We start from the raw sequence: 56,716 nt of genomic DNA on the forward strand, positions 1-56,716 counted from the left end.
GGATTCTCCTTTGGCAGGTGGGACAGTTCAGGACACATCGACGACGGGACGAGGCGCGGCACGCCGCGCCACCGGAACGGCCAGCGCCACCAGCACGGCGAAGCCGCCGAACACCCATGGCGCCGCCGCGCGGGCGCCGGCCAGGCCGCCCGGATCGGTCAGCCCGGCCGCGTTGGCGACGAGTCCCGCCAGCGCCGCGCCGAGCGACATCGCATACAACTGCACGGTGGAGATCGATGCGGAGGCGAGCGCACCCTCGTCCGCTGGTGCCACCGTCAGCAGCGCCGTGAGCAGGTGCGGCCAGGCCAGCCCGATGCCCAGCCCCACGCCGGCCAGCGCGACGCACAGCGCGGCGAGGCCGGCGCCATGCGCGAAACCGGACGGCGACTGCAGCATCCAGGCCAGCATCGCCAATGCCAGCGCCATCAGCACCGGGCCGGCGCGCACGCTGCCGGCGGCGAAGCGGTCGCCGCGGCCGGAGCTGAGCATGGAGCCGAAGCTCCAGCCGCCGGCCATCACCGCGGTGAGATAGCCCGCCGCCAGCGGCGTATGGCCGTGGATCACCTGCAGGAAGTACGGCACGAAGATCTCCACCGTGCTGCCGATCACCAGCAGGCCGATCACCGCGTACAGCGCGCGCAGGCGCGACGGCGCGTAGGCGCCGCGTGGCAGCAGCCGCACCGCCGCGCGGCGGTCGAGCCGCGCGATCGAGGCGGCCAGCGCCAGGCCGGCGGCCACGCCGAGCAGTTGCAGGCCGCGCGCATGGCTCAGGCTGGCCAGCGAGATCGCCAGCACCGACAGCGCCAGCAGGGCCAGCCGCCCGCCCGGCACCCGCGTCGACGCGGCGGCGGCGCCCGCCGGCAGCCAGGCCGTCACCACCAGGGCCAGCGCCAGCACGGCCGGCAGCAGGCTCCAGAACGCCGCGCGCCAGTCGCCCAGTTGCGCGAAGACGCCGCCGATGGCCGGGCCCGACAGCGTGGCGATGCCCCACATCGCCGAGACCAGCCCCATCGCGCGGGACCACAGCGCCGGCTCGAACACCTGCCGGATCAGCACGTAGGCCAGCGACACCAGCACGCCGCCGCCCAGCCCCTGCAGGCTGCGCCCGGCCAGCAGCCACGGCATCGACCCGGCGCCCGCGCAGGCCAGCGTGCCCGCGGCGAACACGCCCAGCGCCAGCAGGTAGGCGCGCTTGCCGCCGAAACGGCCGACCAGCGCCGCGGCCAGCGCGGCGCCGACGATCGAGGCGATCACGAACAAGGTGGTGTTCCAGGCGTAGTAGGCCAGGCCGCCGATGTCGTCCACGATCGACGGCATGATCGTGGTCGCCACGTAGATGTTGACGGCATGCAATGCCGTGCCGCCGGCCAGCGCGAGGGAGCGCGCGCCGTTGCGCCCCGAAAGCAGGTGCGACCAGGAGGCGGGAACGGCGACTGACATGCGACCTCGACAATGCGCGCCCGGCGCGCCTAATATCCAAGCAACCCTTTGCATATTAATCCGCGCCTCGCTAATTAAACAAGCATGAACTTGGATAATCCCATGGAGCCGTCCGCCGAGCGGGTCCTGCTGCAGCTCAAGACGCGCGGTCCGCAGGGCACCTCGGCGCTCGCCGAGGCGCTGCGGCTTACCCCCGAGGCGGTGCGCCAGCAGGTGCAGAAGCTGCTGGAGGCCGGCCTGATCGATGGCGAGCCGGAGCCCGCGAAGGCCGCCGGCCGGCCGCGCCGGCTGTGGGCGCTCACCGCCGCCGGCCACGCCCGCTACCCGGATGCGCACGCGCAACTGGCCAAGGACCTGATCGCCTCGGTGCGCAGCCTGTTCGGCGACGCCGGCGTGGACCGCCTGATCGACGCGCGGCGCGACGACAACCGCCGCGCCTACCTGGATGCCATCGGCCAGCCGCGCCAGCTCGGCGAGCGCGTGCGCCGGCTCGCCGCGATCCGCGCCCACGAGGGCTACATGGCCCGCGCCGAGCGCGACGGCCGCGACTGGCTGCTGATCGAGGACCACTGCCCGATCTGCGCCGCCGCGCAGGCCTGCCAGGGCTTCTGCCGCGCCGAGCTGGAGCTGTTCCGCGAAGTGCTTGGTCCGCAGGCCCAGGTGGTGCGCGAGCAGCACCTGCTCGCCGGCGCGCGGCGTTGCGTCTACCGCATCAGCGCCCGCCGCGCGGTCGCCACCCCGGTGCGGCTACGGCCCTGAGCCGCGCGTGACCTTCGCCACTGTGCGGCCGCGGACGCCACTGCCTAACCTGCGCGTTGGCGCATGCCGCACGCCGTCGGGCGTGGCCGCTGCCGGCGCCGCCTGACCAGGGAGATTCCATGAAGCACCGCCTCGTGAAGCCGATCGCACTCGCCATCGGCCTGGGCCTCTCCGCCCACGCCTTCGCCGCCGGCACGTCCGCCTTCGACGTGGGCGAACTCGATCCGAAAATCGATGCCTGCGCCGACTTCAACGGCTTCGTCAACGCCAAGTGGATCGCCGCCAACCCGGTCCCCGCCGACCGCACCCGCTGGGGCACCTTCGACGCGCTGCGCGAGGGCAGCCTGAACGTGCAGCGCCGGATCGTGGAGGCCGCCGCGCAGCACGCCGCCCAGGCCGCGCCGGGCTCGATCGAGCAGAAGATCGGCTGGCTGTACGCCTCCGGCATGGACGAGGCGGCGATCGACCGGGCCGGCTTCGATCCGATCCGCCCGGTGCTGGCGCGCATCGATGCGCTGAAGAGCGGCGCCGACGTCGCCGGCTATGTCCGCGACAGCTACGCGCAGGGCCATCCGGTGCTGTTCCGCTTCTACGGCAACGGCGACTTCAAGGACTCCGGCCGGCAGATCGCCTACGCCGGCCAGGGCGGCCTCGGCCTGCCGACCGCCGACTACTACGCCAAGCCGGACTACGCGAAGATCCGCGCCGCCTACGTCGCGCACATCGCGCGGCTGTTCGAGCTGACCGGCACGGGCACCGCCGGGGCGAAAGCGCAGGCAAAGTCGGTGCTGGCCTTCGAGACCCGCCTGGCCGGCGCCTCGCTGCGTCCGGTGGAACTGCGCCAGCCGGAGAACCGCTACCACTACGTAAGCCTGGCCCAGGCCGACGCGGTCACTCCGGGCTTCGACTGGGCCGCGTTCTTCAAGGCGCAGGGCGCGGACGTGGGCGACGGCTTCTCGCTGTCGCACCCGAAGTTCTTCGCCGAGGTGCAGAAGATGCTCGGCGACGTGCCGATCGCCGACTGGCGCGCCTACCTGCGCTTCCACGCGATCGACGACGCCGCGCCCTACCTCTCCACGCCGTTCCAGCGGGAGGACTTCGCCTTCAACGCCAGGACGCTGAACGGGCAGAAGGAGATCAAGCCGCGCTGGAAGCGCGCGCTGGAGAGCGTCGAGAACGGCATGGGCATGGCCCTGGGCCAGCTCTACGTCGCCGCGGCCTTCAGCCCGCAGTCCAAGGAACGCGCGCAGGTGCTGGTGGACAACCTGCGCACGGCGTACAGGGCGCGCATCGAGAAGCTCGAGTGGATGAGCGAGGCGACCAAGCGCAAGGCGCTGGAGAAATGGGCCAGCTTCACGCCGAAGATCGGCTACCCCGACCGGTGGCGCGACTGGTCCGGCCTGTCCATCCGGCCCGGCGACTACTACGCCAACGTGCAGGCGGCCGCCAGGTTCAACTACGACTACCGGGTCGGCAAGATCGGCAAGCCGGTGGACCGCAACGAATGGGGCATGACGCCGCAGACGGTGAACGCCTACTACAGCCCGCAGAAGAACGAGATCGTGTTCCCCGCGGCGATCCTGCAGCCGCCCTTCTTCGACGCCGCCGCGGACGACGCGCTCAACTACGGCGGCATCGGCGCGGTGATCGGCCACGAGATGAGCCACGGCTACGACGACCAGGGCAGCAAGTTCGACGCCCGCGGCAACAACGTCAACTGGTGGACCGACGCCGACCGCAAGGCCTTCGACGAACGCACCGGCAAGCTGGTTGCGCAGTTCGACGGCTACGAGGCGCTGCCCGGCAAGCACGTCAACGGCCGCCTCACCACCGGCGAGAACATCGGCGACCTGGGCGGCCTCAACGCCGCCTACGACGCCCTGCAGATGGCGCTGGCGAAGAACCCGGCCGAGGCGGGATCGAAGATCGACGGCTACACCCAGGACCAGCGCTTCTTCCTCAACTGGGCGCGGGTGTGGCGCGGCAACATCCTGCCGGAAGCGCAGATCACCCTGCTCAACACCGACCCGCACGCGCCGGCCCGGTTCCGCGCGGTCGGCGCGCCGTCGAACATGCCGGCGTTCGCGCAGGCGTTCCAATGCAAGCCGGGCGACGCGATGGTGCGCGACGGCGGGAAGCAGGTGAGGATCTGGTAGTCGGCCGGCCTGCCGGTACCGCCTCACCGTTGGACCGGGCGTAGCGCCGAAGGCGCGGAGTCGAAGCCCTTCGACTTCGCCGCTGCGCGGCTACGCTCAGGGCGAACGGTGAAGGTTCATCGACTTCGTCGCTATCCGGCTACGCTCAAGGCGAACGGCGAGAGTTCTTCGACTTCGCTGTTGCACGACCGCGCCAGAGCGAACGATGAAGGTTCATCGACTTCACTGCTACGCGACTGCGACAGGGCGAGCGGCGAGGGTCCGCGGCCGGGCCGATGGCCTGTGCGCGGCAGCGGGGAACAAGTGAGGATCGGGCATTCGGCCGGCCGGCCAATACCGCCTCACCGTTCGGGCCGAGCGTAGCGCCGGAGGCGCGGAGTCGAAGCCCTTCGACTTCGCCGTTACGCTCAGGGCGAACGATGGTGATCGGCCAGCCTTCCGATACGCCTCACCGTTCGGGCCGAGCGCAGCGCCGAAGGCGCGGAGTCGAAGCTCTTCGACTTCGCTCCTGCGCGGCTACGCTCAGGGCGAACGACGAAAATTCAGGCGAACGGTGAAGATACGCCGGCTTCGCCACCGCATTGCGTCCAGGGCGAACCGCGAGGCCCATCGATCGCGCTGCTGTACGGCCATGCCCAGGGCAAGTGGCAAAGCCTCGGGATCAAGCCGACGGCGTACGCGCCCTGCCCGCCTCGTACACCTTCAGGTGCGCATAGACCACCGCCAGCAGCGAAGACGCATCGTGTTGCCGGCCGCTGCGCGCCAGCATGTCGCCGATCACGTGGTCGGCCTCGATCGCCGCGCCGGCCTGCAGGTCGCGCAGCATCGAGGCGGTGAGCGGCGAGCCGGGCTCGGTCAGCACGTCGCGGGCACGCTGCAGCGTCGCCTCGCCCGGCGCGTGGCCGGCGCGCTCCGCCACCGCGCGGCACTCCTCCAGCAGGGCGAGCGTGGCCGCCTTGCCGCCGGGCGCGGCGACGATGTCGCCCACCGATGCGCGCATCAGGCAGGTGATGCCGGCCAGCGAGGCGAGGAAGACCCACTTGTCCCACATGTCCTGCAGGATCGTCGTACTGGGACGCGCCTCGAAGCCGGCGTCGGCCAGCGCCTGCGTGATCGCCTGCATGCGCGGCGACAGGCTGCCGTCGCGCTCGCCGAAGGTCAGGCTGTGCGATTGGTTGAGGTGCTTCACCGTGCCGTGTCCGTCCAGCGTGGCGGCGATCACGCACTGCCCGCCCAGCGCATGGCCGGCGCCGAAGCGCGCGTCGAGCAGGTCGAGCTGGCGCATGCCGTTGAGCAGCGGCAGGATCGCGGTTCCGGGGCCGATCGCCGGCGCGATGTCGTCCATCGCCGCCTCGAGGCCATAGGCCTTGCAGCTCAGCAGCACGAGATCGAACGGTTCGCGCAGGTCGCGCGCCAGCACGGTCGGCGGCGCCGGCAGGTCCGCGTCGCCGCAGGCGCTGCGGATGGCAAGCCCGTTGCGGGCCAGCGCCTCCGCGCGCCGCTCGCGCACCAGGAAGGTGACGTCGCGTCCATGCTGCAGCAGGCGGCCGCCGAAATAGCCGCCGATGGCTCCGGCGCCGACGATCAGGATACGCATGGGGCAAGCCTCCTTCGGGTGGGGTGAGGATGGAGCGTCCGACGATTTTCGCACGCGCCGGGCAGCGCCACCGGACCGTGCGCCGCGATCAGCCGCGCAGCGCGGCGATCCGCGCGTCCTTGTCGAGCCACAGCGCGTTCATCCAGGCCTGGAAGTGCCCGCGGAACGCGGCATCCTTTTCGTAGTCGCCGCGCAGGCCGGCATCGATCGGCAGCTCGCGCACGTGCACGCGGATGTCGCGCACGCGGCCGGCGATGAGGTCCATCATGCTGGGAGCGCCGCCGGGGTAGACCACGGTGACATCGAGGATCGCGTGCAGCGCGTCGCCCATCGCGTCCAGCACGAAGGCCACACCGCCGGCCTTGGGCCGCAGCAGGAAGCGGTACGGCGAGGCCTGTGCCTCGTGCTTGGCACGGGTGAAGCGCGTGCCTTCCACGAAGTTCATCACCGACACCGGCATGTGCCTGAACTTCTCGCAGGCGCGGCGGGTGGCCTCCATGTCCCTGCCCTGCAACTCCGGATGCTTCGCCAGGGTTTCCCTCGAATAGCGCTTCATGAAGGGGAAGTCGAGCGCCCACCAGGCCGGTCCCAGCAGCGGCACCCAGATCAGTTGCTGCTTGAGGAAGAAGCGCAGGAACGGGATGCGCCGGTTGAACACCTTCTGCAGCACGGGAATGTCCACCCAGCTCTGGTGGTTGCACAGCACCAGGTAGTTGCCGTCGCGGCGCAGCCCTTCGATTCCCTCGACCCGCCAGCGGATCCGCGTGAAAAGCCCGAACAGCACGCCGTTCGCCGCGATCCAGCTTTCCGCGATGGCGACCAGCGCCCGCGAGCAGGCCCGCCGCATCGGGCGCACCGGAAGGAGCAGCTTGAGCAGGGTCAGCGCGAACAGCGGCAGCACGTGCAGCAGCACGTTGAGCACGAGCAGCACCATGGCCAGCGGCAGGCGGATCAGGCCGGGGAGCGGGAAAAGCATCGGCAACCGTACGAAGTGGAAAGTCCAGAGAGTAGCCGGTCGGCCCGCGCGCCGGCGCGGCCTGCGACCATCGTTCAAGCGCCGGCCGACCGGCCCGGCGCCGCATGGGCCAGGTCGGCGCCGGCGGTACGCACGTTGCACGCCGCCGCGTGCGGGACCGGCCGGCGTCGAGGACGGCAGGCAGGCGCCGCAGCGCGCCGCCTTACATCAGCAGCTTGCGCACCTTCAGCAGGGCCACCACGAAGGCGTCGATTTCCTCGCGGGTGTTGTAGAACGCCAGCGAGGCGCGCAGCGTGGCGGGCACGCCGTAGAACTGCATCAGCGGATGCGCGCAGTGGTGGCCGGAGCGCACCGCCACGCCCTCCAGGTCGAGCAGGGTCGCCAGGTCGGTGGCCTGGGCGCCTTCGAGCAGGAACGAGATCACCGGCTCCTTATGCGCCGCCTCGCCGATGATGCGCAGGCCGGGCACGTCGCGCAGGCGCTCGGTGGCGTAGGCGAGCAGGTTCTGCTCCCAGGCGCGGATCGCTTCGAAGCCGAGCGACCGGTAGTAGTCGATCGCCGCGGTGACGCCCGCGAAGCCGGCGATGTTCGGCGTGCCGGCCTCGAACTTGTGCGGCGCCTCGGCGAAGGTGGTTCCGTCGAAGCTCACCTCGCGGATCATCTCGCCGCCGCCGAAGAACGGCGGCATCGATTCGAGGTGCTCACGCTTCGCCCACAGCGCGCCGGTGCCGGTGGGCGACAGCATCTTGTGGCCGGTGAAGGCGTAGAAGTCGCAGCCCAGCGCCTGCACGTCGACCGGGCGGTGCGGCACCGCCTGCGAACCGTCCACCAGCAGCGGGATGCCGCGCCGGCGGCATTCCCGCGCGATCTCGCGGACCGGGTTCACCGTGCCCAGCACGTTGGAGACGTGGGCGACGCAGGCCAGCTTCACTTCCGGGGTCAGCAGCTCCACGAACCGTTCCACGATCAGCTCGCCGCGCTCGTCGATCGGCGCCGCCTTCACGGTGGCGCCGCTGCGCGCGGCGACCAGTTGCCACGGCACGATGTTGGCGTGGTGCTCCATCGTGGTGGTGAGGATCGCGTCGCCTTCCTTCAGCCGAGGCAGCGCGTAGCTGTAGGCCACCAGGTTGATCGACTGGGTGGTGCCGGAGGTGAGGACCAGCTCGTTGCGCGAGGCGGCGTTGACGAAGCCCGCCAAACTGTCGCGTGCGCCCTCGTACGCGGCCGTCGCCTCCTCGCCGAGCTGGTGCACCGCGCGCGCCACGTTGGCGTTGTGCCGGCGGTAGTGCTCGTCCACCGCCTCGATCACCGACGCCGGCTTCTGGCTGGTGTTGGCGTTGTCGAGGTACACCAGCGGCTTGCCGTGCACGGTGCGCGCGAGCAGCGGGAAGTCGGCGCGGATGCGCTGGATGTCGAACACGGTGGCGGCGGCTGGTGCGTTCATGCGGCGGGATCCGGTTGGGCGCCCTCCCGGCGACCGCGGGGAGGGGCGGGAATCATGCGGGCAGGCGCCTGGAAAGCATGGCGAAAAGATGCTCGCGCAGGGTCTCGTCCGGCAGGTCGTCGAACACCGAGCGGCAGAACGCCGAGGTCAGCATGCTGCGCGCCTGGACCTGCGGGATGCCGCGCGAGCGCAGGTAGAACAGCGAGCGCTCGTCGAGCTGGCCGACCGTGGCGCCGTGCGCGGCCTTGACCTCGTCGGCGTAGATCTCCAGTTCCGGCTTGGTGTCGATCTCGGCCTGCCCGGACAGCAGCAGGTTCTTGTTGGCGAGGCTGGCATCGCTGCCGTCGGCGCCTGCGGCCACCACGATCGCGCCTCGGAACACGCCGCGCGCGCGCTGGTCGGCGACGCCGCGCCAGACGGAGTCGGACGCCGTGCCCAGAGCCTGGTGGCGGATCGCCAGTTGGGTATCGACGTGCTGGCGGCCGCGCAGCGCGAACACGCCGCGCATATCCAGCCGCGATCCGTCGCCGCCCAGCTCGGCCTGCAGCTCGTGCCGCACCAGGGCGCCGCCCAGCTCCAGCACGTGCACCGCGGCCTGCGCGCGCGCGGCCAGATGGAGGCTGTTGCGGCGGACCAGGGTGCCGCCCTCGGCGGCGTCCTGCAGCACGGCATGGCGCAGCTTCGCGCCCTCGCGCAGGACGATGTCGCCGACCAGAGTGCCCAGGTGGCCCTGCTCGCCGCTGGACGCATGCTGCTCGACCAGGGCCAGCTCCGCGCCTTCGCCCAGCTCGACCACGTTGCGCGCATGCCAGGCGAGGTCGGCTTCCGCCGGCGCGCCGATGAACAGCAGGCGCACCGGCTGCGCGATCCTCGCGCCGGCCGCCACCCGCAGCACCACGCCATCGGCGGCCAGCGCGGCGTTCAGGCGCGCGAAGGCGTCGCCGGCCTCGCGATAACGCCCCGCCAGGGCGAAGCGCAGCGGTTCGGCGTCCTGCCGCAGCGACAGCGACAGCGGCTGCAGGCTCAGGCCCGCCGGCAGGTCGCGCAGGCGCGAAAGGTCGGCGCGGAAGGCGCCGTTGACGAACACCAGCTCCGGGCCGTCCGTCCCGGGCAGGGCGAAGGCGGACAGGTCGACGTCGCGGGCGTCCGCCTGCGCGTCGCCGGCGGCGAAGCGGCGCTGGGCCAGCGCGCGCAGCGCGGTGTACTTCCACGTCTCCACCCGCGTATCCGGCAGGCCGGCGGCGGCGAACGCCTCCAGGTTCTCGCGGCGCGCCGCATCCAGCCAGCCGATGCCGCTGGCCGGCAGCGGGGCGTCCAGCAGCGCGGCGACGAACGGCGACGGCGCCGGCTGGCTCATGCCTTCGCCCCGGCCGGCTCGCCATGCTCGGCGACCCAGGCGTAGCCCTGCTCCTCGAGCTTCAGCGCGAGCGTCTTGTCGCCGCTCTCGACGATGCGGCCGTCGGCCAGCACGTGCACGAAATCCGGCTCGATGTAGTCGAGCAGGCGCTGGTAGTGGGTGATCATCAGGAATGCGCGCTGCGGCGAGCGCTGCGCGTTGACGCCCTGCGCGACCTGCTTGAGCGCGTCGATGTCCAGGCCCGAATCGGTCTCGTCGAGGATCGCCAGCTTCGGCTCCAGCACCGCCATCTGGAAGATCTCGTTGCGCTTCTTCTCGCCGCCGGAGAAACCCTCGTTCACCGCGCGGTGCAGCAGCTCGTCGGAGATCCGCATCACCTTCAGCTTCTCGCGCACCAGCCTGAGGAACTGCATCGAGTCCAGCTCCGGCTCACCGCGCTGTTTGCGCTGCGTGTTCAGCGCCGCGCGCAGGAAATAGGTGTTGTTCACCCCGGGAATTTCCACCGGATACTGGAAGGCCAGGAACACGCCCGCGGCGGCACGCTCCTCCGGCTCCAGCGCCAGCAGGTCCACGCCGTCGAAGCTGACCGAGCCGGCGGTCACCTCGTAGCCGTCGCGCCCGGCCAGCACGTTGCCCAGCGTGGACTTGCCCGCGCCGTTCGGCCCCATGATGGCGTGCACCTCGCCCGGGTTCACGGTGAGCGAAAGCCCCTTGAGGATTTCCTTGCCCTCGACGCGGGCGTGCAGGTTTTCGATTTTCAACATGTCTTTTGGCTCTTCAAGCTTTTGACCGTCATTCCGACGCAAGCCGGAATCCAGGGTCGTTGGGTTCTGCCTTGGTGGTCAGGAGGACAAGCCGCTGGATTCCGGCCTGCGCCGGAATGACGGCCGATACGACCACGGCGGGCCATTCGGATCAGCCCACCGCTCCTTCCAGGCTCACTTCCAGCAGCTTCTTCGCCTCCACCGCGAACTCCATCGGCAGCTCGCGGAACACCTGCTTGCAGAAGCCGTCGACGATCATCGACACGGCGTCTTCCTCGCCGATGCCACGCGAGCGGCAGTAGAACATCTGGTCGTCGGAGATCTTCGAGGTGGTGGCCTCGTGCTCGACGATGGCGCTGGGGTTCTTCACTTCCATGTAGGGGAAGGTGTGCGCGCCGCAGCGCTTGCCGATCAGCAGGCTGTCGCACTGGGTGTAGTTGCGCGCGCCGTCGGCGCCCTTCTCCACCTTGACCAGGCCGCGGTAGCTGTTGGAGCTGCGGCCGGCGCTGATGCCCTTGGAGACGATCTTCGACTTGGTGCCCTTGCCGATGTGGATCATCTTGGTGCCGGTGTCGGCCTGCTGGCGGTGGTGGGTGAGCGCCACCGAGTGGAACTCGCCCACCGAGCGGTCGCCGCGCAGCACGCAGCTGGGGTACTTCCAGGTGATCGCCGAGCCGGTTTCCACCTGGGTCCAGGAGATCTTGGAATCGTCGCCGCGGCAGTCGCCGCGCTTGGTAACGAAGTTGTAGATGCCGCCCACGCCGTTCTCGTCGCCGGGATACCAGTTCTGCACGGTGGAGTACTTGATCTGCGCGCGCTCCAGCGCGACCAGCTCGACCACCGCCGCGTGCAACTGGTTCTCGTCGCGCATCGGCGCGGTGCAGCCTTCGAGGTAGGACACGTAGGCGTCGTCCTCGCACACGATCAGGGTGCGCTCGAACTGGCCGGTGTTGATCGCGTTGATGCGGAAGTAGGTGGAAAGCTCCATCGGGCAGCGCACGCCGCTGGGCACGAACACGAACGAGCCGTCGGAGAACACCGCCGAGTTCAGCGCGGCGAAGTAGTTGTCGCCGGCCGGCACCACCGAGCCCAGGTACTGCCGCACCAGGTCGCCGTGCTCGCGGATCGCCTCGCTCATCGAGCAGAAGATCACTCCGGCCTCGGCCAGCTCCTTGCGGAAGGTGGTGCCCACGGAGACCGAGTCGAACACCGCGTCCACCGCCACGCCGGCCAGCTTGGCCCGCTCGTGCAGCGGCACGCCGAGCTTCTCGTAGGTTTCCAGCAGCTTCGGGTCGACCTCGTCCAGCGACTTCGGGCCGGCCTTGGGCGCGGCGTAGTAGCTGATCGCCTGGTAGTCGATCGGATCGAGCCTGAGCTTGGCCCAGTCCGGCGCCGGCATGGTCAGCCAGTGGCGGTAGGCCTTGAGCCGCCATTCGGTCATCCACTCCGGCTCGCCCTTGAGCGCCGAGAGCTGGCGCACGATGTCCTCGGACAGGCCCGGCGGCAGGCTGGTGGTCTCGATGTCGGTGACGAAGCCGGCCTCGTAGCGGCGGCCGAGCGCCTCGGCCACTTCGGCATTGTCGCGGAGCGCGATCACGGAGTTGTCGCTGCGTTCGCTGGTCATGCGGTGGTTCTGCCTTTCAATGCACTGAGGGCGACGGTGACTTCCGCCGGTCGCGCCGGCGGGCGCAGCATGTCGGCCAGGCTCACCGCACGCAGCGCGCCGTCGAGCACGTGGTTGATGCGCTGCCAGCTTCCGCGCACGCCGCACTGCGCCTCGCGCTCGCACTGGCCGTCGGTGGTGCCGCATTCGGTCATGCCGATCGGGCCTTCCATCGCCTCGACGATCTCGGCCAGGTTGATCGCGTGGGCCGGCCGCGCCAGCCGGTAGCCGCCGTTGACGCCGCGGAACGATTCGACCAGGCCGGCGTGGCCGAGCGACTTCAGCAGCTTGCTCACCGTGGGCAGCTCCAGGTGCGCCTCGTCGGCGATCTGCGCCGTGCTGAGCACGTCGTCCGGATGCGCTGCGATGCAGGTCATCACCACGGTGGCGTAATCGGTCAGGCGGCTGACGCGGAGCATGGGGAAAGTGGGGTCCGTCTAATCCAGACCAAAATGGTACTGATTATGTGCCGCAGGGTCAATCCGGAACGGAGCCGGCCCGGCATGCGGTTGCACCAAAACAGGACAACCCGCGCACCACAAGCGCACACCCGCTCCCGGATCGCGCCCGTCGCGCCCGCTCCCGGTGCCGGCACGTCGCGGCCTGGCAGGCGTGCCGCAGCAGCCCGCCGCGCTGGCACGCAAGCTGCTGTGGTGCAACAAACCACCCGCGAGGAGAGCGCAGGCATGAAGTGGATCACCGCGATCATCAAGCCGTTCAAGCTGGACGAAGTGCGGGAGGCGCTGGCGGAAGTGGGCGTGCAGGGCATGACCGTCACCGAGGTGAAGGGGTTCGGCCGCCAGCACGGTCATACCGAGCTGTACCGGGGCGCCGAGTACGTGGTCGATTTCCTGCCCAAGCTGAAGATCGAGATCGCGGTGAGCGACGCGCAGGCCGAACAGGCCATCGAGGCGATCGCCGACACCGCGCGCACCGGCAAGGTCGGCGACGGCAAGATCCTGGTGTTCGAGCTGGAACAGGTCATGCGCATCCGCACGCAGGAGGTCGACGCCGATGCGCTTTAAGAAGGCGGGATTCGGGATTCGAGATTCGGGATTCGTAAAAGCGCGCCGCGTGAAGCGCATCGCCTTGTCCAGCACCTTGCTCGCATTCGCGGCGCCGGCCTTCGCGCAGGGCGCGCTCCATGTGGACAGCGGCGACACCGCCTGGATGCTCACCGCGACCATGCTGGTGCTGCTGATGACGATACCCGGCCTGGCGTTGTTCTACGGCGGCATGGTGCGGGCGAAGAACCTGCTGTCGGTGCTGATGCAGTGCTTCGCGATCGCCGCCCTGGTCACCGTGCTGTGGCTGTTCTACGGCTACTCGCTGGCCTTCAGCAGCGCAGGCATGCAGGCCGGCGTGCTTAACCTGCATTCGATCGTCGGCGGGCTGGACCGCGCGCTGCTGGCGGGGCTCACCCCCGACGCGCGCTACAACACCGTGCCCGAGAGCGTGTTCGTGATGTTCCAGCTCACCTTCGCGATCATCACGCCGGCGCTGATCGTCGGCGCCTTCGCCGAGCGCATGAAGTTCAGCGCGCTGCTGTGGTTCAGCGGGCTGTGGCTCACCGTCGTCTACCTGCCGATGGCGCACATGGTGTGGAGCGGCCCCGGCTCGCTGCTGGGCGACCTCGGTGTACTCGACTTCGCCGGCGGCACCGTGGTGCACATCAACGCGGGCATCGCCGGCCTGGTCGCCTGCCTGGTGATCGGCAGGCGCCGCGGCTACCCGGCCACGCCGATGCCGCCGCACAACCTCGGCTATACCGTGATCGGCGCCAGCCTGCTGTGGCTGGGCTGGTTCGGCTTCAACGCGGGTTCCGCGGTGGCGGCCAACGGCAGCGCCGGCATGGCGATGCTGGTGACCCAGATCGCCACCGCGGCGGCCGCGCTCGGCTGGATGGCGGCCGAGTGGATCAGCCACCGACGCCCCAGCGTGCTGGGCATTGCTTCCGGCGCAGTGGCCGGGCTGGTCGCGATCACGCCGGCCGCGGGCACCGCCGGCCCCGGCGGCGCGCTCACGCTGGGGCTGGCGGCCGGCGTGATCTGCTTCTTCAGCGCGACGCGGCTGAAGCGCCGGCTCGGCTACGACGACACGCTCGACGTGTTCGGCGTGCACGCGGTAGCCGGCATCGTCGGCGGGCTGCTCACCGGACCGCTCGCCTCGGCCCGCCTGGGCGGCTTCGGCACGGTGGCGTCGCCGTGGGGCCAGCTGTGGATCCAGGCCAAGGGCGTCGGCTTCACCATCGCGTGGAGCGTGCTGCTGAGCCTGCTGATCCTGAAACTGGTCGACTGGACGATCGGCCTGCGCGTGGACGAGGAGCAGGAGCAGATCGGCCTGGATCTCGCCCTGCACGAAGAGAAGGCCTACAACCTGTCCTAGCCCCCGCCTCTCCCCGCGCCCCTCCGGGCAGAGGCCATCAGGGCGCATCCTGCGCGCGACCGGACACGCCGCCGCACGGCCCTCACATGCAGGCCGGCGCTCCTACAGTTGAAAGCCGCCACCCGCTAAGCTGCGCAGCATCGCCCCTTGCAGCACGCCATGACCACCACTCCCGACCGCGCCGCCGACCGCCTGGCCTGGACCCGCTCCGCCCTTGGCGACGCCGGGCTCGCCCTGGAACCCGCTTCCGCCGATGCCAGCTTCCGCAGCTACTGGCGCGCACGGCACGCAGGCCGCAACTGGATCGTGATGGACTCGCCGCCGGCGCTGGAAGACCCCGCGCCCTGGCTGCGCATCGGCGCGCGCCTCGCCGCCGCCGGCCTGCACGTGCCGACGGTGTACGCGCACGACCTGGAGCAGGGTTTCCTGCTGATCGAGGATCTCGGCACGCGCCTGTACCTGCCCGCCTTGAACGAGGCGAGTGCGGACCAGCTCTACGGCGACGCGATGGACGCGCTGCTGCGCATGCAGACGCGCGTGGACTGCAGCGACCTGCCGCCGTTCGACCGCGCCATGCTGGTGCGCGGCCTGGAAACGATGCCGGAGTGGTTCCTGCAGCGGCACCTGGGCCATACGCCCGGCTGCGGCGAATGGGACGTGCTGGAGGCGGCCTTCGGCACGATCGTCCATGCCGCGTTGGAACAGCCCCGATGCTTCGTGCACCGCGATTTCCACAGCCGCAACCTGCTGGTCGTCGACGACAACAATCCCGGCATCATCGATTTCCAGGGCGCGCTGGCCGGGCCGGTCACCTACGACCTCGCCTCCCTGCTGCGCGACGCCTACGTCGTGTGGCCGCGCGGGCGCGTGGAAGCATGGGTGGAGTCGTACCGGCAACGCCTGCGCGATGCCGGCCTGATCGGCGACGCGGTCGGCCGCGAACGTTTCCTGCGCTGGTTCGACCTGACCGGCATGCATCGCCACGTGCGCGTGCTCGGCCAGTTCTACCGCCTGTGGTATCGCGACGGCAAACCGGGTTACCTCGCCGATGTCCCCACGGTCTACCGCTACGTGGTGTCGGTGGCGCGCAGCTACCCGGAGCTGGCCGATTTCGTCGCGCTGCTCGAACGCCATGCGGACGGCCGCGATCTGACGCAGGTGGCGGCATGACCTTGGGACGATGCGTCATCCCGGCGAAAGCCGGGATCCAGTGTCTTCCTTCCATCTCGCCGAAAAGTCGCTGGATCCCGGCTTTCGCCGGGATGACGGCGAGGGGGTATTTGCTTCGGAGCACGCCATGCGCCACGCGCTGATCTTCGCGGCCGGGCTCGGCGAGCGGATGCGACCGCTCACCGACCAGACACCCAAGCCGTTGCTGCCGGCGGGCGGCAAGCCGCTGATCGTGTGGCATCTGGAAAAGCTCGCCGCAGCCGGCGTGAACTACGTGGTGATCAACACCTCGCACCTGGCCGAACAGTTTCCCGACACGCTCGGCGACGGTTCGCGCTGGGGGCTGCGCATCCGCTACGCCTACGAAGGGCCCACGCCGCTGGAGACCGGCGGCGGCATGCTGAACGCGCTGCCCCTGCTCGGCCCGGAACCCTTCATCGCCGTCAGCGCCGACATCCACAGCGACTACGACTATGCGCAGTTGCCCGCGCAGCCGGCCGGCCTGGCCCACCTGGTGATGGTGCCCAATCCGCCCTGGCACGCCGCCGGCGACTTCGTGCTGCACCAGGGCGCGCTGCATGAAGACGGCCCCGGCGAACGGCTGACCTTCGGCAACATCGGGGTCTATCGCCCCGAGCTGCTGCACGGACACCCGCCCGGCCGCTTCAAGCTGCTGCCGGTCTACCAGCAGGCGATGCGCCTGAATCAGCTCGGCGGCGAACGCTACGACGGCCCATGGCACAACGTCGGCACGCCGCAGCAGCTCGACGCGCTGGATCGCGCGCTGGCCTGATCCAGGCATCGCGAACGCCGAACCCGGCAAGAAGAAGGGCCCGGTGCGAAACCGGGCCCTTTCGTTTGGCGAAGCTTCCCCTTCTGCCCTTCCGGGCATCTTCCCCCGCTGGCGGGGGAAGACAAGCGGATCGCCGCTTTGCGGCGATGATTGCCTACGGCCGGCGCGCCAGCTCCGGGTTTTCCCGGGTCACCGGCATCAGGTCCTTCTTCGACACGCCCAGCCACAGCAGGATCGGGCTGGCGACGAAGATCGAGGACAGCGTGCCGACCACGATGCCGATCAGCATGGTCACCGCGAAGCCTTCCACCGCCTGGCCGCCGATGAAGTACAGCGCGGCCATGGTGATGCCGGTGAACAGCGAGGTGATGATGGTTCGCGACAGGGTGCTGTTGATCGAGCGGTTGAGGATCTCCTCCGGCTCGGCCTTGCGCGCCAGCCGGAACAGCTCGCGGATGCGGTCGAACACCACCACCTTGTCGTTGATCGAATAGCCGATCACCGCCAGCACCGAGGCCAGCTCGGTCAGGCTGAATTCGCGCTGCACCAGGGCGATGATGCCCAGCGTCACCAGCACGTCGTGCACCTCGGTGGCCAGCGCGGCGATCGCGAAGCGGCGCTCGAAGCGGATCCACAGGTACACGCCGATGCCGATGATCACGAACACCGCCGCGATGCTGCCGTCGCTGCGCAGCTCGTCGCCCACCGCCGAGCTGACCGACTGCGCGCCCTTCAGGGCGACGTCGGGCCGGCTCACCTTCAGCACGTTGCCGATGACCAGGGTGACCTTTTCCAGGTCCACCTTGCCGCTGGCGTCCTTCATCGCCGCCGTCGGCTGCATGCGGATGGACAGCTCGCGGCTGCCGCCCAGGCTGGTCACCAGGGCATGCTCCATGCCGGCCTTGGTCAGCGCCTCGCGCGCGTCGCTCACCGCCACCGGCTGCTGGTAGACCGCCGTCACCGACACGCCGCCGGTGAATTCCAGGCCGTAGTTGAGGCCCTTGGTGAAGATCAGCACGACCGAGGCGATCATCAGCGCCAGCGCGACGCCGATGCTGATCTTGCGCATGCCGAGGAAGTTGACGTTGGCGTTGTGGTTGAAGATTTCCATGATGTGTTCTCTTTGGCGGGAAAAAGCGGCCGTCCTGGCCGCACTCTTCAAGTCAGACCGACAGCGTCTTCAGTTTGCGGCGACCGTGGATCAGCGCGGTGATCGCATGGGTCAGCGTGACCGAGGTGAACATCGAGGTCAGGATGCCGATCAGCAGCGTCACGCCGAAGCCCCTGATCGGGCCCGAGCCCATCGTGGTCAGCGCCAGCGCGGCGATCAGGTGGGTGACGTTGGCGTCCAGGATGGTCGCCCACGCCTTCTCGTAGCCGGCGTGGATCGCCGCGTGCGGCGAGGCGCCGTTGCGCAGCTCCTCGCGGATACGCTCGCAGATCAGCACGTTGGCGTCGATCGCCATGCCCAGGGTCAGCACGATGCCGGCGATGCCCGGCATGGTCAGGGTCACCCCGATCATCGACATCACCGCCAGCAGGATCACCAGGTTGAAGAACAGCGCGATGTCCGCCACCAGGCCGAACAGCTTGTAGTAGACCGCCGCGGCCAGCAGCACCAGGCCCAGGCCCAGCATCACCGCCCGGAAGCCCTTCTGGATGTTGTCCTGGCCGAGGCTGGCGCCGATGGTCTGCTGCGACACGATGTCCATGCGCGCGGCCAGCGAGCCGCCCTTGAGCAGCAGGGCCAGCTCGGAGGCCTCCTTCGCGCTGCCCAGGCCGGTGGTCTGGAACTGCTTGCCGAACACGCCCTGCACGGTGGCGTTGGAGATCACCTTCTCGGTGACGCGCGGCGTGCGCACTTCCTTGCCGTCGACGATCTTGGTGTCGGTGACCGTCTCCACGTAGACCACCGCCATCGGCTTGCCGACGTTGGCGCTGGTGTAGTCGAGCATCTTCTTGGCGCCCGACGCGCTGAGGGTCACGTCCACCTTCGGCGAGCCGGTCTGCTGGTCGATGCCGGAGGAGGCGTCCGCCAGCTCGTCGCCGGTGACGATGATGCGCTTGCTGACCAGCACCGGCCCGCGCGGGGTGTTGCCGTCGTACAGGGTGTACAGCCGCGCGTCCGGCGGCACGTTGCCGGTGCGCGCGGCTTCCATCGCCTGCTGCGGCGTGCCGTAACCCGGGTGGTATTCCAGCGTGGCCTGGGCGCCGATGATCTTCTTCGCCTCGGCCGGGTTCTGCACGCCGGCCAGCTCGACCACGATCTGGTTGTCGCCCTGCTGCTGGATGATCGGTTCGGACACGCCCAGCGCGTTGATGCGGTTGCGCAGCGTGCTCAGGTTCTGCCGCAGGGCGCCGAGCTGCAGCTCGCGCAGCTTGTCCGGCCGCATCGACACGGTGAGCGGGTAGCGGTCGCCAGTGTTGCTGCCGTCCTGCGTCTGCAGGTCCGGGTAGTCGGTGGCGACGGCGTTGGCGAGCGTGGTGCGGTCGGCCGCCGAGCGCAGCACGACCACCACGCCCTTGCCGCGCTGGGCGGCGCGGGCGACCGAGTCGTAGCGGATGTTCTTCTGCCGCAGCAGCGTGCGCATGTCGTCGGCGGTGCGTTCCTCACGCTTGTCGATCACCGAGTTCTGGTCCACCTCCATCAGGAAGTGCACGCCGCCCTGCAGGTCCAGGCCCAGCGGCATCGCGTTGGCGTGGATCGCGCGCAGCCAGTGCGGCACGGTGGAAGCGAGGTTGAGCGCGACGGTGTAGTCGTCGCCCAGCGCGGCGTGGATCGCGTCGGAGGCATGCGCCTGCACGTCGGTGTTGGCGAAGTTCACCGCCAGGTGGTCGTTCTCGATCGCCAGCCCGGTGTACGCGATGTTCTGCTTGGCCAGCGTCGCGGCGACCTTCTGCTTGAGCGCCTCGTCGACCACCGCTCCGCGCGCGCCCTGCACCTGCACCGACGGCGCCGGCGGGAATACGTTGGGCAGCGCATAGATGATGCCGAACAGCAACACGACCGCGACCAGCGCGTACTTCCAGCGTGGAAAATCACTCATGCCTTGGATCCTTCAAAGCCGCAGCCCCCTCGGCCGCGGCACAATGGCTTGCCGCTCAGGCGGACTTCAGCGTGCCCTTGGGCAGCACCTGCGACACCGCGCCCTTCTGCAGCTTGATCTTCACGCCGGTGGCGATCTCGATCGTGAGGAAGCTCTCGCCCACCTCGTCGATGCGCCCGGCGATGCCGCCGTTGCTGACCACCTCGTCGCCCTTGGCGAGCGCCGCGATCATCGCGCGCTGTTCCTTCTGCCGCTTCATCTGCGGGCGGATCATCAGGAAGTAGAACACCACGAACAGGCCGATCAACGGCAGGAAGGTCACCAGGGGATTGGCCGGCGCGGCGGCCGGAGCGGCCTGGGCGATCACGAAGGACATCGGAAAACTCATCGGCTTGTCTCGCAAGTTGCGGCCCCGGCAAGGATTTCCGCCGGACGCCTGATAAAAGATCGTGGATTATGCCATGCGCCCCCAGGCCATGCACTGCGGCGGGCCGCAGGGGCGAAGGCGGTCGCGGGCGTTCCGCCCGACCCATAGGAACCCGCCGGGCCCGCGAAGGTTCCTCCCGGCACCGGCGTCCGGCCCGGCGCCTCCTTCGCGCCGGATGCCGCCCGGGCGCCCTAGGCTGCCTGCGCGCCCTGGCGCAGCGCGTAGAACCGCGCCGCGAAATCCTCCAGCCGGCCGGCGGCGATCGCGTCGCGCAGCCCCGCCATCAGGCGCTGGTAGTGCCGCAGGTTGTGCATGGTGGCGAGCTGGCTGGCGAGGATCTCGTTGCAGCGGTCCAGGTGGCGCAGGTAGGCGCGGCTGAAGCCGTTGGCGCAGGCGTAGCAGTCGCAGCCTTCCTCGACCACCCGCGTATCGGCGGCGAACTTCGCGTTGCGGATGCGCAGCGTGCCCTCGGGCACGAACAGGAAGCCGTTGCGCGCGTTGCGGGTGGGCATCACGCAGTCGAACATGTCGATGCCGCGGCGCACCGCCTCCACGATGTCCTCCGGCCGGCCCACGCCCATCAGGTAGCGCGGCTTGTCCTGCGGCAGCAGCGACACGGTGAAGTCCAGTGTGTGGTTGCGCTCGGCCTCCGGCTCGCCGACGGCGAGGCCGCCCACCGCGTAGCCGTCGAAGCCGATCCGCACCAGTCCCTCGGCCGAGCGCCGGCGCAGCGGCTCGTACACGCTGCCCTGCACGATGCCGAACAGCGCGTTGGGATTCCTCAGCTCGTCGAAGGCGCGGCGCGAGCGCTCGGCCCAGCGCAGCGACAGTTCCATCGACTCGGCCGCGACCTTCTCGGTGGCCGGGTACGGCGTGCACTCGTCGAAGATCATCGCGACGTCCGAATCCAGCGTCTTCTGGATCTTCATCGACACTTCGGGCGACAGGAACACCTTGGAACCGTCCACCGGCGAGGCGAAGGTCACGCCTTCCTCGGCCAGCTTGCGCTTGTGCGCCAGCGAGAACACCTGGAAGCCGCCCGAGTCGGTGAGGATCGGCTTGTCCCAGCCGATGAAGCGGTGCAGCCCGCCGAACGCCTCGACGATCTCCAGCCCCGGCCGCAGGAACAGGTGGAAGGTGTTGCCGAGGATGATCTCGGCGCCGATCCCGACGATGTCGCGCGGCGTCATCGCCTTCACCGAGCCGTAGGTGCCCACCGGCATGAAGGCCGGCGTTTCCACCGTGCCGCGGGCGAACGCGAGACGGCCGCGCCGGGCCGCGCCGTCGGTGGCCAGGAGATCGAAGGTCAAGGAGGTCATCCCGCCATTATCGCATGCCGCGCCTTTGCGCCCTGCCCTTCCGAGGAGGAGCAGGGCCCGCGGCGCGGGCTTGCCGGGCCAGCCGTCGGCTCCGGCACAGGTCGTGGCTGGCCTTGTCGCAAGCACAGCCTTTCACGCTAAGAGCTCGTTCAAAGTCTCCCAGGTATCCCCGATGAAGCGTCATCCCAGCGAAAGCTGGGATCCAGTGCCTCTAGAGTTTTGGGGAAGGGGGAAAGTCACTGGATTCCTGCTTTCGCAGGAATGACGAGCGGAGGACTCCAGTGCGACCGGAGGACTTCGAGCAGGCTCCAAGCCCTCTCTCCGGGTCAGACGCAGCCGTGCGGCAGGATCAGCATGGCGTCGCCGTACGAGAAGAAGCGATAACGCTGCGCCACCGCGTGGCGGTAGGCGTCCAGGATGAACTCGCGCCCGGCCAGCGCGGACACCAGCATCAGCAACGTCGACTGCGGCAGGTGGAAGTTGGTGATCAGGCCGTCGATGCTGCTGAAGCGGTAGCCGGGGAAGATGAAGATCTGCGTCTCGCCGGCGAACGGGTGCAGCCGGCCGTCCACCGTCGCGCTCTCCAGCGCGCGCACCACGGTGGTGCCCACCGCGATCACCCGGCCGCCGCCGGCGCGGGTGCGGCGGATCCTCTCCACCAGCTCGGCACCCACGTTGAGCCATTCGCGGTGCATCACGTGGTCCTGCACTTCCTCGGCGCGCATCGGCTGGAAGGTGCCGGCGCCGACGTGCAGGGTCACGTAGCCGGAATCCACGCCGCGCGCGCGCAGGGCGTCCAGCATCGGCTCGTCGAAGTGCAGGCCGGCGGTGGGCGCGGCCACCGCGCCGGGCTCGCGGGCGAACACGGTCTGGTAGCGCTCCATGTCGCTGGCGTTGGCGTGGCGCTCGATATAGGGCGGCAATGGCATCTCGCCGAGCCTGGACAGCAGCCGCTCCAGCGGCTCGGGCGATTCGAAGCGCAGCCGGAAGAAAGCCTCCTCGCGCCCCAGCACCACCGCATGGCTGCCGTCGGCCAGCTCGATCCGGCCGCCGGTCTTCGGCTTCTTGCTGACGCCCAGTTGCACGATCGCCTCGTGCGCGCCGGTGACGCGCTCGATCAGGATCTCCACCGCGCCGCCGGTCTCCTTGCGTCCGTACAGGCGCGCCGGCAGCACGCGGGTGTCGTTGAACACCAGCAGATCGCCCGGGCGCAGGAACTCCGGCAGCTCGCGGAAATGGCGGTCGGCCATGGACTGCGCCGGCACGTCCAGCAGCAGCAGGCGGCTGGCGCTGCGCTCGGCCAGCGGCGCCTGCGCGATCAGCTCGGGCGGCAGGGCAAAATCGAAATCAGACTTCTTCACGGAACATCCGGCGGCGCCCGCCCTGGGCGGGAAACGGGACATTATCCCGCAGCGGGCGCGCCGCGGCACCTCACCCCGGCCGGCGCCGCCGGCGCAGCACCGCGCCGAGGCCGATCAGCAACAGCAGCGCGCCGGCAACGAGGTACCAGCGGTAGTGGCCGGCCAGGTGCCGCACGTGCGCGATCCGCTGCTGGCGCAACAGCGTGCGGGCGCGGTCGAAGTCCGGTGCCTCGCAGGAGCGGCCGAATTGCCCGGCCCAGCTTACGTAGGCGCCCTGCTCCACGTAGCGCCGGTACAGCGCCTCGGCCCGCTGCAGGCGCTCGGGCAAGGCGGTCGGCTTGGGATCGCCGAAGCCGCCGAACTGGTCGCCGTAGTCCGGCGGCCCCTGCAGCATCCATCCGGTGGCCTTGCACAGCACCGCGGCGAATGCCTGCGAGCGCGGCGGCAGCAGGTCGGCCGCGCGGCTGGCCTCGTCGGCCGCCAGGTAGCGGTAATGGAAGCGACGCGGCGGCTTCGCGGCGCTCGCGACGAAGCGGTCGTGCTCGCCCTGGGTCAGGTACGCGCCCACCTTGGCCGTGTCCTGGCCGAGCCCGCCCTGGTACATGCCGTCCAGCGCGTAGTAGTCCGGATCGGCCTCGTAGCCGAGGATCTCCATGCCGTGCTCGCGCGCGATCGTGGCGGCCCGGAACAGCGCCTCGGCCTTGCCGATGCCGGTCCAGGCCGACTCGCTGCGTTGCAGCGCATCGGCATACTGTTGCGCCCATACGCGATGGCGCTGCGGCGGCGGCGTTTCGCCGTCGTCCGCGCTTGTCGGCGCGGTCGGCGCGGCGCCTTCGGCGGCCGGTTCGCGGAAATAGCCGAACGCGTCCCGGTAGCGCCCCGCACGCATCAACCGGCGCGCCAGCAGCTCGCGCAGCGCGGTGCCGCGGCCGACCTGGCCGTCGGTATAGGCATAGCTGGCCTCTCCTTCGGGCGCCTGCATCATCGCCGTGCTGGCCGGTACGCGGGTGTCCACGAAGTGCTTGAGCTCGTCCACGGTGAGCACGCGCTCGGCCAGGTAGGCCACGTCGCCCCACCAGACGTCGGCGCGGTTCCACAACTGCTCCAGCGCCTGCACGTACTCGCCGCGCGCCAGGCTCAGCGCGCCCTGCTCGCCGTGCAGCCGGTCGACGCCGTCGGGTTCGATCCCCGGCACTTCGCCGGTCGCGGGGAAGGCGCGGATCGCCTGCGCGTACGCCGTGCTGGCGGCCGCCATGTCGCCCTTGCGCAGGGCCAGCTTGGCCTGCACCCAACTGGACAACGGGCCGGATTGCCGGCCGCTCAGGGTGGCGGCCAGCTCGTAGCGGCCGCTGCGGTAGGCCAGCGCGGCCAGCCGGTCCGCGCCTTCGACGCGGGACAGCCCGCGCTGCTCGATCGCCGCCACCAGCGCGGCCAGCCGGTCGCGGCCGAGGGCCGTATCGTCGGACGCGGCATCCTCCGCGCCGCGGTCGGCGGAATACGCCAGCGCATAGGCGACCAGCGCGCGCTGCGCCAGCGAATCGTCGAGCAGGCCGGCCAGCAGGTCCGGATGGCCGAATGCATAGCCGGACAAATGCCGCAGCGATTCCACGCCGCTCTGCGAGTCGCGCGCCGCCTGCTCCGCGTACAGCCCCATCGCGCGGGCATAGTTGCCCGGCGCGATGGTGGCCGGGCACGCGCCGCCGGCGACGAAACCCTGCCAGCGGCAGAACGGGCCATCGGCACTGCCGTCGTTCACCGGGCCGCCGGCGCGCAGGTACAGGCGCGCCTCCTCTCCATAGCTGGCCACCGCCAGGCCCTGCGGATCGGGCGCACCCTGCAGGGCCAGCACGCGCGCCTGCGCGAAGTGGCCGCGGATCGTCGCCATGCGGTCGTCCGGCTTGCAGTTGCCGCAGTCGGCGAACTGCCTGAGGCCGATCTCGCCCAGCATGTAGGCCGCCGCCACCGCGCGCTGCCGCGCCTGCGCCGGCGGCAGCGCGAGCAGGTCGTAGAGGCGCCGCTCAGCGCGGCCGAGCCGCTGCGGGTCGACCTGGGCGGCGCAGGTGTGCGCCTGGACCTCGGTCGCCGGCTCGTCTCCCGCGTCGTCCGCCGCATGCGCGCAGCCGAAGCCGGCCTGGTGGAGCTCGATCGCCGCCGCGGCGTACAGCCGGATCGCCTCGGGCAGGCCCGCGCCGGCGGCATAGGCCTCGTCGCCGGTGGCGGCCGGCGCCATCTTGCCGAGCAGCGCCAGTTGTTCCGCCGGCAGGCCGGCGTCGAGCGGGGAGACGGGGGCCTGCTCCCGCGTCTCCCCGGCAGGCGCTTCGTGCGCCTTCAGCTCGTCGGACGCCGTGCGCAGGTGCATCGCCTCGTAGGCGAACGTGTTCACCGGCGTGGCCGCGAAGGTCGCGGCGCGATCGGACAGCAACTGGCTCGGGAAATCCGGGCCGCAGGCCCATACCGCGCCGGCCAGCGCGCCTGCCGCCGCCACGCCGAGCAGCCATCGTTCACGGTTCCACATGCCATGCTCCCTCGTCGGCGGCGCCGCAGCGCGCCCAGCCGATCGTCCGTCGGTGCCCTGCCCGCAGCAGCCCCGGCTGCGCGCGCTCCAAGGCGGGCGTTCGCCCATCCATGCGCAGACGATAACCGTTGACGCCGTCGGCGAGCGAGCATCCGGCCGGCAGGCCGACCCGCGCGGGCAAGGCCGCATCGACGCGGCCTGCGTTGTAGAGCTGCACGTCGTAGCCGCCCGCCGCGTCGCCGCGCCGCAGGCTTGCATCCACCTGCGCCCGCAACGGCTCGCCGCGGATCACCGCCAGCCAGGTCGGCAGGCTCCACGCGCGCAGGTCCTGCGCGGTGGGCAGGCGGAACCAGGCGATGCCTTGCAGGTGGGGCGGCGGGTCGGCCTGCAGCGCGCGCAGGAAAGCCGCCAGCTGGCGCGGCTGCGCCAGCAGTTCGCGCGCGTCCTCGCGCGCATCCAGCACGGCCGCCTCGCTCGCCACCGAAGCGAGCCTGCCTTCGGCGTCCCAGCTCACCCGCGAGCCGTAGTTGGGCAGCGCCAGCAGGAACGGCTTGTCGCTGCGCATCGCATAGTCGGCCGCCCACTGCCGGGCCAGCGCCGGATCGAACAGGCCGGCGCGCGGATCGCGCACCGCATGCACCTGCAGCACCGACGCATCGACCGCGGCCAGCACCCGGCCCAGCACCGGTGAGCGCAGCCAGGCCGGCAGCGCGGTGATCGACAGGCGCGCCTGCGCCGGCAACGCCGCACGCAACCGCGCGAGAAAGTCCGCATAGGCCGGCAGCCGCGCCGTGCCGCAATCGTGGTCGATCTCCAGCCCGGCCAGCGGCACGCCGCCATCCTGCCAGTCGCGCCACAGCGCCAGCGTGTCGGCCAGCAGCGCCTGTTCGTCCCATGCCTGCAACTGGCCGTCGATGCGCACCACCAGCACCACCGGCTTGCCGCTGGCGGCGAGCGCGGCGCGGTCCGGCGCGAAACGCCGGAGCCGGCCAGCCGCGTCGGTCTGCGCCGCAAGCACGCGCCAGGCATGGATCGCCCCGCCGCTTTCGCGCAGCGCATCGGTCACCGCGGGCGTCCATGCGCGCTGCCAGACGTAGGCATCGTGCGGCAATGGCACTGGCGCGGCGCGATGGCAACCCATCAGCACCAGGCAAAGCAGGACCGCGACCGGCCAACTGAAGATCATCCGATACCGCATGTCCTCCCCGCGCGCATCCGGCGTTGAAGCTTCGCATTCTAACGGTGCAAGCCCTTTGCGCGCCCAAGCCGCACACGACAAAAAGCGCCGTCCCTCGCGGGGCGGCGCCAACGGATGCAAAACGTCCGGGCCACCGTTCAGCCCTTCACGCACAACACCTGACGCAACGTATGCACCACTTCGACCAGGTCGGTCTGCGCGGCCATTACCGCATCGATCGACTTGTACGCAGCCGGCGATTCGTCGATCACCGCCGCATCCTTGCGGCACTCGACGTGGGCGGTGGCCTCACGGTGCTGGGCCAGCGTGATCTGCTGGCGCGCGGCGGTACGGCTCATCACCCGGCCGGCGCCATGGCTGCAACTGTGGAAGCTGTCCGGATTGCCCTTGCCACGCACGATGTAGCTGCACGTGCCCATGCTGCCCGGGATGATGCCCAGCTCGCCTGCGCGGGCGCTGACTGCGCCCTTGCGGGTAACTAGCAGTTCCTCGCCCCCGTGCGTTTCCTTTTGCACGTAGTTGTGATGGCAGTTCACCGCCAGCTTTTCCAACTGGAATTCCGGCAGCCGGTGGCGCATTTCCGCCAGCACCTGCCCCATCATCGCCTCGCGGTTGGCACGGGCGTAGTCCTGCGCCCAGGAGACCGCCTCCACGTAGTCGTCGAACAGTTCCTCGCCTTCCATGAAGAAGGCCAGATCCTTGTCCGGCAACGGGAAGCCCAGCACGCGCCGTGCCAGTTGCTCGCGCGCCCGCTCGATGAAGTAGCTGCCGATCAGGTTGCCGGTACCGCGCGAGCCCGAATGCAGCATCACCCACACGGCATCCGACTCGTCGAGGCAGACCTCGATGAAATGGTTGCCGCCGCCGAGCGTGCCGAGCTGCCTGCCCAGCTTGTCGGTGCGGATCTTGCGGTGCTTCGCCTCGATCGCGCCCAGCCGCGCCGCCAGCCCGGATTGCGCCAGTTGTGCGGCGACGCCCTCCGGCAGCCTGTGCCGTTCGCCGCCGCGGCCGTTGCCGACCGGCACGCCGCGCTCGATGCCGGAGCGCAGTTGCGCCAGGTTGTCCGGCAGGTCGCAGGCGCGCAGCGTGGTGCGCACCGCGGCCATGCCGCAACCGATGTCCACGCCGACCGCAGCCGGGATGATCGCGCCACGGGTCGGCACCACCGAACCCACGGTGGCGCCCTTGCCCAGATGCACGTCCGGCATCACGGCCACCCACGGCCCCACGAAGGGCAGTGCGGCGATGTTCTGCAATTGCTGGCGTGCGGAGTCTTCCAGCGGCACGCCACGCACCCAGGCCTTGATCGGCGTGGCGCCAGTTCCGGTGTGCAGCCATTCGTAGTGTTGCTTGCTCATGGTTCGTTCCTTGATGCGGCGCGTGTCCCCCTCACCGTCGCCCCAGCGGAAACTGGGGCCCAGCGACTTTCGTCCGTGCCCGTTAAAGGCACTGGACCCCAGCTTCCGCTGGGATGACGGCGGGGGCGACACTGCGCCATGGTGTCGATTACGCCTTCAGACTCACCAGGTGGTTCAGCACGCCGTCCAGGCCGCCGAACACGGTCAGCTTGTCGATCTTCTCGGTGATCTTCTCCAGCGCCTCCAGTTCCTTCAGGCGCAGCAGCACCGGACTTTCCTCGATCAACCGCGCGGTGTTGAGCAGCGAACGCGTGGCGTTCGCCTCCTCGCGGCGGCGGATCACGTTGGCCTGGGCTGCCTTCTCCGACTGCACGACGCTGTTGAGGATCTCCTTCATCTCGCCCGGCAGGATCACGTCCTTGATGCCGACGCCAAGCACTTCGATGCCCAGCTCGCTGACACGACCGCGCACGTAGGCGAAGATGTCCGCATCCAGCGTTGCCTTGTCGCCGAGCAGTTCGTCCAGCGTCTTGCCGGACACCGCCTTGCGCAGGCCGTACTGCAGTTCGCGGTAGAGGTAGTCGCCGTACTTGGCCACCTTGGTGCGCGCGGCGACCGGATCGGTCACGCGCACGCTGGCGGCCAGGTTCACGCGCAAGCTCACCTTGTCGCGGGTCAGCAGTTCCTGGCCCGACACCTCCAACGTCTGCACGCGCAGTTCGACCACCTCGGCCGCCACGTTCTTCTGGAAATTCCAGAACGCATAGGCTCCCGGTTCCAGCGTACGCGACAGCTTGCCGTCGACGAACAGCAGGCCGGCCGATTCCACCGGCACGTCCACCGTTACCGCCACCTTGCCGAGCACGCCCAACTGGCGCAGGCGGCTAGCCACGCGTGCGTCGACCTCCAGCGTATCGGCCAGCGACACCGCCTGAACCTGGACGTCCACCAGGCCCTTCCAGTACAGCTTGCGAGCACCCGGCGCGAGCACGTCCTCCAGCTTGCCGTTCTTCAACACCAGGCCGACCTGCTGCGTGCCGATGTCGGCCACGGTGAAACAGCCGGCCAGGACGCCGTCCGATTGCGCCATCAGCACCTCGGCATCCGCGCCGGCGTATTCCGGCCGTGTCAGGTTGTGCACGCCGACCGTAACGCGGCCGAACGGGTCGAAGCAGCGGTAGACGCCGGCACGCAGGACGCGCTGGAAGCGACGGTTGCGGTACAGCAAACCGCATTCGCCGTCGCCGACCACGATTTGCTTGATCCAGGACATGGTGATTCTCCTTGAATTACTCCGTTGTTTCGATCCGCCGATTAATACCATGGCGCAACCGGATCGTTATCGCGCCATGGTCCTTTGAGATAATCGAGGCAATACCCGTCCCTCCCTCGCGGGATAATCGACCGGAAATGCATGGACCTTTTGGCCCATGCCTGCCATTAAGGAATAAGGCGGAAACGCCTCTTGACGAGGACGACGCGAAACCGGCGTGCCTTGCCGGGGAGTGGCTGTTTCCCGCCGCGCCGCCTCGACCGGCCGGCACGACCTTCGACAATCACCTGCCCGGGTTCGGAACACGGGTCCGGCGCCGCCATTGCTGCCTTGCCTCATGCGACGCCATCCCTGGCATGCGCACCTGACCCGGCACGAGGCGTTTCCTGGTGAGGGAACTTCCGTTCCCGGTCATGACGTGACTGGTCATGTGTCTGGAGCGGGAGTCGAACCCGCGACAATCAGATGATGAGTCTGACGCTCTACCCACTGAGCTATCCAAGTGGACGACGTGCCGGATTCGAACCGGCCTCCGATGGCGCGAGCCACCGCTCTACCTGACTGAGCTAACGTCATCGCCAGAGCATTCTCGTGCGAGCCCGGGCATACGCTTACGGCAACGCCGCGCGCACCGGACGGGCATCCGAACCCGTACCGCTGGGACTCGTCGATCGATGCTCCGTACTGCCGCCTGTCGCCAGCCGGCAATCCGTGCGGGCCATCCGGCCCGGCTATGGAACCCGCTTCTCGCGCCGCCCGCGCCGAAGCATCAAGGCGCGGCGCAGATGCGCCTGTCGCAGCGCCCCCGCCTCGGCTGCAGGACAGCCGGATGCCTCAGGGCGAAGCGGATCCCGCAAACGTGTTTCGATGCATGGGCATCCCTTGCGAACGCCAAAAACAGAACGCCCCCGGGTATGGCGACCCGAGGGCGTTCGCGTTGCCTCGGGAGATCGGGGTGACCGATCTCCGTGCGGGATCAGTCGATTATCGGAAGACCATTTGCCAGCGCCAGCCGTTCGCCGCGCAAGAACATGCCTGCATCGCGCTTGTTGCGTAATGCGAATGGCATGAATGCGTTGACGGGATAGTGCGACATGGCAATTTCACTATGGTTTCTTTCGCCGTTATTGGCGAGGCCACAAACAATACGCAGATCAATTACACGATGCAAGGCTTTTTTCCGGTAATTGGAAAAATTCCTATAACCAGCCTTTCTGCCTCGCCAGCCGATAGGCCTCGATGCGGTTGGCTGCACCGAGCTTGCCGATGGCCTCGGAAAGGTAATTGCGCACGGTGCCGTGCGAGAGGCTCAATTGCGTGGCGATCTCGCTGGCCGCCAGGCCCTCGCCCGCGAGGCGCAGCACCTGGCGCTCGCGGTCGTTCAGCGGGTCGGCCTCCGACCAGGCTTCCAGCGCCAGTTGCGGGTCGATCGCGCGGCCGCCGCGATGCACCATGCGCAGGGCCTCGGCGAGGTTCTCCGCCGGCGCGTCCTTGAGCAGGTAGCCGGACACGCCGGCGTCCAGCGCGCGGCGCAGGAAGCCCGGGCGCGCGAAGGTGGTGACGATGATTACCTTGACCGCCATCTCGTGGCGCTGGATGCGCTGCGCCAGCTCCAGCCCGGTGAGGCCGGGCATCTCGATGTCGGTCACCAGCACGTCGGGCTTCAGCCGCTGCAGTTCGCGCCAGGCGATCTCGCCGTCGGCGGCCGAGCCGAGCACCTCGATGTCGCTCTCCAGGTTCAGCAGCGCGGACAGGGCGCCGCGCACCATCGCCTGGTCCTCGGCCAGCAGCACGCGGATCATGCGGCGCCCTCCTGTCCGGCCAGCAGCGGCGAGGCGCCGCGCATGCCTTCCGCCACGGGCCTTGCCGACCCGCGCAGCGGCACCGCGATGTCGAGCGTGGTGCCCCGCCGCGCGGGCGAGTCGATGGCCAGCGTGCCGCCCAGCGCGCGCACGCGCTCGCGCATGCCGCTGATGCCGTTGCCGTGGGCGGCGAGACCGCCGCGTCCGTTGTCGCTGATGCGCATGTGGAAGCTTTCCGGGTTGCTGGAGAAATCCACGCGCGCCGCCGTGGCGCGCGCGTGGCGATGGATGTTGGTGACGGCTTCGCGCAGCACCAGCGCCAACGAGGCCTCGGCATCCGGCCGCAGTTCGCACGTCGCCGGCGCATCCGCCTCGAACGCGATGCCCGAGGCTTCCAGCATCAGCCGCGCGGAAACCAGTTCGGCGGCGAGGTCGCTGCGGCGCATGCCGGTGACCGCGGCACGCACCTCGGCCAGCGCGTGGCGCGAGACGCGCTCGACCTCCTCCATCTCGCGCTGCGCGCGCGGCGGGTCGGCCAGCGCCAGCTTGCGCGCCAGTTCGGATTTCAGCGTCACCAGCGACAGCGTGTGGCCGAGCAGGTCGTGCAGGTCGCGGCCGATGCGTTCGCGCTCGGCCAGCACCGCCAGCCGGCGCACCTCGTCCTGCGACAGGCGCAGGGCGGCGTCCTTTTCGTGGTACACGCGCTCGACCAGGGTGATGGCGCTGATCACCAGCACCATGAAGAGCATGATCAGGAGGATCGCCACCGGGTAGCCCGCCCACGTGCCCAGCGCCAGCAGCAGGGCGTTGAGCAGCGCCAGTTGGAGCAGCCGCGCGCGCAAGGGCTGCGAGGAGAGGTTCACCATCACGCAGGCATAGACGAAATAGGTCAGGCTGCTCGTGTACCAGTGCAGCAAGCCGAAGCTCAGCGCGGCCATGGCCCAGGCGTAGCGGTATGCGGTGCGCCTCGGCGCCAACTGGAGCCTGGCGAACAGCAGCAGGAACACCGGATAGCTGGTGAACGTGAGCAGCAGCCAGGTCCGCGTGTAGCCGCTGTTCGTGCCCCGCTCGAACAATGGCGTGACGAAGATCCACGCCGACCACAGCAGGTGCACGCTGTCGGCCCACGGCGACTTGCCGCGGCGCAGGTCGTCGGCCACGCCGGAATCCGGCGCCGGCGTGAACCAGCGGGCGAGGAAGGCGGGCGTCATGTGGCGTGCCGCATCCCTGCGGAAACGAACATGTCGGCCGGCGGCAGACCGGCATCGCGCCGGTCGGCGGCGCCTTTCGCCGCCAGCGGCATGTCGATGCTCAGCCGCGTGCCGCCGCCAGGCGGCGAGTCCAGTTGCAGGCTGCCGCCCAGCGCACCCACGCGCTCGCGCATCCCGCTCAGGCCGTTGCCGGCGGCATGGATGCCGCCGCGGCCGTTGTCCTCGATGTACAGCCGCACGCCGTCGCCCGTGCGGGTGAGCGACACCCGCGCCAGCGTCGCGTGCGCATGCCGCGCAATGTTCGTGGCCGCCTCGCGCAGCACCAGCGCGAGGGTGCATTCGATCGATTCGGGCAGGTTCTCCGCTTGCAGGCGCTGGTCGAGTTGCACGCCGGATACACGCAGCAACAGATCGGCCGAGGCCAGCTCGGCGGCGAGACCCGCGGCGCGGATGCCGGTGACCGCCGCGCGCACTTCGGCCAGCGCATGGCGCGCCACTTCCTCGGCTTCGGCCAGCTCGCGCCGCGCCGCGGACGAATCGCGGTCGAGCAGCCGGCGCGACAGCTCAAGCTTCATCGTGATCAGCGACAGCGTGTGGCCGAGCAGGTCGTGCAGGTCGCGGCCGATGCGCTCGCGCTCGGCGGTGGCGGCGAGCTGGCGGATATGCTCGTGCGACATCCGCAGTTGCGCGTTCTTCATCTGGCTGATGCGGCCCAGCAGCGAACCGAAGCCGCTGCTGCTGCAGATGCACACCGACATCAGCATCACGAACCACGGCCAGTCCAGCCACCACGCCCACACCGCCACCAGGGCCTGGATCATCAGGATGCGCAGGACGCCGGACGTCACCGACGCGCCGGCCGAGAACCCGGCGAACACGCAGGCGAACACCGCGTAGGTCCAGGCGCTCGGGTTCCAGTACATGGACACCAGGGCCAGCATGGCCAGCAGTCCGGTGTAGACCTTCATCTCGTGCATGGGCCGTACGTTCACCAGCACGAACAGCAGCAGGAACGCCGGGTAGCCGATCGCCAGCGACCACCAGAACGCGGCGCTCACCTGCGTGAAGAACAGCGTGGCCAGCACCCACAACGACCACAACCCGTTCAGCAGGTGCAGCCAGGGCTTGCTGGTGGTCCGCTTGAGTTCCGCCCACATCGAATCGGGCGCAGGCCGCAGGAAGGCAGGAAGGTTCATCGTCGTGCTGCCGCGGGACTCATGGCGGACATGCTACTTCAACCGTGCCGCCGCAGCCGCCGCGCCGCCAGCAGCAGGAACGCCACGGCGAATCCGGCCAGCACCAGCACGTGCGGCCACGCCGCGCCCTGCCCCATGCCCACCGCGGCCAGCGCCAGGCAGTCCAGGTGATAGCTCGGCCAAACCGGCGCGATCTGCTGCAGTACTCCGGGCATCATCGACAGCGGGAACCACAGGCCGGACAGGAACGACATCGGCAGGTAGATCAGTTGCAGCATGCCCGGCGCCCCCTGTCCCTTGAACAGGGTGCCCACGAACATGCCCAGCGCGCAGAACGGCAGCACGCCGAGCACGCCGGTGAGCAGCAGCAATGCCGCCTGCCGCGGGGTCAGCACCACGTGCGCCAGCCCCGTCGCCATCGCCAACAGCAACAGCACCACCACCGCGGCGGCGGCCATCGCCATCAGCATCTTGCCCAGCAGGTAGGCGCCCGGCGGCATCGGCAGGGCGCGCTTGAGGGTGAGCAGGCCGCCTTCGCGCTCGATCGCCAGCGACACGCCGAAGCCGAACAGGCCCGGGCTCATCACCCCGAACACGCCGTAGCTGGCAAGCAGGTAGCGCGCCGCGTCGACGCCCTCGGACTTGCCCATGACCACACCGAACAGCAGGTAGAACATGCCGGGGAACAGCATGATCGGCAGCATGAAGCCGGGCGCGCGCATGTAGCGCAGGCATTCGCTGCGCGCCTCGGCGAGGTAGGCGCCGAGCACGCGGCGCGTCGGCATGCCGGCGGCCACGGACGGCTCGGCGGCGGGAACGGTCACGGCATTCATCAGGCAGCCTCCGGCAGGTCGGTGTCGCGGGTGAGTTCGGTGAACGCCTCGGCCAGGCCGGCGCGCTGCACTTCCAGTTCGCGCAGGGCCGGGTCGGCGTCGAGCAGGCGGCGCACCACCGCTACCGCGTCGGCGGTGGCGATCTGCAGCCGGCCGTCGGCGCAGGACGCCGAGGCCACCTGCGGCCAGCGCGCCACCGCGGCGGCGTCGAGGTCGCTCACGCAGCGGATGCGCGACAGCGCCACCTTCGCGCGCAGTTCGTCCACGCTGCCCTCGCTGAGCACGCGCCCCTTGTCCAGCACCACCACGCGCTGCGCCAGCGCCTCGGCCTCCTCCAGGTAGTGCGTGGTGAGCACCACCGAGCAGCCTTCGGCGACCAGCCGGCGCATCGCCGCCCACAGCTTCTGGCGCGCGTCGATGTCCATGCCCACGGTGGGCTCGTCGAGAAACAGCAGCTCGGGCCGGCCGCACAGCGCCAGCGCGAACTGCACGCGTCGCTGCTGACCGCCGGAGAGCTTGCCGTAGGGCCGCTTCAGCAGGTCGCCGACGCCGGCCAGCGCGGCGCTTTCGGCCAGCGGGCGCGGCGCGGGGTAATAGCTGGCGGTGAGGCGCAGCAGTTCGCCCACGCGCAGGGTCGGCGGCAGGTTCGACGACTGCAGCATCACGCCGATGCGCCGGCGCGCCTCGATCCGCTGCGGATCCAGGCCGAACAGCTCGGCGCGGCCGGCATCGGGCCGGATCAGCCCCAGCAGCAGGCCGATGCTGGTGCTTTTGCCGGCCCCGTTGGGGCCCAGCAGCGACAGCAGTTCGCCGCGGCGCAACACGAGGTCGACGCCATCCAGCGCGGTCTGCCTGTCATAGCGTTTCACGACGCCGGCGAGGCGGGCGACGGGTACGGATGATTCGGTCATGGGCTGTCCCTCCTTGCACTGCAGCGTAGGCGGACCAAGGGCTTGACCCCAGTCGCCGGCGTCAGCCGTCGCGGATGACAGCCGTCATGCCGGGGGTACCGGCGCCCCCGGCCGGCGCGTTATGCTCGGGGATGCCACGGCGCAGCCGGTCTCCATACGCTGCCGCGCCACCCCACTTTTGCCGTTGCGGAACCGGCCGGCGCCGGTACGGCCGCAGCGCAAGCATCAAGCAAGTCGGCCTGCTTCGCGCTGGGTGCGAGGCGCCGACCGATTCCTGAGGAGGTTAGTCATGGGTGTGATCGAACAGTTGCGCGAACTGCGCGAATTTGGCGGCAAGCCGCGGACCACCGGCCTGGACGACGCCAGCATCGAGCGCATGGCCGCGAACGACCCGCAACTGGCCCAGGCGATCGGCGAGGCGTTGGCCCGCCACCGCGAACTGCGCGCCGGTCTGGCCGATTTCCTGAAGCTGGACGAGTCCGAGCAACTGGCGCAGGCGCAGGCGGGCTTCGTCAACTTCTATCCGGACGATGCGGTCAACCCGTACCTGCCGGCCGCGGCCCGCGGGCCGTGGATCGTCACCCTGAAGGGCGCCGTGCTGCACGACAACGGCGGCTACGGCATGCTCGGCTTCGGCCACAACCCTCCGGCCATCCTCGAAGCGATGAGCCGCCCGCAGGTGATGGCCAACGTGATGTCGCCCAGCGTGTCCCAGTTGCGCTTCGCCCAGGCGATGAACCGCGAGCTGGGCCGCAGCCGCGGCGGCAGCCCGTACCACCACTACCTGTGCCTGAACTCCGGCTCGGAATCGGTCACCCTGGCCTGCCGCATCGCCGACGTCAACGCCAAGCTGATGACCGACGCCGGCGCCCGCTACGCCGGCCGCACGATCAAGCGGCTCGCCGTGAAGGGCGCTTTCCACGGCCGCACCGACAAGCCGGCGCTGTACTCCGACTCGTCGCGCAAGGCCTACCAGCAGCACCTGGCCAGCTACCGCCACGAGGACAGCCTGATCACCGTGGCGCCCTACGACGTGGCGCAACTGGAGGCCGCGTTCGCCGACGCCGACAGGCACGGCTGGTTCATCGAGGCGATGTTCCTGGAGCCGGTGATGGGCGAAGGCGACCCGGGCCGCGCGGTGACGCCGGCGTTCTACAAGGCCGCGCGCGAACTGACCGAATCCCACGGCAGCCTGCTGCTGGTCGATTCGATCCAGGCTGGCCTGCGCGCGCACGGCGTGCTGTCGCTGACCGACTACCCCGGCTTCGAGCAGTTGCCCGCGCCGGACATGGAGACCTTCTCCAAGGCGCTCAACGCCGGCCAGTACCCGCTGTCCGTGCTGGCGGTGAACGACCGCGCCGCCGGCCTGTACCGCAAGGGCATCTACGGCAACACGATGACCGCCAACCCGCGCGCGCTGGACGTGGCGCTGGCCACGCTGGAACAGCTCACCGACGAGGTGCGCGCCAACATCCGCGCCCGCGGCGAGGAGTTCGTCGCCAAGCTCGAGGCGCTCAAGGACGAACTGGGCGGGCTGATCACCAAGGTGCAGGGCACCGGCCTCTTGTTCTCCTGCGAGCTGGCGCCGCAGTTCAAGTGCTACGGCGCGGACTCCATCGAGGAGTACATGCGCGAGCGCGGCGTGGGCGTGATCCACGGCGGCACCAACTCGCTGCGCTTCACCCCGCACTTCAACGTCACCAGTGCGGAAGTCGACCTGGTGGTCCAGAACGTGCGCCAGGCGCTGCTGAAGGGACCGCGCAAGCAGGCCGCCGAAGCCGCCTGACCGGCCGCTGGCCAGGCACCTCGCAGAGAGGGCGCGTCCGCGTTGCGGGCGCGCCCTCTGCGCATGCGCCCGCCGCCGGCAAGGCGGCGCATGAACCGATCCATGCACGCAAGAACTTGCGGCATGCGCTGCCCGCTTTCCCCGGCATAGACTCGCCCCTGCCGGTAGCTGCCGGTCACTCAAGGAGGGTTTCGCCATGTCCTTTCGCTACAGCCTGATCGCCGCCGGCGCCGCGTTGCTGATCGCCGCCACCACCGCCTCCGCGGCGGCACCGCAGGCCGCCAAGAAGGCGCTCACGCCGCAACAGCAGCGCATGTCCGACTGCAGCAAGCAATCCGCCGGCAAGAAGGGCGACGAGCGCAAGGCCTTCATGAGCACCTGCCTGAAGGGCGGCAGCACGGCCGCCGCGCCGGCCAAGCAGACCCAGCAGGAAAAGATGAAGAGCTGCAACGTGGACGCCAAGGCCAAGGCGCTCACCGGCGACGCCCGCAAGGCCTTCATGAGCACCTGCCTGAAGGGCGGCGCCGCGGCCTCGCCGTAACGCGCCTTCACCGGCCCGTGGCGGATGCCGGCCTGCACGGCCGGCATCCCGCTCGGCCGGCACACATCGATCCGCTAAGCTTCCGACTGCCGCGGCGCGCAGGCGCGCCGCCTTCCAGCACAGGCAGTCCCGCATGGCCATTACCGAAGTCCACCACCCGCTGATCCAGCACAAGCTCGGCCTGATGCGCCGCGCCGGCATCAGCACCAAGGAATTCCGCGAGCTGGCCTCCGAGGTCGCCGCCCTGCTCACCTACGAGGCCACCAAGGACCTGGAAACCGTCGCCGAGCGGATCGAGGGCTGGGCCGGCCCGGTCGAGGTGCGGCGGATCAAGGGCAAGAAGATCACCATCGTGCCGATCCTGCGCGCCGGCATCGGCATGCTCGGCGGCGTGCTGGAGCTGATCCCTTCGGCCAAGGTCAGCGTGGTCGGCCTGCAGCGCGACGAGCAGACCCTGCAGCCGATCGCCTACTACGAAAAGCTCAGCGGCCGCATGGACGAGCGCATCGCGCTGATCGTCGACCCGATGCTGGCCACCGCCGGCACCCTGGTCGCCACCGTGGACATGCTCAAGGCCGCCGGCTGCAAGCGCATCAAGGGGCTGTTCCTGGTCGCCGCGCCGGAAGGGCTCAGGCGCATCGAGACGGCCCATCCGGACATCGAGATCTACACCGCCTCGATCGACCAGCGGCTCAACGAGAACGGCTACATCCTGCCCGGGCTGGGCGACGCCGGCGACAAGATCTTCGGCACCAGGCAGTTGCCGACGTGAAACTGCGACGGCCTCGGTAGCGGCCGCGCGCGGACCGCGTCACAGTTCCGCCACGCGGGCGGGGCCTGCGTCGCCGAGGCGCGCATCCGGGGGGATGTTTCGCGGAACTGTCGCGAAACCTTGCTAGCGTCCGGCGAAACCACGATCCAGCCGGATCCCAGCGAGGGGAAACACAACGATGAAAGGATTACCCAGGCAGCATGCCGTGTGCGCGGCATTGCTCGCCATCGCGTCGACGTTCGCGGCGCAGGCCGCCGACCTCAGCATCAACCAGTTCCGCGTCCGCGGCCCCGCGGGCGGCAACGACGAATTCGTGGAGCTGTTCAACGCCGGCAGCGCCACGCTCGACCTCTCCGGCTACAGGCTCAACGCCTCCAACGCCAGCGGCACCACCGGCACGCGGCTGACCTTCGCCAGCGGCACCTCGATCGCGCCGGGCTGCTACCTGCTGCTGACCAACGGTGCCGCCAGCGGCTACTCCGGCAGCGTGGCCGGCGACCTCAGCTACAACACCGGCATCACCGACGACGGCGGCCTGGCCCTGCTCGACGCCGGCGGCAGTCCGGTCGACCAGGTCGGCCTCAGCGCCGGCTCGGCCTACAAGGCCGGCACGCCGCTGGCCTCGCTCGGCAGCGCCAACGCGGACAAGGGCTACGTGCGCAAGAGCAACGGCGCCGGCGCGCCGCAGAACAGCGGCGACAACAGCGCCGACTTCGTCACGCTCAGCCCCACCGTGCCGCACAACCACGCCAGCCCGTGCGTGGCACAGGGCCCGGCGCTGTCGATCGCCGACTCGACCGTCACCGTGCGCGGCGCCGGCGACCTGAGCATGCCGTTCACCGTGACGCTCAACCAGCCCGCACCCGCCGGCGGCGTCACCGTGCACGCAGCGACCCAGGACGACAGCGCCACCGTCGCCGCCGGCGACTACGACGCGGTGGACACCACCCTCACCATCGCCGAGGGCCAGACCCAGGCCAGCTTCAACGTCACCGTGCACGGCCAGTCCACCGGCAGCGCGGACAAGGCCTTCCTGGTGCAGCTCAGCGCACCCAGCGGCGGCGTGGCGCTGGCCGACGCCAGCGCGGTCGGCGCGATCCTGTACGACATCCCGGTGGCCGCCGAGATCTGGCAGATCCAGGGCCGCGAGCAGACCTCGCCGCTGCTCGGCAAGTCGGTGCTCACCCGCGGCAACATCGTCACCGCGGTGGGCCCGGCCGGCTTCACCATGCAGACCCCGGACCGCCGCGCCGACGCCGATCCGCTGACCTCCAACGGCGTCTACGTGTTCACCTCGACCGCGCCGGCCGTGGCGATCGGCGACGTGGTGGACGTCGATGCGGTGGTGGACGACTACTACCACCTCACCGAGCTGAAGAACGCCACGGTCACCGTCACCGCCCACCGCGCGCCGCTGCCCAGGGCGGTGCGCTTCGGCGCGAACGTGCCCTCCTCCGACCCGGACCACCTGTCCTGCGGCGCGACCAACTTCCAGTGCTTCGTGGGCATGCGCGTGCAGATCGACGACGGCATGATCAACACCGGCAACAAGCGCTTCAGCACCATGCCGTTCGCCGAGGTGAGCGTCACCGCCAACGGCAAGCGCTCGCTGCGCCAGCCGGGCGTGCGCTTCGGCGTGCCGGTGCCGGACGGCGTCGACCTGCCGAACTGGAGCGGCAACCCCGAGGTGTTCAAGATGAACACCGCCGACTTCGGTGCGGTCCCCGCCAACACGCCGTTCAACGCCGGCACCACGTTCCGCGCGGAGGGCGTGATCTCCTACGACTTCGGCGCCTATACCTTCATCCCGACCTCGTTCCAGGTGAAGCGCGCCGCGCCGCTGCCGCGTGCTGTCACGCCGACACCGCCGCTCGCGCTGCGCATCGGCGCGTTCAACATGGAACGCTTCTGCGACTCGGTGTTCGACACCACCTACACCTGCAGCGGCGGCAGCAAGGAGTTCACGCCGGAGGAAGTGGCGCTGAAGACCCGGCGCCTGTCCAGCTACGTCGGCAGCGTGCTGAAGCTGCCGGACGTGCTGTCGGTGGAGGAAGTGGAGACGCTGCCGGTCCTGCAGGGCCTGGCCAAGCAGCTCGGCGACGACTACCCGGTGAAGTACGACGCCTACCTGGTGCCGGGCCACGACCCGAGCGGCATCAACGTCGGCTTCCTGGTGCGCCGCGACCGCGTGCACGTGCTGTCGGTACGCCAGCTCGGCGCGGACGAGACCTGGAACGACAACGGCCAGACCACCTTCGTCCACGACCATCCACCCCTGCTGCTCACCGCCCAGGCAGGGCTGCTGCGCTTCCAGGTGATCGCGGTGCATCCGAAGGCGCGCCAGAACGTGGACAAGGACAATGCCGACGCCGTGCGCGACCGGCAGAAGCGCTTCCTGCAGGCCAAGTCCCTGGCCAGCCAGGTGCAGGCGTTGCAGACCGCCTCGCCGCTGACCCCGCTGCTGGTGGTGGGCGACTTCAACGCCTACCAGTTCAGCGACGGCTGGGTCGACGTGGTGGGCCTGATCTCGGGCAAGTACAAGGACAGCGAGAACCTGCTCAAGCTGGGTGGCAACATCGTGCGCCCGGCCCTGTGGAACGCGGTGGAATCGGTGCCGGCGAACGACCGCTACTCGTTCCTGTTCACCGAGAACTTCGGCGAGATCCAGGGCTATACCAAGGCCGGCTCCGGCAACTCGGGCCGCTCCGTGCCGACCTTCCAGGTGCTCGACCACGCCCTGCTGAACCTGCCGGCACGCCTGCGCTTCCTGCGCATGCAGTACGGCCGGGCCGACCTGGATGCGCCGGCGCAGACGCTGGACGACGCGGCCAACGCGCCGGACTGGACCCGAGCGATCGGCGCCTCCGACCATGACGGCTTCGTGGTCGACCTGCTCGATCCGTCGCTGATCCTGCGGCCGCGCGGCGCACGTGCGCCGGACGACAAGCCGCACGGCAGGCACTGATCGGCGGAGTGGAACGACAAAGGCCACGTCCGGCGACGGACGTGGCCTTTCCTGTTGCAGGCTACGGCGGGGCCGCGCCCGCGGCGCCCAGGCTTCAGCGGAAACGGTCGGTGGCCTCGACCAGTTCGTGGACGTTGCCCGGCTCGAACGCCGAATGGCCGGCGTCCTGCACGATGCGCAGGTCCGCCTCGGGCCAGGCGCGGTGCAGGTCCCACGCACTGCGCAGCGGGCACACCACGTCGTAGCGGCCCTGCACGATCACGGCGGGAATCCTGCGGATGCGGTCCACGTTGCGCAGCAACTGGTCGTCGTGCTCGAAGAAGCCGCCGTTGACGAAGTAGTGGCACTCGATGCGCGCGAACGCCAGTGCGAACTCGTCCTCGCTGTGCGAGCCGATGCTGGCCGTGTCCTGGTAGAGGTAGCTGGTGGCGCCCTCCCACACCGACCAGGCCCGCGCCGCCTCGACGCGCGTCTTCGCATCCGGGCTGGTGAGGCGGCGGTGGTAGGCGCTGATCAGGTCGCCGCGCTCCACTTCCGGGATCGCCGCGAGATAGGTCTCCCAGGCATCGGGGTACAGCGCATCGGCGCCCTTCTGGTAGAACCACTCCAGCTCCCACCGGCGCAACATGAAGATGCCGCGCAGCACCAGTTCGGTGACCTTGTCCGGATGCGTCTGCGCGTAGGCCAGCGCCAGGGTGGAACCCCACGAACCGCCGAACACCTGCCAGCGGTCCACGCCCAGGTGCTCGCGCACGCGCTCGATGTCGGCGACCAGGTCCCAGGTAGTGTTTTCGCGCAACTCCGCATGCGGCGTGGACTGGCCGCAGCCGCGCTGGTCGAACAGGATGATGCGGTACGCCGCCGGATCGAAGAAGCGCCGGCATTTCGGATTGGTGCCGCCGCCCGGCCCGCCGTGCAGGAACACCACCGGCTTGCCGTCCGGGTTGCCGCACTGCTCGTAGTACAGCGTGTGCAGTTCCGAGACCTTGAGCATGCCGCGGTCGTACGGCTCGATCTCGGGATACAGCGTGCGGCGTTCCTGCGTCATGGAGCAACCTCTGCGGCAATGGCTTTGGCCGCGCAGATTACCACGCGCCCCGTGCCGCCTCTCCGAGGCCCCGGCAGACCGAACCCAACGGAACAGGCACCCGAAGCCCCCGCAGCCCCTCAAGCCCGTCATTCCTGCGCAAGCAGGAATCCAGCGCCTTCCACGCATGGCCCGAAAGTGCCTGCGCGTTCCCCGCCCGTACAAGGAGAGCACCACGTCACCTCGGGTAGGCTGCAAAGCCCCAGCCCCCTCAATCGTCGGCGAACAACTTGCCCGGATTGAGAATCCCATTCGGATCGAACACCCGGCGCACGCCGCGCATCAGCGCGATCTCGGCCGCGCTGCGCGTGCTGTCGAGGTAAGGCCGCTTGACCAGCCCGATGCCGTGCTCGGCGGAGATGCTGCCGCCGTGCTCCTTCAGCGTGGCCGCCAGCCGCTTGGTGACCTGCTCGCACTGCGCGATGAAATCCGCGTCGGCCAGGTCCGCCGGCTTGAGCACGTTGATGTGCAGGTTGCCGTCGCCGATGTGGCCGAACCACACCACCTCGAACTGCGGATACTCGCGCGCCAGCAGCGCCTGCATCGCATGCAGGAAGGCCGGCACGGCGCCGATGCGCACCGACACGTCGTTCTTGTACGGCTTGTGCGGCGCCAGGCTCTCGGTGATGCCCTCGCGCAGCCGCCACAACGCGGCGGCCTGCGCCTCGCTCTGCGCGATGGTGCCATCGACGATCCAGCCCTGCTCCATACCCTCGCCCAGCACCGCCAGCGCGGCGTCCCGGGCCACCTCGTCCGGCGCGTCGAACTCGGCCACCACGTAGTAGGGATGGTCGCCGTCCAGCGCGCGCTGCGCGCCGTGCGCCAGCACGTGCCGCAGCGCCACATCGGTGAAGAACTCGAAAGCCTGCAGCGCGAGCCGCTCGCGGAACAGGCCGAACACCGCCAGTACCGCGTCCATGTCAGGCAGCGCCAGCAGCATGGTCTGCGCGGGCGGCGGCGGATCGGCGAGCTTGAGCGTGGCTTCCACCACGATGCCCAGGGTGCCCTCCGAGCCGATCATCAGCTGGCGGAAGTCGTAGCCGCTGGAGTTCTTCACCAGGCCGCGGTTCAACTCCAGCAGTTCGCCGTTGCCGGCCACCACCTTGAGCCCGGCGATCCACTCGCGCGTGTTGCCGTAGCGGATCACCCGGATGCCGCCGGCGTTGGTGGCGATGTTGCCGCCGATGGAGCAGGAGCCGCGCGCGGCGAAATCCACCGGATAGACCAACCCATGCCCGCGTGCCGCCGCCTGCACGGCCTCCAGCGGCATGCCCGGCTGCACGGTGAGCGTGCGGTCGGCCGGGTCGAAGCCCAGCACGCGGTTCATCCGTTCCAGGCTCAGCACCAGCTCGCCGTGGGCCGCCACCGCGCCGCCGGACAACCCGGTGCGGCCGCCCGAAGGCACGACCGCCACGCGATGCTCGTTGGCCCAGCGTACGATGCCCTGCACTTCCTCCGGCGTGGCCGGCAGCGCGATCGCCAGCGGCGCGGGCGTCCAGCGGCGGGTCCAGTCGCGGCCGTAATGCTCCAGGTCGCCCGGCTCGGTGAGCAGGCGCAGCCCGGGCAGGCGGCGGGCGAGGTCGTCCAGGGGAGAGGTCATGCCGGCGAGACTGCCATTTGGATGTCCAAACGTCCAGTGTTGCATCGCCACATTTCTGGCATAGTGTGCTGCATCATTCGCCGGGGAACACCATGAAGACCTCGTTTCCGAAGCAAGACATCCGGGTACTGCTGCTTGAAGGCGTGAGCCAGACCGCGGTGGACGCCTTCCAGCGCGCCGGCTACAGCCAGATCGAGTACCACAAGAAGTCGCTGCCGGAAAACGAACTTAAGGAACGCATCGCCGAAGCGCATATCGTCGGGCTTCGCTCGCGCACCCAGCTTACCGCCGAGGTGCTGTCGCACGCAAAGCGCCTGATCGCGGCCGGCTGCTTCTGCATCGGCACCAACCAGGTCGACCTCGGCGCCGCGCGCCTTCTCGGCATCCCGGTGTTCAACGCGCCCTACTCCAACACGCGCAGCGTGGCCGAGCTGGTGATCGCCGAAGCGATCATGTTGCTGCGCGGCATTCCGCAGAAGAACGCGCTGTGCCATCGCGGTGGCTGGACCAAGTCCGCCGCCGGCAGCTTCGAGGCGCGCGGCAAGGTGCTGGGCGTGGTCGGCTACGGCCACATCGGCACCCAGGTGGGCGTGCTGGCCGAAAGCCTGGGCATGCGGGTGATCTTCCACGACATCGAGCCGAAGCTCGCCCTCGGCAACGCCCGCGCCGCCGCCGGGCTGGACGACCTGCTCGAGCGCGCCGACGTGGTCACCCTGCACGTGCCCGAGACGCCGGCCACCAGGCTGATGATCGGCGCCACCGAACTGACGAGGATGCGCCAGGGTAGCCTGCTCATCAACGCCTCGCGCGGCACCGTGGTGGACATCGACGCGCTGGCCGCCGCGCTGCGCTCGAACCATCTGGCCGGCGCGGCGGTCGACGTGTTCCCGCTCGAACCGAAGGGCAACGACGACCCGTTCGTCTCGCCGCTGCTGGGCATGGACAATGTGATCCTCACCCCGCACATCGGCGGCAGCACGCTGGAGGCGCAGGACAACATCGGCACCGAAGTGGCCAGCAAGCTGGTGCGCTACAGCGACAACGGCTCGACCCTGTCGGCGGTGAACTTCCCCGAGGTATCGCTGCCCGAGCACCCGCGCAGCCGCCGCCTGCTGCACATCCACCGCAACGTGCCGGGCACCCTCTCGCGCATCAACGAACTGTTCTCCGCCGGCAACATCAACATCGACGCGCAGTTCCTGCAGACCGACGGCGACGTGGGCTACGTGGTGATCGACGTGTCCGCCGACGAGGCGCAGGCGAACGTGCTGAAGGACAAGCTCGCGGCGATCCCAGGCACGCTGCGCAGCCGGGTGTTGTATTGAGCGGGCGCCGCCCCCCCCCCNCCGATCTACGCCCGTCATCCCAGCGAAAGCTGGGATCCAGCGACTTCGGTCGTCGGAGGATCAAGGCACTGGATTCCGGCTTTCGCCGGAATGACGTGTCTGTGTTCCCCAACGATGTACCGATGGACGTGCCGGAGGAAAAGCGCGTGGCGATCCGGGATGCCGCGCAACGGATGCCCTATCGGGGAGTGCCTCGCAATTGATCGCCTCGGCTGTGTCGCCCTGTCCCTGACTTCGATTCGCTACCCAGCATCCGACTAAAGCCGCCACTCCAGCACCACCTCGGATTCGGCACTCGCCTGATCCATGCCGTCATCCCGGCGAACGCTGGGAACAAGCGGTTTCGGTCATGGGAGGCAAAGGCACTGGATTCCAGCGTTCGCTGGAATGACGGCATTGCGCAATGCCGGCGTTGCGTGTGGAAGCCGCACGAAAGCTTTTGAACCCTCATGGCGGCACATACGAAAAAAGCGCCCATCGGGCGCTCTTTCATGCTCCACTGCAAATTGGTCGGGGCGGCCGGATTCGAACCGACGACCCTCTGCCCCCCAGGCAGATGCGCTACCAGGCTGCGCTACGCCCCGACAAAACTGCAAGACGGCGAAGTGTACAGCATCCGCGGCGGATGCCGGAAGCGGATCGCCGCGGAAAGAACGAGTGGCGCTCAGCGCCGCAGCAGGCTGAGGACTTCTTCCAGTTCCATCCGCACCTGGCGCACGATCTGGTGCGAGATGCTCGACTCCATGCGCGCCTGCGGGCCTTCCAGGCGCGCGCGCGCGCCGGTGATGGTGAAGCCCTCGTCGTACAGCAGGCCGCGGATCTGGCGGATCATCAGCACGTCGTGGCGCTGGTAGTAGCGACGGTTGCCGCGGCGCTTGACCGGGTTGAGCGCCGGGAACTCCTGCTCCCAGTAGCGCAGCACGTGCGGCTTCACGCCGCACAGTTCGCTCACTTCGCCGATGGTGAAGTAGCGCTTGGCCGGGATGGCGGGCAGCTCGGTGTTATTCCCTTGGTCCAGCATAGCTCTCGACTCGCACCTTGAGTTTCTGACCCGGACGGAACGTCACCACGCGACGGGCGGAAATCGGGATCTCCTCGCCTGTCTTCGGGTTCCTTCCCGGCCGCTGGTTCTTCTGCCGCAGGTCGAAGTTGCCGAAACCGGACAGCTTCACCTGCTCGCCTTTTTCCAGCGCCTCGCGGACCACCTCGAAATAGGCGTCCACGAATTCCTTCGCCTCGCGCTTGTTCAGACCTACCTCGAGGAAGAGGCGCTCTGCCATCTCCGCCTTGGTCAGCGCCATCTCAACCTCGCAATCGTGCCTTGCATGCCGTCTCCAACACTGCGACCGCTTCACGTACGAAACGGTCCGCGTCATCGTCGGTAAGCGTGCGTGATGCGTCCTGTAAAATCAAGCCCATAGCGAGACTCTTTCGGCCTGATTCAACCCCCTTGCCGCTGTAGCGGTCGAACAGCCGCAACTCACTCAGCGCCGGACCGAGACTGCCCCGGACGGCCTGCTCGATCTGTGACCAGTTGATCTCTTCCGGCAGGTCGACCGCGATGTCGCGGCGCACCGACGGGAAGCGCGGCACCGGCTGCGCCTGCGGCAAGCGTCGGGCCAGCAGCGGCTCCAGCGCCAGTTCCAGCACGTGCACGTCGGCGCCGAGGTCGAGCGCCTTGGCCAGCTGCGGATGCAGCGCGCCGAGGTAGCCCGCCGTCACGCCGTCGCGGGCGATCCGGGCGCCGCGTCCGGGATGCAGCCAGCCGGGCAGGCCGTCGGCATGCACCGACCAGCGCTGCGGCTCGCCGCCCCAGGCGATCAGGGCGTCGAGGTCGCCCTTGAGGTCGTGGAAATCCAGCGGGCGGGAGGCTTCTCCCCACTGCTCCGCCCGCGCGCTGCCGCAGGCAGCGATCGCCAGGCTCGGCGTTTCCAGCGGCGGATCGCCCGCCGCGAACACGCGGGCCAGCTCGAACAGCCGCACCCGCTCCTGCTGGCGGGCGCGATTGTGCCGCAACGCTTCGATCAGGCCGGGCAGCAGCGACGGCCGCATGATCGCCAGGTCGGCCGACAGCGGGTTGGCCAGCGGCACCAGATTCTGGGTGTAACCCCAGCGCGCTAGCAGTTCCGCCGCCACGAACGACAGGTTCACCGCTTCGTGGTAGCCGCGCGCGGCGAGCTGCTCGCGCAGCGCCAGTTCCCCGATCCGCGCCTCCGGCTCGACCGCCAGGGTGAGGGCGCCGGCCGGCGTGTGGGTGGGAATGTTGTCGTAGCCGAAGATGCGCGCGACCTCCTCGATCAGGTCCTCCTCGCGCTCGATGTCGAAGCGGCTGCTCGGCGCGGCGATGCGCCAGCCGTCCGCCAGCGCCTCCACCCGCATGCCCAGCGCGGTGAAGATGCGCGCCACTTCCGCGTCGGCCACCTCCACCCCGAGCACGCGCTTCAGGCGCGCGCGGCGCAGCACCACCGGCGCCGGTCGCGGCACGTCCGCCGGGTTTTCCGCCACGAGCACCGGGCCGGCCTTGCCGCCGGCGATCGCCAGCAACAGCTCGGTGGCGCGCTCCAGCGCGCGGCGCGGGAGTTCCGGATCGACGCCCCGCTCGAAGCGGTGCGAAGCGTCGGTGTGCATGCCCAGCTTGCGCGCGCGGCCCATGATCGCCGCCGGCGCGAAGTGCGCGGCTTCCAGGAAGATGTTGCGGGTGGCGTCGGTGACGCGCGAGTCGAAGCCGCCCATCACGCCGGCCACGGCCAGCGCCCGGGCCTCGTCGGCGATCAGCACGAAACCGTCGTCGAGGCGCGCCTCGCTGCCGTCGAGCAGCTTCAGCGTCTCGCCGGCCCGCGCATGGCGCACCACGATGTCGCCCTCGAGCGCGTCGTTGTCGAACGCGTGCAGCGGCTGGCCCAGTTCCAGCATGACGTAGTTGGTGACGTCGACCACCGCGCCGATCGGGCGCAGGCCCGAGCGGCGCAGCCGTTCGGCCAGCCACAGCGGCGTGCGCGCGGCCGGGTCGATGCCCTCGACGATGCGGCCGAGATAGCGCGGCGCGTCCTTGCCGGCCTCCAGGCGGATGCCGCGGCGCGCCTCGCCGGCCACCGGCACGGGCGCAGGCGCAGGCGCCCTCACCCGGCTGCCGAACAACGCGGCGACGTCGTGCGCCAGGCCGACCAGGCCGAGGCAGTCGGGGCGGTTCGGGGTCAGCTTCAGCTCGATGGTGGCGTCCGGCAGGCCGAGGTAGCCGGCCAGCGGCTGGCCGACCGGCGCATCGGAAGGCAGTTCGAGCAGGCCGGATGCGTCGGCATCGATGCCAAGCTCCTTCGCCGAGCAGAGCATGCCGAACGATTCGACCCCGCGCAGCTTTGCCGCCTTGATCGCGATGCCGCCGGGCAGGCTCGCCCCCACGGTCGCCAGCGGCACCTTGATGCCGACGCGCGCGTTCGGCGCGCCGCAGACGATCTGCAGCGGCTCGCCCTGCCCCGCGTCCACCTTGCACACCTGCAGCCGGTCCGCTTCAGGGTGCTTCCCGGCGGCGACGATCTCGGCCACCACCACGCCGTCCAGGCCCTCGCCAAGCGGGGTGAGCTCTTCCACCTCCAGCCCGGCCATGGTCAGCGCATGCGCCAATGCCGCACGGTCGGCCTTGACCTCGACCAGTTCGCGCAGCCAGTTTTCGGAGAATTTCATGTTGAAGTCCGGGATTCGGGATACGGGATTTGGGATTCGGAAAAGCTGTGGAACCGAGGCTCTTTCGAATCCCGAATCCCCAATCCCGAATCCCGCCTCTCAGGCAAACTGCCTGAGAAAGCGCAGGTCGTTCTCGAAGAACGCGCGCAGGTCGGAAACGCCGTAGCGCAGCATCGCGAAGCGTTCCACGCCGAGGCCGAAGGCGAAGCCGGTATAGCGTTCCGGGTCGATGCCGCAGTTCGCCAGCACGTTCGGGTGCACCATGCCGCAGCCCAGCACCTCGAGCCAGCGCGTGGAACCGTCGGCGGCGTCCCAGCGGATGTCCACCTCGGCCGAGGGCTCGGTGAAGGGAAAGTAGCTGGGGCGGAAGCGCATCTCGAAATCGCGCTCGAAGAACGCGCGCACGAACTCGGCCAGGGTGCCCTTGAGATCGGCGAAGCTGGAGGTTTCGTCCACCAGCAGGCCCTCGATCTGGTGGAACATCGGCGAATGGGTCTGGTCCGAATCGCTGCGGTACACCTTGCCCGGCGCGATGATGCGGATCGGCGGCTGCCGGCCGGCCATCGAGCGGATCTGCACCGGCGAGGTGTGCGTGCGCAGCAGGCGCCCGTCGCCGAAGTAGAAGGTGTCGTGCATGGCGCGCGCCGGATGGTGCGGCGGAAAGTTCAGCGCCTCGAAGTTGTGCCAGTCGTCCTCGATCTCCGGGCCGTCGGCACGCTGGTAGCCCAGCCGCGCGAAGATCGACGCGATGCGTTCCAGCGCGCGGGTGATCGGGTGGATGCCGCCACGCTCGCCGTCACGGCCGGGCAGGCTGATGTCGAGCTTCTCGGAGGCGAGGCGGCGGTCCAGCTCGGCCTGCTCCAGCACCGCCTTGCGCGCGCCCAGCGCATCGGCGAGGCGCTCCTTGACCTTGTTCACCTCGGCGCCGCGCGCCTTGCGCTCGTCCGGCGCCAGCGCGCCGAGCGCCTTCAGCGCGGCGGTGACGACACCGTTCTTGCCGAGCAGGCCGACGCGCAACGCGTCGAGCGCATCCAGCGTATCGGCCTTGTCGATATCGGCCAGCGCCTGCGCGGCGCGGCTGTCCAGATCGTCCATAAGGTGCGTTTCTCGCTACGTCCGCCCTCCCCTTCGGGGAGAGGGCCAGGGTGAGGGACCACTCTCGCGTCGCCGCCGATTCGAAGCACGCTCCGATCGAAGATGAGGGCAAGCCTTGCCCCTCTCCTCGATCCCCTCCCCGGGGGGAGAGGAGGCAAACGCAGAAAAGCGCATCGTTGAAACAAAAACGGGGAGGAGGCTGGTGGCCTCCTCCCCGCTTGATTCACATCATATCGTCAGCGCCGCGGCGCCGGCGATCAAGCGGCCAGACTGGCCTTCGCCTTCTCTGCGATCGCGCCGAACGCCTTGATGTCGTGCACGGCGATGTCCGCCAGCACCTTGCGGTCGACGGTGATGCCGGCCTTGGCCAGGCCGTTGATCAGGCGGCTGTAGGACAGGCCGAACTGACGCGCGGCGGCGTTGATGCGCACGATCCACAGCGCGCGGAACTGGCGCTTGCGCTGCTTGCGGCCGATGTACGCATACTGGCCGGCCTTGATGACGGCCTGGTTGGCGACGCGGAAGACCTTGCGGCGGGCGTTGTAGTAGCCCTTGGCACGACCGATGATTTTCTTGTGACGACGACGGGCGGTAACGCCACGCTTTACACGAGCCATGGTTTATCTCCTCGCCTTACAGGTACGGCAACATGCGTGCCACACCCTTGGTGTCGCAAGCCTTGACGTGGTTGGTGGCGCGGAGACCGCGCTTACGCTTGGTCGACTTCTTGGTCAGGATGTGCGACTTGAACGCGTGGCCTGCCTTGAACTTGCCGGATGCGGTCTTGCGAAAACGCTTCGCCGCCGCCCGGTTGGTCTTGATCTTGGGCATGGAATGCTCCGTATCTCGGTTTCTGACTGATCTGGCGGCGGCCCGAAGCCGCGCTTTCCGTCCTGCCACGATCGGTGCACGACCCTTCCTGGCGGGTCGAACGGACGATTATACGGGGGAACCCGGGCCGGCGCCAGCCCGCGCCTTCACTCCCTTTCCGGGGGCGGGGGAAGGGGCGGGTACTCGCGGGAACACAACCCCGGAGCGCGCTTCGATGCGGCCTCCGGGCGAGGCACCCCTCACCCTGCCCCATCTCCCCGGAGGGAAGAGGAAAACACCGCCACGCATACGCGAAATGGCGGCCCGCAGGCCGCCGCTCGCTTTACTGCTTTTTCTTGGGGCCGATCATCATGACCATCTGGCGCCCTTCCAGCCGCGGGAAGGATTCGACCTGGCCGTTCTCGCCCACGTCTTCCTGGATCTTCTTGGCCAGGTTCTGGCCGAGGTCCTGGTGCGACATCTCGCGGCCGCGGAAGCGGATGGTGACCTTGACCTTGTCGCCCTCTTCCAGGAAGCGGAGCATGTTGCGCAGCTTGATCTGGTAGTCGCCCACGTCCGTGACCGGACGGAACTTCACTTCCTTGATCTCGACCTGCTTCTGCTTCTTCTTGGCCGCCTGGGCCTTCTTCTGGGCCTCGAACTTGAACTTGCCGTAATCCATGATGCGGCAGACCGGCGGATCGCCGTTGGGCTGGATCTCGACCAGGTCCATGCCGGCTTCCTGCGCCAGTGCCAGCGCCTCGTCGCGGCTGAGGATGCCCAACTGTTCCGAGTCCGCGCCGATCACGCGCACACGCGGCACGCGGATTTCCAGGTTACGACGATTGCCCTTGTTGTCGGTGGTAGCGATACCACGATCCTCCAGAAGAAGTAATGTCACTGGCCGCCCGGTGCTCAGCGCCGGGTTTCGGCCTCCAGTCGCTCGATGAAGCCGGCCAGCGGCATGCTGCCCAGGTCCTCGCCGGAACGCGTACGTACAGAAACCGCGCCATTCTCCTTCTCGCGGTCACCGACCACGAGCAGATAAGGCACCTTCTGCATCGTATGTTCGCGGATTTTATAGCCGACTTTCTCGTTGCGCAAATCCGATTGTACCCGGAAACCTTTGTCGACAAGGGCTTGCGCCACCTCGCCGGCGTAACCGGCCTGGGCGTCGGTAATGCTGAACACCGCCGCCTGCACCGGGGCGAGCCAGGCCGGCAGCAGGCCGGCATGGTGCTCGATCAGGATGCCGATGAAGCGCTCCATCGAGCCGACGATGGCCCGGTGCAGCATCACCGGCCGCTGGCGCTGGGAATGCTCGTCGACGTATTCGGCGTCCAGCCGCTCCGGCATCATGAAATCGACCTGCATGGTGCCGACCTGCCAGGCCCGGCCGATCGAGTCCTTGAGATGGTACTCGATCTTGGGTGCGTAGAACGCGCCCTCGCCCGGCAGTTCCTCCCACTCGACGCCGGCGGCGCGCAGCGCGCGGCGCAGCATTTCCTCGGTGCGGTCCCAGAATTCGTCGGAGCCGATGCGCTTTTCCGGCCGCAGGGCCAGCTTGATCGCCAGGTCGGTGAAGCCGAAATCGGCGTAGACCTTCATCGCCTGCAGGTGGAAGGCGGTGACTTCCGCCTCGACCTGGTCCGGCGTGCAGAAGATGTGGCCGTCGTCCTGGGTGAAGGCGCGCACGCGCATGATGCCGTGCAGGGCGCCGGACGGCTCGTTGCGGTGGCAGCCGCCGAATTCGCCATAGCGGATCGGTAGCTCGCGGTAGCTGTGCAGGCCGGCGTTGAAGATCTGCACATGGCCGGGGCAGTTCATCGGCTTCAGCGCGTAGGTATGCTTCTCCGACTCGGTGAAGAACATGTTCTCGGCGTAGTTGTCCCAGTGGCCGGACTTCTTCCACAGCGACACGTCCAGCACCTGCGGGCAGCGCACCTCCTGGTAACCGCTCTTGCGGTACACGCCGCGCATGTACTGCTCCACCTGCTGCCAGATCGCCCAGCCCTTGGGGTGCCAGAACACCATGCCCGGGCCTTCCTCCTGCTGGTGGAACAGGTCCAGCGCCTTGCCGATCTTGCGGTGGTCGCGCTTCTCGGCCTCCTCCAGCTGGTGCAGGTAGGCCTTGAGGTCCTTGTCGTTGAGCCAGGCGGTGCCGTAGATGCGGGTGAGCATCGCGTTGTTGGAATCGCCGCGCCAGTAGGCGCCGGCCACCTTCATCAGCTTGAACGCGCGCAGCTTGCCGGTGTTGGGCACGTGCGGGCCGCGGCACAGGTCGGTGAACTCGCCCTGCGAATACAGCGACAGCTCCTCGCCGGCCGGGATCGACTCGATGATCTGCGCCTTGTATTCCTCGCCCAGGCCGCGGAAGAACGCCACCGCGTCGTCGCGCGACTTCACGCTGCGCGTCACCGGCAACTGCTCGGCGACGATCTTGTGCATCTCCGCCTCGATCTTCGGCAGGTCGTCCGGGGTGAATGGGCGCTCGTAGGCGAAGTCGTAGTAGAAGCCGTTGTCGATCACCGGGCCGATCGTCACCTGCGCGCCCGGGTACAGGCGCTGCACCGCCTGCCCCATCAGGTGCGCGGTGGAATGGCGCAGGATCTCCAGCGCCTCGGGACTCTTCTCGGTGACGATCTCGACGCTGGCATCGTGGTCGATGGGGAAGCTGGCGTCCACCAGCCTGCCGTCCACCTTGCCGGCCAGGGTGGCCTTGGCCAGGCCGGCGCCGATGGAGGCTGCCACGTCCTGCACGGACACGGGGTGGTCGAACGGTTTCTTGCTGCCGTCGGGTAGCGTGATCTGGATCATGTCGGTCTTGCCTGCTGCACCGCCCGTGGTGGGCGGACGAACGTGGGAGGGGTGGCCCGGAAGCGGCCAACAAAAAAGGGCGCGCAGCGCCCTTCGACAAGCTCAGGCCTGGCGCGCGGGATCAGCTTGGGAAGCGGGTAGTGTCCATGTCGCACGCTCGGCCGGCAGGTTGCCGCGGGCCACCTTTTGCTCGGGTCGAAGAGATTCGGAAAACTAGCCCGGCCGGGGCGGGCTGTCAACGGAAGCAGTGAACCTTCTTGCTCGTCATCCCGGCGCAGGCCGGGATCCAGTAGCGACTACCCCTGCCCAAGCCATACGGCTACTGGATTCCGGCCTGCGCCGGAATGACCGCGGGGGCTGACGCCCCGCCGCCACGAGCCATCCCGCTCCCTAGAAGTAATAGCCCACGTTGATGTTGAAGCGGTGCTCCCGCCCGCCGTCGCCGGCCAAGCTGCCGCCGATGAACGGCTGGTTGCGCGCGGTGACGAAGTCGAAATAGGTGAACAGCCCGCCCGCCTGCAGCGACATGCCGGTGATGTTCATCCAGGTGTGCGGCAGGCGGCCGGACTTGCGGTTCACCAGCGAGTAGTCGTTGTAGAAGGTAAGCGCGGTCACCGGCCCCCACGACACCGGCAGCTTGTAGGCGACGTTGCCGGTATAGCTGTGCGCCTTCGCGGCGATGGAGTCGTAGAAATCGTACGCGCCCACCGCCAGGCGGTCCGCGCCGCCGTTGACGTGGTAGGCGTAGCGCGCCGCCTGCAATTGCAGGTTCCAGCGATCCAGGTCGGCGTTCATGTGCAGCGCCTCGGCGTCGTAGTGGCCCATGCGCCGCGTACCGCCTTCCAGGCTGCCGCGCAGCGCCGAGGCGCCCACTTCCAGCGCATTGCCCGCGCCCGGATGGAAGGTATAGCTCACCCGCGCCGCGCCGGTGTCGGCCACGTCGATCGGGTGCCGCGGGTCGTCGCCGTTGCCCTCGCCGGGTCCGCGCCAGCCCACCACGTTGTAGGTGTAGCTGTCGGCGCGGTTGCCGACGAAGCCGTCCACGCCGCCCATCGAGTCGTTCTTGAAGAAGCCGAGCTGCACGTTCCACGGGTCGCCGGAGTGCACGTACAACGCGCCCATCTGGTAGCTGTCCTCCAGCCCCAGGTAGTAGTTGGAGCTGAAGAAGTAGCTGTGCGAGTCGAACGGCTGGTTGCCGAACGGCACCCGGGCGATGCCGAGCTGGCCCTCGTCCTGATCCGTGAATTTGTAGCCGACCCAGGCGTGGTGGATCGCGCTCATGTACTGGAACCAGCGGTACTGGGCGGACAGTTCCACGTCGCCGATCGAGCCGTCGAGGTCGAGCCGGAAGATGTCGAAATCCATGTCGCCGCGGCGCTTGCGGTTGCCCTCGGTGTAGCCCTCGCGGCTGTACTGGAAGCGCACCGCGCCGCCCAGCTTGATGCCGTCGCGGGACGCCTTGGCAGCAGGCTTGCGGCCGGCGCCGTCCCCGGCGGTCTCGCCGGCGACGGCCACGGCGGAAGCGTCGGCGCCGGTCGCCGGCGCGGCGTCCGCGGGCCGGACGGGGGCCGGCGTGCCCGCCTGCGCCTGGCGTTGTTCGAGCCGGTCCAGCTTCTGCTGCATGGCGGCGATCTGCGCACGCATGGCGGCGATCTCGGCGGCCTCGTCCCGGTTGCCGGCGGCGGCGTCCTGCGTCACGGCATGGGCCGGCATCGCCAGGCTGGCGCTGGCGCCGAAGCCGACGGCGACGGCAAAGGCCAGTGGTTTGATGTTCATCGGATACGTCCTCGTGCTTGGAGAGCGGTTCCGCCCCGCCGGCCCGGCCGCGGGCGGCGCGCAGCCGTCCGCGCCGCCCGGTGACGGCGGCGGGAAACGGGAGCGGTCGGAATCAGGCCCGGCGCGCGGCCGGGCACGGCGTTACGGCGCGGGTGTGCCGGATACCCAGGCGTCGACCTGCTGCGGGTGGGCCTTCACCCACGCCCTGGCATCGGCCATGGCGTCGGCGCCCTGCGCCTGGTCGGCGGCCATCACCTGCTGCATGTCTTCGGGCGTCCAGTGGAAGCCGTCGAGCACGCGCCAGGCGGTAGGCATGTCCTGCTTCAGGCCCTTGCGCGCCAGGGTGTCGATGTCCTCGGCGCCGCCGAACGTGCCCTTGGGGTCGGCCAGGTACTTCAGCTTCCAGCGCGCCCACATCCAGTGCGGCGTCCAGCCGGTGACCGCGATCCACTGCCGGTTGTCGATGGCATTCTTCAGCGCGGCGGTCATGGTGGCGTCGCTGCCGTCGACCAGCTTCAGCGGCAACTGGTAGTCGTCGATGGCCTTGTGCGCGATGTCCATCTCGCCGGCGCCCGGGTCGATGCCGACGATCTGGCCCTGGAACCGGTCGGCGTCGGCGGCGAGCTGGTCGATGGAGTCGATCGTGACGTAGTCGGGCACTACCAGGCCGATCTTGGTGCCGGTCATGTTGGGGCCGAGGTTCTCCAGCCTGCCCTTGGTGCGCGCGTAATAGTTGGCGTGGGTGCTGGGCAGCCAGGCGCAGACGGTGGCGTCGGCATCGCCCTGGGCCAGCGCGGAGTACATCGCCGCGCCGCTCACCGACAACGCCTCGACCTTGTAGCCCTGCTGTTCGAGCACGGCCTGCACCACGTGGGTGGCGGCGGTGCAACTGGCCCATTCCACGTAGACCAGCCTGACCGTCTTGCCGGCACCGGCGGTCGGCGCAGTGACGGCGTCGCCCGGCGATGAAGCATCCTGGCCCGACGGCGAGCAGGCAGCGAGCGAGACGGCGGCAAGCGCGCCGACGATGGCCGCGCGCAGGCGGCTTGGATGGATCTGCATGTGATTCTCCCTTGGCTGTGCCGCGACTATTTCGCGGTCTTGGCGGACGGGCTGCGCCCGATACGTTGGGTGATCCGGTCCAGGATCATGGCGAGGATGACGATGGCGATGCCGGCCTCGAAGCCCTTGCCGGGCTCCAGCCGCTGGATCGCGCGCCATACCACCCCACCGAGGCCGCCGGCGCCGATCATCGCGGCGATCACCACCATCGACAGCGACAGCATGATGGTCTGGTTGACGCCGGCCATGAGGGTCGGCACCGCCATCGGCAACTGCACCTTGAACAGCTTCTGGCGCCGGGTGGAGCCGAACGCGTCGGCGGCCTCGATCAGGTCCTTCGGCACCTGCCGGATGCCCAGCGCGGTGAGCCGGATGGTGGGCGGGGTGGCGAAGATCACCGTGGCCACGCTGGCCGATACCGCA

The 56,716-nt window shown here is 69.4% G+C and carries 47 protein-coding genes and 3 tRNA genes (1 of these 50 running past the window's edge); 11 read left to right on the forward strand and 39 right to left on the reverse strand.

Features of this window, described 5'->3' with window-relative positions; genetic code table 11:
* Positions 1 to 27 precede the first annotated feature (27 nt).
* A complete protein-coding gene (locus tag ASG87_RS16685) occupies positions 28 to 1,440 on the reverse strand; it encodes an MFS transporter (RefSeq protein WP_056007836.1) in 1,413 nt (470 codons plus the stop codon).
* A 102-nt stretch (positions 1,441 to 1,542) separates the two neighbouring features.
* Here ASG87_RS16685 and ASG87_RS16690 point away from each other — a divergent pair, with 102 nt between their 5' ends.
* Both ASG87_RS16690 and ASG87_RS16695 read left to right on the forward strand, forming a co-directional pair.
* Entirely contained in the window at positions 1,543 to 2,199 is a 657-nt protein-coding gene (locus ASG87_RS16690; RefSeq protein ID WP_200949135.1) for a helix-turn-helix domain-containing protein, read from the forward strand.
* Between the two features lie 119 nt (positions 2,200 to 2,318).
* Positions 2,319 to 4,355, forward strand: coding sequence for a M13-type metalloendopeptidase (locus ASG87_RS16695; protein WP_082583048.1), 2,037 nt, complete (start codon positions 2,319 to 2,321; stop codon positions 4,353 to 4,355).
* Positions 4,356 to 5,016: 661 nt separating this feature from the next.
* On the opposite strand, the gene panE is transcribed toward ASG87_RS16695, so the two are convergent.
* The 7 genes from panE to ASG87_RS16730 form a co-directional block, all read right to left on the reverse strand.
* Positions 5,017 to 5,952, reverse strand: coding sequence for a 2-dehydropantoate 2-reductase (gene panE / locus ASG87_RS16700; RefSeq protein ID WP_056007842.1), 936 nt, complete (start codon positions 5,950 to 5,952; stop codon positions 5,017 to 5,019).
* Between the two features lie 88 nt (positions 5,953 to 6,040).
* Positions 6,041 to 6,928 (reverse strand): acyltransferase, encoded by an 888-nt coding sequence (locus ASG87_RS16705; RefSeq protein ID WP_056007845.1) that lies wholly within the window; start codon positions 6,926 to 6,928, stop codon positions 6,041 to 6,043.
* 202 nt (positions 6,929 to 7,130) lie between these two features.
* Positions 7,131 to 8,372, reverse strand: coding sequence for a cysteine desulfurase (locus ASG87_RS16710; RefSeq protein WP_056007848.1), 1,242 nt, complete (start codon positions 8,370 to 8,372; stop codon positions 7,131 to 7,133).
* A gap of 52 nt (positions 8,373 to 8,424) precedes the next feature.
* Positions 8,425 to 9,729 (reverse strand): Fe-S cluster assembly protein SufD, encoded by a 1,305-nt coding sequence (gene sufD / locus ASG87_RS16715; protein WP_056007851.1) that lies wholly within the window; start codon positions 9,727 to 9,729, stop codon positions 8,425 to 8,427.
* Positions 9,726 to 10,493, reverse strand: coding sequence for a Fe-S cluster assembly ATPase SufC (gene sufC / locus ASG87_RS16720; RefSeq protein WP_056007854.1), 768 nt, complete (start codon positions 10,491 to 10,493; stop codon positions 9,726 to 9,728). The genes sufD and sufC overlap by 4 nt, the downstream gene beginning before the upstream one ends.
* A gap of 151 nt (positions 10,494 to 10,644) precedes the next feature.
* Positions 10,645 to 12,117, reverse strand: coding sequence for a Fe-S cluster assembly protein SufB (gene sufB / locus ASG87_RS16725; protein WP_056007857.1), 1,473 nt, complete (start codon positions 12,115 to 12,117; stop codon positions 10,645 to 10,647).
* Positions 12,114 to 12,575 carry an SUF system Fe-S cluster assembly regulator gene (locus ASG87_RS16730; RefSeq protein WP_056007859.1) on the reverse strand — a complete coding sequence of 154 codons (462 nt, stop codon included), beginning with the start codon at positions 12,573 to 12,575 and terminating at the stop codon, positions 12,114 to 12,116. Before ASG87_RS16730 ends, sufB begins: the two co-directional genes overlap by 4 nt.
* A gap of 267 nt (positions 12,576 to 12,842) precedes the next feature.
* Between ASG87_RS16730 and ASG87_RS16735 the strand changes: the two genes are divergently transcribed.
* The 4 genes from ASG87_RS16735 to murU all read left to right on the forward strand — a co-directional run bounded on the left by ASG87_RS16735 (position 12,843) and on the right by murU (position 16,504).
* The gene (locus tag ASG87_RS16735; RefSeq protein WP_056007862.1) at positions 12,843 to 13,181 is read left to right on the forward strand and encodes a P-II family nitrogen regulator; all 339 of its coding nucleotides are present in this window, start codon (positions 12,843 to 12,845) and stop codon (positions 13,179 to 13,181) included.
* 49 nt (positions 13,182 to 13,230) lie between these two features.
* Positions 13,231 to 14,541 carry an ammonium transporter gene (locus ASG87_RS16740; protein ID WP_235499675.1) on the forward strand — a complete coding sequence of 437 codons (1,311 nt, stop codon included), beginning with the start codon at positions 13,231 to 13,233 and terminating at the stop codon, positions 14,539 to 14,541.
* Positions 14,542 to 14,700: 159 nt separating this feature from the next.
* Complete coding sequence (locus tag ASG87_RS16745) at positions 14,701 to 15,711, forward strand: phosphotransferase (RefSeq protein ID WP_056007868.1); 1,011 nt, start codon at positions 14,701 to 14,703, stop codon at positions 15,709 to 15,711.
* Between the two features lie 127 nt (positions 15,712 to 15,838).
* Positions 15,839 to 16,504 (forward strand): N-acetylmuramate alpha-1-phosphate uridylyltransferase MurU, encoded by a 666-nt coding sequence (gene murU, locus ASG87_RS16750; RefSeq protein WP_056007871.1) that lies wholly within the window; start codon positions 15,839 to 15,841, stop codon positions 16,502 to 16,504.
* 154 nt (positions 16,505 to 16,658) lie between these two features.
* Here the strand turns inward: murU and secF are convergent, their stop codons facing one another.
* The 17 genes from secF to ASG87_RS16830 all read right to left on the reverse strand — a co-directional run bounded on the left by secF (position 16,659) and on the right by ASG87_RS16830 (position 34,955).
* On the reverse strand, positions 16,659 to 17,615 hold the full coding sequence (gene secF / locus ASG87_RS16755) for a protein translocase subunit SecF (RefSeq protein ID WP_056007874.1): 957 nt from the start codon (positions 17,613 to 17,615) through the stop codon (positions 16,659 to 16,661).
* A 52-nt stretch (positions 17,616 to 17,667) separates the two neighbouring features.
* On the reverse strand, positions 17,668 to 19,551 hold the full coding sequence (secD, locus tag ASG87_RS16760) for a protein translocase subunit SecD (protein WP_056007877.1): 1,884 nt from the start codon (positions 19,549 to 19,551) through the stop codon (positions 17,668 to 17,670).
* A 55-nt stretch (positions 19,552 to 19,606) separates the two neighbouring features.
* Positions 19,607 to 19,939, reverse strand: a complete 333-nt coding sequence (gene yajC, locus ASG87_RS16765; RefSeq protein WP_056007880.1) for a preprotein translocase subunit YajC — start codon at positions 19,937 to 19,939, stop codon at positions 19,607 to 19,609.
* A 230-nt stretch (positions 19,940 to 20,169) separates the two neighbouring features.
* On the reverse strand, positions 20,170 to 21,297 hold the full coding sequence (gene tgt / locus ASG87_RS16770) for a tRNA guanosine(34) transglycosylase Tgt (protein ID WP_056007883.1): 1,128 nt from the start codon (positions 21,295 to 21,297) through the stop codon (positions 20,170 to 20,172).
* Between the two features lie 326 nt (positions 21,298 to 21,623).
* Positions 21,624 to 22,658, reverse strand: coding sequence for a tRNA preQ1(34) S-adenosylmethionine ribosyltransferase-isomerase QueA (gene queA, locus ASG87_RS16775; protein WP_056007887.1), 1,035 nt, complete (start codon positions 22,656 to 22,658; stop codon positions 21,624 to 21,626).
* A 70-nt stretch (positions 22,659 to 22,728) separates the two neighbouring features.
* Entirely contained in the window at positions 22,729 to 25,173 is a 2,445-nt protein-coding gene (locus ASG87_RS16780; protein ID WP_056007890.1) for a hypothetical protein, read from the reverse strand.
* Positions 25,160 to 26,359, reverse strand: coding sequence for a DUF3142 domain-containing protein (locus ASG87_RS16785; RefSeq protein WP_235499676.1), 1,200 nt, complete (start codon positions 26,357 to 26,359; stop codon positions 25,160 to 25,162). Before ASG87_RS16785 ends, ASG87_RS16780 begins: the two co-directional genes overlap by 14 nt.
* 149 nt (positions 26,360 to 26,508) lie before the next feature.
* A complete protein-coding gene (locus tag ASG87_RS16790; protein ID WP_056007895.1) occupies positions 26,509 to 27,729 on the reverse strand; it encodes an RtcB family protein in 1,221 nt (406 codons plus the stop codon).
* 148 nt (positions 27,730 to 27,877) lie between these two features.
* Positions 27,878 to 29,002 carry a slipin family protein gene (locus ASG87_RS16795; protein ID WP_056007898.1) on the reverse strand — a complete coding sequence of 375 codons (1,125 nt, stop codon included), beginning with the start codon at positions 29,000 to 29,002 and terminating at the stop codon, positions 27,878 to 27,880.
* Between the two features lie 431 nt (positions 29,003 to 29,433).
* Positions 29,434 to 29,510, reverse strand: a tRNA-Met gene (locus ASG87_RS16800).
* Positions 29,508 to 29,578: transfer RNA gene (locus tag ASG87_RS16805), tRNA-OTHER, on the reverse strand. The genes ASG87_RS16800 and ASG87_RS16805 overlap by 3 nt, the downstream gene beginning before the upstream one ends.
* Before the next feature lie 400 nt (positions 29,579 to 29,978).
* A complete protein-coding gene (locus ASG87_RS20315; protein WP_157511141.1) occupies positions 29,979 to 30,173 on the reverse strand; it encodes a hypothetical protein in 195 nt (64 codons plus the stop codon).
* 28 nt (positions 30,174 to 30,201) lie between these two features.
* Positions 30,202 to 30,804, reverse strand: coding sequence for a response regulator transcription factor (locus ASG87_RS16810; protein ID WP_056007901.1), 603 nt, complete (start codon positions 30,802 to 30,804; stop codon positions 30,202 to 30,204).
* Positions 30,801 to 32,015, reverse strand: a complete 1,215-nt coding sequence (locus ASG87_RS16815; RefSeq protein WP_056007903.1) for a sensor histidine kinase — start codon at positions 32,013 to 32,015, stop codon at positions 30,801 to 30,803. Before ASG87_RS16815 ends, ASG87_RS16810 begins: the two co-directional genes overlap by 4 nt.
* Complete coding sequence (locus ASG87_RS16820; protein WP_056007904.1) at positions 32,012 to 33,211, reverse strand: sensor histidine kinase; 1,200 nt, start codon at positions 33,209 to 33,211, stop codon at positions 32,012 to 32,014. The genes ASG87_RS16815 and ASG87_RS16820 overlap by 4 nt, the downstream gene beginning before the upstream one ends.
* 38 nt (positions 33,212 to 33,249) lie before the next feature.
* Positions 33,250 to 34,044 carry an ABC transporter permease gene (locus ASG87_RS16825; protein WP_056007906.1) on the reverse strand — a complete coding sequence of 265 codons (795 nt, stop codon included), beginning with the start codon at positions 34,042 to 34,044 and terminating at the stop codon, positions 33,250 to 33,252.
* Entirely contained in the window at positions 34,044 to 34,955 is a 912-nt protein-coding gene (locus tag ASG87_RS16830) for an ABC transporter ATP-binding protein (protein WP_056007907.1), read from the reverse strand. Before ASG87_RS16830 ends, ASG87_RS16825 begins: the two co-directional genes overlap by 1 nt.
* Positions 34,956 to 35,244: 289 nt before the next feature.
* Between ASG87_RS16830 and ASG87_RS16835 the strand changes: the two genes are divergently transcribed.
* The 4 genes from ASG87_RS16835 (at position 35,245) to ASG87_RS16850 (ending at position 41,019) form a co-directional block, all read left to right on the forward strand.
* Positions 35,245 to 36,741: an aminotransferase class III-fold pyridoxal phosphate-dependent enzyme gene (locus ASG87_RS16835; RefSeq protein ID WP_056007910.1), complete on the forward strand. Its 1,497-nt coding sequence runs from the start codon at positions 35,245 to 35,247 to the stop codon at positions 36,739 to 36,741.
* Positions 36,742 to 36,937: 196 nt separating this feature from the next.
* Positions 36,938 to 37,282, forward strand: a complete 345-nt coding sequence (locus ASG87_RS16840; protein WP_056007913.1) for a PsiF family protein — start codon at positions 36,938 to 36,940, stop codon at positions 37,280 to 37,282.
* Positions 37,283 to 37,415: 133 nt separating this feature from the next.
* Positions 37,416 to 38,054, forward strand: coding sequence for a uracil phosphoribosyltransferase (gene upp / locus ASG87_RS16845; RefSeq protein ID WP_056007916.1), 639 nt, complete (start codon positions 37,416 to 37,418; stop codon positions 38,052 to 38,054).
* Between the two features lie 178 nt (positions 38,055 to 38,232).
* Positions 38,233 to 41,019 (forward strand): lamin tail domain-containing protein, encoded by a 2,787-nt coding sequence (locus ASG87_RS16850; RefSeq protein ID WP_056007919.1) that lies wholly within the window; start codon positions 38,233 to 38,235, stop codon positions 41,017 to 41,019.
* 94 nt (positions 41,020 to 41,113) lie between these two features.
* Here ASG87_RS16850 and pip read toward each other — a convergent pair whose 3' ends face one another.
* Entirely contained in the window at positions 41,114 to 42,067 is a 954-nt protein-coding gene (gene pip / locus ASG87_RS16855; protein ID WP_056007922.1) for a prolyl aminopeptidase, read from the reverse strand.
* A gap of 250 nt (positions 42,068 to 42,317) precedes the next feature.
* Positions 42,318 to 43,706 (reverse strand): FAD-binding oxidoreductase, encoded by a 1,389-nt coding sequence (locus ASG87_RS16860; RefSeq protein ID WP_056007925.1) that lies wholly within the window; start codon positions 43,704 to 43,706, stop codon positions 42,318 to 42,320.
* Positions 43,707 to 43,798: 92 nt separating this feature from the next.
* Here ASG87_RS16860 and serA point away from each other — a divergent pair, with 92 nt between their 5' ends.
* On the forward strand, positions 43,799 to 45,031 hold the full coding sequence (gene serA / locus ASG87_RS16865) for a phosphoglycerate dehydrogenase (protein ID WP_056007928.1): 1,233 nt from the start codon (positions 43,799 to 43,801) through the stop codon (positions 45,029 to 45,031).
* 528 nt (positions 45,032 to 45,559) lie between these two features.
* Here the strand turns inward: serA and ASG87_RS16870 are convergent.
* From ASG87_RS16870 to ASG87_RS16925, 12 genes are all read right to left on the reverse strand, one after another.
* Positions 45,560 to 45,636, reverse strand: a tRNA-Pro gene (locus ASG87_RS16870).
* Positions 45,637 to 45,716: 80 nt separating this feature from the next.
* Entirely contained in the window at positions 45,717 to 46,073 is a 357-nt protein-coding gene (locus tag ASG87_RS16875; protein WP_056007932.1) for a MerR family transcriptional regulator, read from the reverse strand.
* The gene (ihfA, locus tag ASG87_RS16880) at positions 46,054 to 46,353 is read right to left on the reverse strand and encodes an integration host factor subunit alpha (RefSeq protein WP_026635111.1); all 300 of its coding nucleotides are present in this window, start codon (positions 46,351 to 46,353) and stop codon (positions 46,054 to 46,056) included. Before ihfA ends, ASG87_RS16875 begins: the two co-directional genes overlap by 20 nt.
* 1 nt (position 46,354) lies before the next feature.
* Complete coding sequence (pheT, locus tag ASG87_RS16885) at positions 46,355 to 48,733, reverse strand: phenylalanine--tRNA ligase subunit beta (RefSeq protein ID WP_056007935.1); 2,379 nt, start codon at positions 48,731 to 48,733, stop codon at positions 46,355 to 46,357.
* A gap of 99 nt (positions 48,734 to 48,832) precedes the next feature.
* Positions 48,833 to 49,828 (reverse strand): phenylalanine--tRNA ligase subunit alpha, encoded by a 996-nt coding sequence (gene pheS, locus ASG87_RS16890; protein ID WP_056007938.1) that lies wholly within the window; start codon positions 49,826 to 49,828, stop codon positions 48,833 to 48,835.
* 257 nt (positions 49,829 to 50,085) lie between these two features.
* Positions 50,086 to 50,445 carry a 50S ribosomal protein L20 gene (gene rplT, locus ASG87_RS16895; RefSeq protein WP_017463630.1) on the reverse strand — a complete coding sequence of 120 codons (360 nt, stop codon included), beginning with the start codon at positions 50,443 to 50,445 and terminating at the stop codon, positions 50,086 to 50,088.
* A gap of 16 nt (positions 50,446 to 50,461) precedes the next feature.
* Positions 50,462 to 50,659: a 50S ribosomal protein L35 gene (rpmI, locus tag ASG87_RS16900; protein ID WP_038615747.1), complete on the reverse strand. Its 198-nt coding sequence runs from the start codon at positions 50,657 to 50,659 to the stop codon at positions 50,462 to 50,464.
* A gap of 322 nt (positions 50,660 to 50,981) precedes the next feature.
* A complete protein-coding gene (gene infC, locus ASG87_RS16905; protein WP_326937908.1) occupies positions 50,982 to 51,509 on the reverse strand; it encodes a translation initiation factor IF-3 in 528 nt (175 codons plus the stop codon).
* Between the two features lie 44 nt (positions 51,510 to 51,553).
* Complete coding sequence (gene thrS / locus ASG87_RS16910; RefSeq protein WP_056007944.1) at positions 51,554 to 53,455, reverse strand: threonine--tRNA ligase; 1,902 nt, start codon at positions 53,453 to 53,455, stop codon at positions 51,554 to 51,556.
* A gap of 390 nt (positions 53,456 to 53,845) precedes the next feature.
* The gene (locus ASG87_RS16915; RefSeq protein WP_056007946.1) at positions 53,846 to 55,231 is read right to left on the reverse strand and encodes a hypothetical protein; all 1,386 of its coding nucleotides are present in this window, start codon (positions 55,229 to 55,231) and stop codon (positions 53,846 to 53,848) included.
* Positions 55,232 to 55,372: 141 nt separating this feature from the next.
* Entirely contained in the window at positions 55,373 to 56,293 is a 921-nt protein-coding gene (locus tag ASG87_RS16920) for a glycine betaine ABC transporter substrate-binding protein (protein WP_056007949.1), read from the reverse strand.
* Between the two features lie 26 nt (positions 56,294 to 56,319).
* Positions 56,320 to 56,716: the 3' portion of an ABC transporter permease subunit gene (locus ASG87_RS16925; protein WP_056007951.1), read on the reverse strand. It continues 455 nt past the right edge of the window; only the last 397 of its 852 coding nucleotides appear in the window; its start codon lies off the right edge, out of view; the stop codon is at positions 56,320 to 56,322.

Origin of the sequence: Frateuria sp. Soil773 (assembly GCF_001428405.1) — a bacterium.
GTDB lineage: Bacteria > Pseudomonadota > Gammaproteobacteria > Xanthomonadales > Rhodanobacteraceae > LMSL01.

What these genes read in the sequence shown, in the direction of transcription:
- ASG87_RS16685 (WP_056007836.1), bottom strand. Translation starts at nt 1,440, where the DNA reads ATGTCAGTCGCCGTTCCCGCCTCCTGGTCGCACCTGCTTTCGGGGCGC.
- ASG87_RS16690 (WP_200949135.1), top strand. Translation starts at nt 1,543, where the DNA reads ATGGAGCCGTCCGCCGAGCGGGTCCTGCTGCAGCTCAAGACGCGCGGT.
- ASG87_RS16695 (WP_082583048.1), top strand. Translation starts at nt 2,319, where the DNA reads ATGAAGCACCGCCTCGTGAAGCCGATCGCACTCGCCATCGGCCTGGGC.
- panE (WP_056007842.1), bottom strand. Translation starts at nt 5,952, where the DNA reads ATGCGTATCCTGATCGTCGGCGCCGGAGCCATCGGCGGCTATTTCGGC.
- ASG87_RS16705 (WP_056007845.1), bottom strand. Translation starts at nt 6,928, where the DNA reads ATGCTTTTCCCGCTCCCCGGCCTGATCCGCCTGCCGCTGGCCATGGTG.
- ASG87_RS16710 (WP_056007848.1), bottom strand. Translation starts at nt 8,372, where the DNA reads ATGAACGCACCAGCCGCCGCCACCGTGTTCGACATCCAGCGCATCCGC.
- sufD (WP_056007851.1), bottom strand. Translation starts at nt 9,729, where the DNA reads ATGAGCCAGCCGGCGCCGTCGCCGTTCGTCGCCGCGCTGCTGGACGCC.
- sufC (WP_056007854.1), bottom strand. Translation starts at nt 10,493, where the DNA reads ATGTTGAAAATCGAAAACCTGCACGCCCGCGTCGAGGGCAAGGAAATC.
- sufB (WP_056007857.1), bottom strand. Translation starts at nt 12,117, where the DNA reads ATGACCAGCGAACGCAGCGACAACTCCGTGATCGCGCTCCGCGACAAT.
- ASG87_RS16730 (WP_056007859.1), bottom strand. Translation starts at nt 12,575, where the DNA reads ATGCTCCGCGTCAGCCGCCTGACCGATTACGCCACCGTGGTGATGACC.
- ASG87_RS16735 (WP_056007862.1), top strand. Translation starts at nt 12,843, where the DNA reads ATGAAGTGGATCACCGCGATCATCAAGCCGTTCAAGCTGGACGAAGTG.
- ASG87_RS16745 (WP_056007868.1), top strand. Translation starts at nt 14,701, where the DNA reads ATGACCACCACTCCCGACCGCGCCGCCGACCGCCTGGCCTGGACCCGC.
- murU (WP_056007871.1), top strand. Translation starts at nt 15,839, where the DNA reads ATGCGCCACGCGCTGATCTTCGCGGCCGGGCTCGGCGAGCGGATGCGA.
- secF (WP_056007874.1), bottom strand. Translation starts at nt 17,615, where the DNA reads ATGGAAATCTTCAACCACAACGCCAACGTCAACTTCCTCGGCATGCGC.
- secD (WP_056007877.1), bottom strand. Translation starts at nt 19,551, where the DNA reads ATGAGTGATTTTCCACGCTGGAAGTACGCGCTGGTCGCGGTCGTGTTG.
- yajC (WP_056007880.1), bottom strand. Translation starts at nt 19,939, where the DNA reads ATGAGTTTTCCGATGTCCTTCGTGATCGCCCAGGCCGCTCCGGCCGCC.
- tgt (WP_056007883.1), bottom strand. Translation starts at nt 21,297, where the DNA reads ATGACCTCCTTGACCTTCGATCTCCTGGCCACCGACGGCGCGGCCCGG.
- ASG87_RS16780 (WP_056007890.1), bottom strand. Translation starts at nt 25,173, where the DNA reads ATGTGGAACCGTGAACGATGGCTGCTCGGCGTGGCGGCGGCAGGCGCG.
- ASG87_RS16785 (WP_235499676.1), bottom strand. Translation starts at nt 26,359, where the DNA reads ATGATCTTCAGTTGGCCGGTCGCGGTCCTGCTTTGCCTGGTGCTGATG.
- ASG87_RS16790 (WP_056007895.1), bottom strand. Translation starts at nt 27,729, where the DNA reads ATGAGCAAGCAACACTACGAATGGCTGCACACCGGAACTGGCGCCACG.
- ASG87_RS16795 (WP_056007898.1), bottom strand. Translation starts at nt 29,002, where the DNA reads ATGTCCTGGATCAAGCAAATCGTGGTCGGCGACGGCGAATGCGGTTTG.
- ASG87_RS16810 (WP_056007901.1), bottom strand. Translation starts at nt 30,804, where the DNA reads ATGATCCGCGTGCTGCTGGCCGAGGACCAGGCGATGGTGCGCGGCGCC.
- ASG87_RS16815 (WP_056007903.1), bottom strand. Translation starts at nt 32,015, where the DNA reads ATGACGCCCGCCTTCCTCGCCCGCTGGTTCACGCCGGCGCCGGATTCC.
- ASG87_RS16820 (WP_056007904.1), bottom strand. Translation starts at nt 33,211, where the DNA reads ATGAACCTTCCTGCCTTCCTGCGGCCTGCGCCCGATTCGATGTGGGCG.
- ASG87_RS16825 (WP_056007906.1), bottom strand. Translation starts at nt 34,044, where the DNA reads ATGAATGCCGTGACCGTTCCCGCCGCCGAGCCGTCCGTGGCCGCCGGC.
- ASG87_RS16830 (WP_056007907.1), bottom strand. Translation starts at nt 34,955, where the DNA reads ATGACCGAATCATCCGTACCCGTCGCCCGCCTCGCCGGCGTCGTGAAA.
- ASG87_RS16835 (WP_056007910.1), top strand. Translation starts at nt 35,245, where the DNA reads ATGGGTGTGATCGAACAGTTGCGCGAACTGCGCGAATTTGGCGGCAAG.
- ASG87_RS16840 (WP_056007913.1), top strand. Translation starts at nt 36,938, where the DNA reads ATGTCCTTTCGCTACAGCCTGATCGCCGCCGGCGCCGCGTTGCTGATC.
- upp (WP_056007916.1), top strand. Translation starts at nt 37,416, where the DNA reads ATGGCCATTACCGAAGTCCACCACCCGCTGATCCAGCACAAGCTCGGC.
- ASG87_RS16850 (WP_056007919.1), top strand. Translation starts at nt 38,233, where the DNA reads ATGAAAGGATTACCCAGGCAGCATGCCGTGTGCGCGGCATTGCTCGCC.
- pip (WP_056007922.1), bottom strand. Translation starts at nt 42,067, where the DNA reads ATGACGCAGGAACGCCGCACGCTGTATCCCGAGATCGAGCCGTACGAC.
- ASG87_RS16860 (WP_056007925.1), bottom strand. Translation starts at nt 43,706, where the DNA reads ATGACCTCTCCCCTGGACGACCTCGCCCGCCGCCTGCCCGGGCTGCGC.
- serA (WP_056007928.1), top strand. Translation starts at nt 43,799, where the DNA reads ATGAAGACCTCGTTTCCGAAGCAAGACATCCGGGTACTGCTGCTTGAA.
- ASG87_RS16875 (WP_056007932.1), bottom strand. Translation starts at nt 46,073, where the DNA reads ATGCTGGACCAAGGGAATAACACCGAGCTGCCCGCCATCCCGGCCAAG.
- ihfA (WP_026635111.1), bottom strand. Translation starts at nt 46,353, where the DNA reads ATGGCGCTGACCAAGGCGGAGATGGCAGAGCGCCTCTTCCTCGAGGTA.
- pheT (WP_056007935.1), bottom strand. Translation starts at nt 48,733, where the DNA reads ATGAAATTCTCCGAAAACTGGCTGCGCGAACTGGTCGAGGTCAAGGCC.
- pheS (WP_056007938.1), bottom strand. Translation starts at nt 49,828, where the DNA reads ATGGACGATCTGGACAGCCGCGCCGCGCAGGCGCTGGCCGATATCGAC.
- rplT (WP_017463630.1), bottom strand. Translation starts at nt 50,445, where the DNA reads ATGGCTCGTGTAAAGCGTGGCGTTACCGCCCGTCGTCGTCACAAGAAA.
- rpmI (WP_038615747.1), bottom strand. Translation starts at nt 50,659, where the DNA reads ATGCCCAAGATCAAGACCAACCGGGCGGCGGCGAAGCGTTTTCGCAAG.
- thrS (WP_056007944.1), bottom strand. Translation starts at nt 53,455, where the DNA reads ATGATCCAGATCACGCTACCCGACGGCAGCAAGAAACCGTTCGACCAC.
- ASG87_RS16915 (WP_056007946.1), bottom strand. Translation starts at nt 55,231, where the DNA reads ATGAACATCAAACCACTGGCCTTTGCCGTCGCCGTCGGCTTCGGCGCC.
- ASG87_RS16920 (WP_056007949.1), bottom strand. Translation starts at nt 56,293, where the DNA reads ATGCAGATCCATCCAAGCCGCCTGCGCGCGGCCATCGTCGGCGCGCTT.